The sequence below is a fragment of the Leifsonia sp. 563 genome (assembly GCF_040545055.1).
Taxonomy (GTDB): Bacteria; Actinomycetota; Actinomycetes; order Actinomycetales; family Microbacteriaceae; genus Leifsonia.
The window spans coordinates 170,971-224,973 of sequence record NZ_JBEPLE010000007.1 but is presented as its reverse complement, the minus strand read 5'-3'; the positions used below and the strand labels follow the sequence as shown (position 1 = coordinate 224,973).

Annotated in this window: 60 protein-coding genes (2 of these 60 cut by a window edge); 29 read left to right on the top strand and 31 right to left on the bottom strand. The window is 70.5% G+C overall.

Annotated elements, in window-relative coordinates:
* On the bottom strand, positions 1-983 hold the 5' portion of the coding sequence (locus ABIC47_RS17780; RefSeq protein ID WP_354482589.1) for an LLM class flavin-dependent oxidoreductase. It extends 439 nt beyond the left edge of the window; only the first 983 of its 1,422 coding nucleotides appear in the window; it begins with the start codon at positions 981-983; the stop codon falls past the left edge of the window.
* Between the two features lie 198 nt (positions 984-1,181).
* Between ABIC47_RS17780 and ABIC47_RS17775 the strand changes: the two genes are divergently transcribed.
* From ABIC47_RS17775 to ABIC47_RS17765, 3 genes are read left to right on the top strand one after another with little or no spacing between them, the layout of a single operon-like run.
* Positions 1,182-2,516, top strand: a complete 1,335-nt coding sequence (locus tag ABIC47_RS17775) for an ABC transporter substrate-binding protein (protein WP_354482586.1) — start codon at positions 1,182-1,184, stop codon at positions 2,514-2,516.
* Complete coding sequence (locus tag ABIC47_RS17770) at positions 2,513-3,454, top strand: carbohydrate ABC transporter permease (RefSeq protein ID WP_354482583.1); 942 nt, start codon at positions 2,513-2,515, stop codon at positions 3,452-3,454. Before ABIC47_RS17775 ends, ABIC47_RS17770 begins: the two co-directional genes overlap by 4 nt.
* Complete coding sequence (locus ABIC47_RS17765) at positions 3,447-4,280, top strand: carbohydrate ABC transporter permease (protein WP_354482581.1); 834 nt, start codon at positions 3,447-3,449, stop codon at positions 4,278-4,280. The genes ABIC47_RS17770 and ABIC47_RS17765 overlap by 8 nt, the downstream gene beginning before the upstream one ends.
* 1 nt (position 4,281) lies before the next feature.
* On the opposite strand, the gene ABIC47_RS17760 is transcribed toward ABIC47_RS17765, so the two are convergent.
* A complete protein-coding gene (locus tag ABIC47_RS17760) occupies positions 4,282-5,088 on the bottom strand; it encodes an SRPBCC domain-containing protein (protein ID WP_354482578.1) in 807 nt (268 codons plus the stop codon).
* Between the two features lie 76 nt (positions 5,089-5,164).
* Here ABIC47_RS17760 and ABIC47_RS17755 point away from each other — a divergent pair, with 76 nt between their 5' ends.
* On the top strand, positions 5,165-5,632 hold the full coding sequence (locus ABIC47_RS17755) for an SRPBCC family protein (protein ID WP_089875814.1): 468 nt from the start codon (positions 5,165-5,167) through the stop codon (positions 5,630-5,632).
* A 27-nt stretch (positions 5,633-5,659) separates the two neighbouring features.
* On the opposite strand, the gene ABIC47_RS17750 is transcribed toward ABIC47_RS17755, so the two are convergent.
* The gene (locus ABIC47_RS17750; RefSeq protein ID WP_354482574.1) at positions 5,660-6,103 is read right to left on the bottom strand and encodes an ester cyclase; all 444 of its coding nucleotides are present in this window, start codon (positions 6,101-6,103) and stop codon (positions 5,660-5,662) included.
* Between the two features lie 78 nt (positions 6,104-6,181).
* Between ABIC47_RS17750 and ABIC47_RS17745 the strand changes: the two genes are divergently transcribed.
* On the top strand, positions 6,182-6,793 hold the full coding sequence (locus ABIC47_RS17745) for a TetR/AcrR family transcriptional regulator (RefSeq protein ID WP_354482571.1): 612 nt from the start codon (positions 6,182-6,184) through the stop codon (positions 6,791-6,793).
* 24 nt (positions 6,794-6,817) lie between these two features.
* Here ABIC47_RS17745 and ABIC47_RS17740 read toward each other — a convergent pair whose 3' ends face one another.
* From ABIC47_RS17740 to ABIC47_RS17695, 10 genes are all read right to left on the bottom strand, one after another.
* On the bottom strand, positions 6,818-7,060 hold the full coding sequence (locus tag ABIC47_RS17740; protein ID WP_354482568.1) for a hypothetical protein: 243 nt from the start codon (positions 7,058-7,060) through the stop codon (positions 6,818-6,820).
* A gap of 288 nt (positions 7,061-7,348) precedes the next feature.
* A complete protein-coding gene (locus ABIC47_RS17735; RefSeq protein WP_354482565.1) occupies positions 7,349-7,756 on the bottom strand; it encodes an arsenate reductase ArsC in 408 nt (135 codons plus the stop codon).
* Between the two features lie 29 nt (positions 7,757-7,785).
* A complete protein-coding gene (locus tag ABIC47_RS17730; protein ID WP_354482562.1) occupies positions 7,786-8,595 on the bottom strand; it encodes an NmrA family NAD(P)-binding protein in 810 nt (269 codons plus the stop codon).
* A gap of 161 nt (positions 8,596-8,756) precedes the next feature.
* Positions 8,757-10,355 carry an MFS transporter gene (locus ABIC47_RS17725; RefSeq protein WP_354482559.1) on the bottom strand — a complete coding sequence of 533 codons (1,599 nt, stop codon included), beginning with the start codon at positions 10,353-10,355 and terminating at the stop codon, positions 8,757-8,759.
* Positions 10,352-11,320 (bottom strand): DUF5996 family protein, encoded by a 969-nt coding sequence (locus ABIC47_RS17720; protein ID WP_354482556.1) that lies wholly within the window; start codon positions 11,318-11,320, stop codon positions 10,352-10,354. The genes ABIC47_RS17725 and ABIC47_RS17720 overlap by 4 nt, the downstream gene beginning before the upstream one ends.
* Entirely contained in the window at positions 11,320-11,814 is a 495-nt protein-coding gene (locus ABIC47_RS17715) for a MaoC family dehydratase (RefSeq protein ID WP_354482553.1), read from the bottom strand. The genes ABIC47_RS17720 and ABIC47_RS17715 overlap by 1 nt, the downstream gene beginning before the upstream one ends.
* On the bottom strand, positions 11,811-12,776 hold the full coding sequence (locus ABIC47_RS17710; RefSeq protein ID WP_354482550.1) for an alpha/beta hydrolase: 966 nt from the start codon (positions 12,774-12,776) through the stop codon (positions 11,811-11,813). The genes ABIC47_RS17715 and ABIC47_RS17710 overlap by 4 nt, the downstream gene beginning before the upstream one ends.
* An 18-nt stretch (positions 12,777-12,794) precedes the next feature.
* On the bottom strand, positions 12,795-13,508 hold the full coding sequence (locus tag ABIC47_RS17705) for an alpha/beta hydrolase (RefSeq protein WP_354482547.1): 714 nt from the start codon (positions 13,506-13,508) through the stop codon (positions 12,795-12,797).
* Positions 13,509-13,583: 75 nt separating this feature from the next.
* Positions 13,584-14,507 (bottom strand): helix-turn-helix domain-containing protein, encoded by a 924-nt coding sequence (locus tag ABIC47_RS17700; protein WP_354482544.1) that lies wholly within the window; start codon positions 14,505-14,507, stop codon positions 13,584-13,586.
* Between the two features lie 124 nt (positions 14,508-14,631).
* A complete protein-coding gene (locus ABIC47_RS17695; protein WP_354482541.1) occupies positions 14,632-15,216 on the bottom strand; it encodes a TetR/AcrR family transcriptional regulator in 585 nt (194 codons plus the stop codon).
* A 24-nt stretch (positions 15,217-15,240) separates the two neighbouring features.
* Between ABIC47_RS17695 and ABIC47_RS17690 the strand changes: the two genes are divergently transcribed.
* Positions 15,241-16,212 carry a helix-turn-helix domain-containing protein gene (locus ABIC47_RS17690; RefSeq protein ID WP_354482538.1) on the top strand — a complete coding sequence of 324 codons (972 nt, stop codon included), beginning with the start codon at positions 15,241-15,243 and terminating at the stop codon, positions 16,210-16,212.
* 12 nt (positions 16,213-16,224) lie between these two features.
* Here ABIC47_RS17690 and ABIC47_RS17685 read toward each other — a convergent pair whose 3' ends face one another.
* From ABIC47_RS17685 to ABIC47_RS17675, 3 genes are read right to left on the bottom strand one after another with little or no spacing between them, the layout of a single operon-like run.
* Positions 16,225-17,220 carry an NAD(P)-dependent alcohol dehydrogenase gene (locus ABIC47_RS17685; RefSeq protein WP_354482535.1) on the bottom strand — a complete coding sequence of 332 codons (996 nt, stop codon included), beginning with the start codon at positions 17,218-17,220 and terminating at the stop codon, positions 16,225-16,227.
* Between the two features lie 27 nt (positions 17,221-17,247).
* Positions 17,248-17,466, bottom strand: coding sequence for a helix-turn-helix transcriptional regulator (locus ABIC47_RS17680; protein WP_018191015.1), 219 nt, complete (start codon positions 17,464-17,466; stop codon positions 17,248-17,250).
* Positions 17,460-17,870, bottom strand: a complete 411-nt coding sequence (locus tag ABIC47_RS17675) for a hypothetical protein (RefSeq protein ID WP_020074745.1) — start codon at positions 17,868-17,870, stop codon at positions 17,460-17,462. Before ABIC47_RS17675 ends, ABIC47_RS17680 begins: the two co-directional genes overlap by 7 nt.
* A 129-nt stretch (positions 17,871-17,999) precedes the next feature.
* On the opposite strand from ABIC47_RS17675, the gene panD reads away from it, so the two are divergent.
* Positions 18,000-18,410 (top strand): aspartate 1-decarboxylase, encoded by a 411-nt coding sequence (gene panD, locus ABIC47_RS17670; protein ID WP_018191017.1) that lies wholly within the window; start codon positions 18,000-18,002, stop codon positions 18,408-18,410.
* A 6-nt stretch (positions 18,411-18,416) separates the two neighbouring features.
* On the opposite strand, the gene ABIC47_RS17665 is transcribed toward panD, so the two are convergent.
* Positions 18,417-19,262 (bottom strand): MBL fold metallo-hydrolase, encoded by an 846-nt coding sequence (locus ABIC47_RS17665; RefSeq protein ID WP_354482531.1) that lies wholly within the window; start codon positions 19,260-19,262, stop codon positions 18,417-18,419.
* 52 nt (positions 19,263-19,314) lie between these two features.
* Positions 19,315-20,484, bottom strand: a complete 1,170-nt coding sequence (locus ABIC47_RS17660; RefSeq protein ID WP_354482528.1) for an aldo/keto reductase — start codon at positions 20,482-20,484, stop codon at positions 19,315-19,317.
* Between ABIC47_RS17660 and ABIC47_RS17655 the strand changes: the two genes are divergently transcribed.
* A complete protein-coding gene (locus ABIC47_RS17655; protein WP_354482525.1) occupies positions 20,483-21,409 on the top strand; it encodes an AraC family transcriptional regulator in 927 nt (308 codons plus the stop codon). The two genes, ABIC47_RS17660 and ABIC47_RS17655, sit on opposite strands and share 2 nt — an antisense overlap.
* Here ABIC47_RS17655 and ABIC47_RS17650 read toward each other — a convergent pair.
* Genes ABIC47_RS17650 through ABIC47_RS17635 form a run of 4 tightly spaced genes read right to left on the bottom strand, consistent with a single transcriptional unit; the run spans position 21,325 to position 24,623 of the window.
* Positions 21,325-21,834 (bottom strand): ASCH domain-containing protein, encoded by a 510-nt coding sequence (locus ABIC47_RS17650; RefSeq protein ID WP_354482522.1) that lies wholly within the window; start codon positions 21,832-21,834, stop codon positions 21,325-21,327. The two genes, ABIC47_RS17655 and ABIC47_RS17650, sit on opposite strands and share 85 nt — an antisense overlap.
* Positions 21,831-22,073 (bottom strand): hypothetical protein, encoded by a 243-nt coding sequence (locus ABIC47_RS17645; RefSeq protein WP_039731156.1) that lies wholly within the window; start codon positions 22,071-22,073, stop codon positions 21,831-21,833. Before ABIC47_RS17645 ends, ABIC47_RS17650 begins: the two co-directional genes overlap by 4 nt.
* 44 nt (positions 22,074-22,117) lie before the next feature.
* Complete coding sequence (locus tag ABIC47_RS17640; RefSeq protein WP_354482519.1) at positions 22,118-23,707, bottom strand: alpha/beta hydrolase; 1,590 nt, start codon at positions 23,705-23,707, stop codon at positions 22,118-22,120.
* A gap of 16 nt (positions 23,708-23,723) precedes the next feature.
* Positions 23,724-24,623 (bottom strand): LysR substrate-binding domain-containing protein, encoded by a 900-nt coding sequence (locus tag ABIC47_RS17635; protein WP_354482516.1) that lies wholly within the window; start codon positions 24,621-24,623, stop codon positions 23,724-23,726.
* Positions 24,624-24,734: 111 nt separating this feature from the next.
* Here ABIC47_RS17635 and ABIC47_RS17630 point away from each other — a divergent pair, with 111 nt between their 5' ends.
* Positions 24,735-25,451 (top strand): SDR family oxidoreductase, encoded by a 717-nt coding sequence (locus ABIC47_RS17630; protein ID WP_354482513.1) that lies wholly within the window; start codon positions 24,735-24,737, stop codon positions 25,449-25,451.
* Positions 25,452-25,470: 19 nt separating this feature from the next.
* On the opposite strand, the gene ABIC47_RS17625 is transcribed toward ABIC47_RS17630, so the two are convergent.
* Positions 25,471-26,730, bottom strand: a complete 1,260-nt coding sequence (locus ABIC47_RS17625; RefSeq protein WP_354482510.1) for a hypothetical protein — start codon at positions 26,728-26,730, stop codon at positions 25,471-25,473.
* Positions 26,731-26,952: 222 nt separating this feature from the next.
* Between ABIC47_RS17625 and ABIC47_RS17620 the strand changes: the two genes are divergently transcribed.
* On the top strand, positions 26,953-28,251 hold the full coding sequence (locus tag ABIC47_RS17620) for an alpha/beta hydrolase (RefSeq protein WP_354482508.1): 1,299 nt from the start codon (positions 26,953-26,955) through the stop codon (positions 28,249-28,251).
* Positions 28,252-28,278: 27 nt separating this feature from the next.
* On the opposite strand, the gene ABIC47_RS17615 is transcribed toward ABIC47_RS17620, so the two are convergent.
* Positions 28,279-28,947, bottom strand: coding sequence for a GAP family protein (locus tag ABIC47_RS17615; RefSeq protein ID WP_018191028.1), 669 nt, complete (start codon positions 28,945-28,947; stop codon positions 28,279-28,281).
* A gap of 142 nt (positions 28,948-29,089) precedes the next feature.
* Between ABIC47_RS17615 and ABIC47_RS17610 the strand changes: the two genes are divergently transcribed.
* Genes ABIC47_RS17610 through ABIC47_RS17600 form a run of 3 tightly spaced genes read left to right on the top strand, consistent with a single transcriptional unit; the run spans position 29,090 to position 30,450 of the window.
* Positions 29,090-29,416: a hypothetical protein gene (locus ABIC47_RS17610; protein WP_354482504.1), complete on the top strand. Its 327-nt coding sequence runs from the start codon at positions 29,090-29,092 to the stop codon at positions 29,414-29,416.
* Between the two features lie 31 nt (positions 29,417-29,447).
* Positions 29,448-29,783, top strand: a complete 336-nt coding sequence (locus ABIC47_RS17605) for a DUF7882 family protein (protein WP_354482501.1) — start codon at positions 29,448-29,450, stop codon at positions 29,781-29,783.
* A gap of 34 nt (positions 29,784-29,817) precedes the next feature.
* Positions 29,818-30,450 (top strand): MBL fold metallo-hydrolase, encoded by a 633-nt coding sequence (locus tag ABIC47_RS17600; RefSeq protein ID WP_354482498.1) that lies wholly within the window; start codon positions 29,818-29,820, stop codon positions 30,448-30,450.
* A gap of 114 nt (positions 30,451-30,564) precedes the next feature.
* On the opposite strand, the gene ABIC47_RS17595 is transcribed toward ABIC47_RS17600, so the two are convergent.
* Entirely contained in the window at positions 30,565-32,229 is a 1,665-nt protein-coding gene (locus ABIC47_RS17595) for a SulP family inorganic anion transporter (RefSeq protein WP_354482495.1), read from the bottom strand.
* A gap of 69 nt (positions 32,230-32,298) precedes the next feature.
* Between ABIC47_RS17595 and ABIC47_RS17590 the strand changes: the two genes are divergently transcribed.
* On the top strand, positions 32,299-32,841 hold the full coding sequence (locus ABIC47_RS17590) for an adenylate kinase family protein (protein ID WP_354482492.1): 543 nt from the start codon (positions 32,299-32,301) through the stop codon (positions 32,839-32,841).
* Positions 32,842-32,843: 2 nt separating this feature from the next.
* Here the strand turns inward: ABIC47_RS17590 and ABIC47_RS17585 are convergent, their stop codons facing one another.
* From ABIC47_RS17585 to ABIC47_RS17575, 3 genes are read right to left on the bottom strand one after another with little or no spacing between them, the layout of a single operon-like run.
* A complete protein-coding gene (locus ABIC47_RS17585) occupies positions 32,844-34,115 on the bottom strand; it encodes a DUF1214 domain-containing protein (protein ID WP_354482489.1) in 1,272 nt (423 codons plus the stop codon).
* 53 nt (positions 34,116-34,168) lie between these two features.
* Positions 34,169-34,840, bottom strand: a complete 672-nt coding sequence (locus ABIC47_RS17580) for a GAP family protein (RefSeq protein ID WP_354482486.1) — start codon at positions 34,838-34,840, stop codon at positions 34,169-34,171.
* 24 nt (positions 34,841-34,864) lie between these two features.
* Positions 34,865-36,511 (bottom strand): SulP family inorganic anion transporter, encoded by a 1,647-nt coding sequence (locus ABIC47_RS17575; protein ID WP_354482483.1) that lies wholly within the window; start codon positions 36,509-36,511, stop codon positions 34,865-34,867.
* A 171-nt stretch (positions 36,512-36,682) separates the two neighbouring features.
* Between ABIC47_RS17575 and ABIC47_RS17570 the strand changes: the two genes are divergently transcribed.
* The 13 genes from ABIC47_RS17570 (at position 36,683) to ABIC47_RS17510 (ending at position 50,360) form a co-directional block, all read left to right on the top strand.
* Positions 36,683-38,074, top strand: coding sequence for a DUF1254 domain-containing protein (locus ABIC47_RS17570; protein WP_354482480.1), 1,392 nt, complete (start codon positions 36,683-36,685; stop codon positions 38,072-38,074).
* Between the two features lie 96 nt (positions 38,075-38,170).
* Positions 38,171-38,500 carry a YciI family protein gene (locus ABIC47_RS17565; RefSeq protein ID WP_018191036.1) on the top strand — a complete coding sequence of 110 codons (330 nt, stop codon included), beginning with the start codon at positions 38,171-38,173 and terminating at the stop codon, positions 38,498-38,500.
* Positions 38,497-39,735, top strand: coding sequence for an RNA polymerase sigma factor (locus ABIC47_RS17560; protein WP_354482477.1), 1,239 nt, complete (start codon positions 38,497-38,499; stop codon positions 39,733-39,735). The genes ABIC47_RS17565 and ABIC47_RS17560 overlap by 4 nt, the downstream gene beginning before the upstream one ends.
* Before the next feature lie 53 nt (positions 39,736-39,788).
* Positions 39,789-40,232, top strand: coding sequence for a VOC family protein (locus ABIC47_RS17555; RefSeq protein WP_354482474.1), 444 nt, complete (start codon positions 39,789-39,791; stop codon positions 40,230-40,232).
* A gap of 142 nt (positions 40,233-40,374) precedes the next feature.
* Positions 40,375-41,022 (top strand): peptide ABC transporter substrate-binding protein, encoded by a 648-nt coding sequence (locus ABIC47_RS17550; protein WP_354482471.1) that lies wholly within the window; start codon positions 40,375-40,377, stop codon positions 41,020-41,022.
* Positions 41,023-41,051: 29 nt separating this feature from the next.
* A complete protein-coding gene (locus tag ABIC47_RS17545; RefSeq protein WP_354482469.1) occupies positions 41,052-41,240 on the top strand; it encodes a hypothetical protein in 189 nt (62 codons plus the stop codon).
* A gap of 138 nt (positions 41,241-41,378) precedes the next feature.
* A complete protein-coding gene (xrtR, locus tag ABIC47_RS17540; protein WP_354482466.1) occupies positions 41,379-41,975 on the top strand; it encodes an exosortase R in 597 nt (198 codons plus the stop codon).
* Positions 41,975-43,345 (top strand): glycosyltransferase, encoded by a 1,371-nt coding sequence (locus ABIC47_RS17535; protein ID WP_354482463.1) that lies wholly within the window; start codon positions 41,975-41,977, stop codon positions 43,343-43,345. Before xrtR ends, ABIC47_RS17535 begins: the two co-directional genes overlap by 1 nt.
* Positions 43,346-43,359: 14 nt before the next feature.
* The gene (locus ABIC47_RS17530) at positions 43,360-43,944 is read left to right on the top strand and encodes a hypothetical protein (protein WP_354482460.1); all 585 of its coding nucleotides are present in this window, start codon (positions 43,360-43,362) and stop codon (positions 43,942-43,944) included.
* Positions 43,941-45,842, top strand: a complete 1,902-nt coding sequence (locus tag ABIC47_RS17525) for a DUF459 domain-containing protein (protein WP_354482457.1) — start codon at positions 43,941-43,943, stop codon at positions 45,840-45,842. Before ABIC47_RS17530 ends, ABIC47_RS17525 begins: the two co-directional genes overlap by 4 nt.
* 215 nt (positions 45,843-46,057) lie before the next feature.
* Complete coding sequence (wecB, locus tag ABIC47_RS17520) at positions 46,058-47,185, top strand: non-hydrolyzing UDP-N-acetylglucosamine 2-epimerase (protein ID WP_354482454.1); 1,128 nt, start codon at positions 46,058-46,060, stop codon at positions 47,183-47,185.
* Positions 47,186-47,275: 90 nt separating this feature from the next.
* Complete coding sequence (locus tag ABIC47_RS17515) at positions 47,276-49,954, top strand: helix-turn-helix transcriptional regulator (protein ID WP_354482451.1); 2,679 nt, start codon at positions 47,276-47,278, stop codon at positions 49,952-49,954.
* Between the two features lie 61 nt (positions 49,955-50,015).
* Positions 50,016-50,360 (top strand): ArsR/SmtB family transcription factor, encoded by a 345-nt coding sequence (locus ABIC47_RS17510; protein WP_018191047.1) that lies wholly within the window; start codon positions 50,016-50,018, stop codon positions 50,358-50,360.
* A 6-nt stretch (positions 50,361-50,366) separates the two neighbouring features.
* Here the strand turns inward: ABIC47_RS17510 and ABIC47_RS17505 are convergent, their stop codons facing one another.
* On the bottom strand, positions 50,367-51,008 hold the full coding sequence (locus tag ABIC47_RS17505; protein ID WP_354482448.1) for a GNAT family N-acetyltransferase: 642 nt from the start codon (positions 51,006-51,008) through the stop codon (positions 50,367-50,369).
* Positions 51,009-51,141: 133 nt separating this feature from the next.
* Here ABIC47_RS17505 and ABIC47_RS17500 point away from each other — a divergent pair, with 133 nt between their 5' ends.
* Positions 51,142-51,561: a hypothetical protein gene (locus ABIC47_RS17500; protein ID WP_354482445.1), complete on the top strand. Its 420-nt coding sequence runs from the start codon at positions 51,142-51,144 to the stop codon at positions 51,559-51,561.
* A complete protein-coding gene (locus tag ABIC47_RS17495) occupies positions 51,561-51,980 on the top strand; it encodes a hypothetical protein (RefSeq protein ID WP_354482442.1) in 420 nt (139 codons plus the stop codon). The genes ABIC47_RS17500 and ABIC47_RS17495 overlap by 1 nt, the downstream gene beginning before the upstream one ends.
* 4 nt (positions 51,981-51,984) lie before the next feature.
* On the opposite strand, the gene ABIC47_RS17490 is transcribed toward ABIC47_RS17495, so the two are convergent.
* Complete coding sequence (locus tag ABIC47_RS17490; protein WP_354482439.1) at positions 51,985-52,758, bottom strand: DUF4386 domain-containing protein; 774 nt, start codon at positions 52,756-52,758, stop codon at positions 51,985-51,987.
* A gap of 118 nt (positions 52,759-52,876) precedes the next feature.
* Positions 52,877-54,003 carry the 3' portion of a cardiolipin synthase gene (gene cls / locus ABIC47_RS17485; protein ID WP_354482436.1) on the bottom strand. The gene runs 346 nt beyond the window's last position, so the window shows 1,127 of its 1,473 coding nt (coding positions 347-1,473); its start codon lies beyond the right edge, outside the window; it ends in the stop codon at positions 52,877-52,879.

Sequence of the window (54,003 nt, the reverse complement as noted above, 5' to 3'; positions counted from 1 at the left end):
GGCTCGTCGAGCGGCAGCTGCGACAGGTCGAGCCCGGACCAGCCGCCGTAGAGTGCGAACGCCCCCTCGGTCGAGACGTAGGTGCGGTACTCGTCGAGCTTGGCCTGCGCCTCCTCGTCGGTCGGCGCGACGATCACCGTCGCCAGGGTCAGGATTTTGACCGTCTCGGCCGGTCGGCCGATCGCGGCGGCACGGGCGCGGATGTCGTCCGTCGCCTTGCGCGTGAGCTCGGGCGTGAGGCCGTTGATGAAGATGGCCTCGCCGTGCTTCGCCGCGAACTCCCGGCCCTTCGGGGACGCGCCGGCCTGGAAGACGACCGGCGTACGCTGCGGGCTCGGCTCGCTCAGGTGGATGCCGGGCACCCGGTAGTGCTCGCCGTCGTGCTCGATCGGGTGCACGAGTGCCGGGTCCGTGAAGACGCCGGTCTCGCGGTCGCGCAGGACCGCGCCGTCCTCCCACGACCCCTCCCACAGCTTGTACGTGACGTCGAGGAACTCCTCGGCGATCCCGTACCGGTCGTCGTGGGCGATCTGCTTGCGCAGCCCCAGGTTGCGCGCGGCCGAGTCGAGGTACGAGGTGACGACGTTCCAGCCGATCCGGCCCTTGGTCAGGTGGTCGAGCGTCGAGAACCGGCGCGCGAGCAGGTAGGGCTGCTCGTACGTGGCCGCGACGGTCACTCCGAAGCCGAGACGCTCGGTCACCGCCGCCATCGCGCTGATCTGCACGACCGGGTCGCCCAGCGGGATCTGGGCAGCATCGAGCAGCGCCGGGGCGGCGGAGTCGCGGTAGACGTCGTACACCCCGAGCACGTCGGCGAGGAAGAGGGCGTCGAACCCGCCGCGCTCGAGCGTCCGGGCCAGAGAGGTCCAGTAGTCGAGGTCGGTGTAGCGGTGCGCCTGGTTGTCGGGATGACGCCAGAGTCCGGGTGCCTGGTGGGTGACGCAGCTCATATCGAACGCGTTGAGGATGATTCGGTCGGCCATAGGTGCGGAACGCTAGCGGCTCTCGCGCCCGCGGGCCAGCGCATGTGACGCCAGATTGCGTCGGTGTAGCACAGCGTCACACTCGCTTGCGGCAGAGCCGGGGAAGTCCCTACCGTGACGGCACTCACCATCCGGCTTTCCGTGCGTCCGGCCTTCAGCGCCCGGCACCCACCTCCGATCCCTTCCCGAGGAGCACCCATGACATCCCGACGACGTTCCGCCGCTGCGGTCGCCGCCCTCGCCGCCACCGCACTCGTGCTCGCGGGCTGCGCCGGCGCCTCGAACGGCTCCAGCGCATCCACCGCCTCCGACGGCAAGAAGTTCGCCGGTCAGACCCTGACCGTCGAGATGATCTCGTCGCACGAAGGCGCCGCCAAGTGGCTCGCCGCCGAGTTCAAGAAGGAGACCGGCGCCACCGTCAAGACCGTCATCGTTCCCTACGACGAGATCGGCTCCAAGATCGCGCTCGACCAGCAGTCCGGTGCGAACACGATCGATGCGGCGGCGCCCTGGTACGTCTCGCTCGGCGATCTCGCCGCCGACGGCGCCATCCAGGACCTCTCCTCCTGGATCAAGGACGACAAAGCGCTCGACGCGTCCGACTTCATCCCGTCGATCTACGACGCGTACAGCAAGGTCGGCGACAAACGCTACGGCCTGCCGTTCGACGGCGACACGCACGTGCTGTTCTACAACAAGGAGATCCTTGCGAGGAACGGCATCCAGGCGCCGCCGAAGACCTGGGACGAGTACCTGCAGGACGTGAAGACCATCACCGCGAACGAGTCGGCGCAGGGCGTGTACGGCGCCGCGGTCTTCGGCCAGAAGTCGCCGCTCATCCTCGGCGCCAGCTACGCCAACCGCCTCGCCGGCTTCGGCGGCGAGTTCCTCGACGAGAAGGGCAAGCCCGCGCTCGACTCCGAGGCGGCCGTGCAGGCGGCGCAGGCCCTCGTGGATGTGAACAAGTACGCGCTGCCCACGCCGGCCGAGACGGACTTCGGCGCGGGGAACAGCGCCTGGTTCGCCGGCAAGGTCGGGTTCATCGAGAACTGGACCGACCTCGGCGTCCGCTCGGAGGACGCATCCAGCGACTCGAAGGTCGCCGGCAAGTGGGGCGTCGTGACGCTGCCGACCGGTGGATCCAACACGACCTCCCGCGCATCGCTGGTCGCCGGCTTCACCTGGGTGATCACCGCCAACACCAAGAAGACCGACCTGGCCAAGGCGTTCATCCAGTTCGCGACCTCGTCGAAGGTCAACGCCCAGCTGCTCGTCGCGTCGCCGCCCACCGGGATCGACCCGAACCGGAAGAGCTCGCTGAACGACGCGACCTACGGCAAGGACTTCCCGACGATTCAGAACGTCAACAAGGCCACCCTGACCGGATCGCTCGCCTGGCCCACCGGGAAGCACGCGACGGAGCTCGCCCAGGTGCTGACGGACGGCCTCGCCAAGCTGCTCGCCGGCCAGGGCGGGAGCGCCAAGCAGACGATGGACGACATCCAGAAGAAGTGGGAGAGCATCCTCAAGTGACGGAGGCCACCCTCGTCACCGACGCCGCCCCCCGGGCCGCCGCGCGCACACCCGCGCGGCGAGCCCGGGCGGGCGGCGCCGGCGTGCGCCGTGCCATGGTCGCGCCGACCGTGCTCGCGACGCTCGTGCTCGGCGCGTACCCGCTCGTCTTCATCGTGCTGACCGCGCTGTCGGAGTCGTCGCTCGGCCGGCCGCTGCAGACGTGGGTCGGCACGGCCAACCTCACCGACGCCCTCACCGACGGGGATGTGACCGCCTCGCTCGCACGCAACGTGGTCTACGCCCTGGTGGTGTCGGCGGCGAGCACCGTGCTCGGCGTCGTCACCGCGCTGGCGCTGCGCAGCGCGACCTCTCGCGGCTCGCTCAGCCGCACCCTCCTGCTGCTGCCGCTGATCACTCCGCCGGTGATCGTCGGTGTGCTCTGGAAGCTGATCTTCAACCCGTCGGGCGGGCTGCTGAACACGCTGCTGAGCCTGGTCGGGTACCACGGCCCGCCCGTCGCCGTGCTGTCGTCGCCGGGCTGGGCGCTCGTCGGGATCGGTGTCGCCGACGTGTGGGAGTGGACGCCGCTGATCGCGCTCCTCGTGTTCGCAGCACTCCTCGGACAGGACCGTGAGGTCGCCGAGGCCGCGGCGCTCGACGGCGCGCACGGCTTCCGCTTCTTCCGCAGCATCACGCTACCCGCGATCGCAGGCACGATTGCGGCGGCCTTCCTCATCCGGCTGGTGCTCGCCTTCAAGGTGTTCGACCTCGTCTTCGTGCTGACCTCGGGAGGGCCCGGCACGTCCACGAGCATGCCCGCGTACCTGATCTACCAGGCAGCACTGCAGCAGTTCGACCTCGGCCGGTCGTCGGCCATCACACTGCTGCTCGCCGTCGTGGTGACCGTCGTGACACTGCCCGTCATCCTCATCGCCAGGAGGCTCCACCGTGACTGACCGCCTGCTCGCCGGATCCCGCGACCGTCGGCCCATCGCCGCGGTCGTCGTGCTCGCGCTGGTGCTCGCCGGCACGCTGATCCCGATCGCGTACCTCGTGTCGGTGTCGCTGATGTCGCGCGCTGACGTCGGCGCCGGCCTCCTCGTCCCCGCACACCCGCAGCCGCAGAACTGGGTGAACGCCCTCTCCGGCGGCCTGCTGCAAGGCGTGTTCAACTCCCTCGTCGCCGCCCTGGCCGGTGCTGCGCTGACGCTCGTCATCGCCGTGCCTGCGGCCTGGGCGATCACCCGGTACCGTGCGGGAGGGCGCACGCTGGCGGCGACCGTGCTGAGCCCGTGGCTGCTGCCGCCGATCGTCGCGGTCATCCCGCTGTTCACGCTGCTCCGGTCGCTGTCGCTCAACAACACGCTCCCCGGACTGACCCTGGTCTACGCCCTCTCGAACGTCGCGGTCGCCGTCTGGCTGCTCGAAGGCTTCACCCGCCGCATCCCCGCCGAGCTGGACGAGGCCGCCCAGCTGGACGGCGCGGGAGGCTTCCGCGTGCTGGTCAGCATCGTCACCCCGCTGCTCGCCCCGGCGCTCGTCGCGGTCGGCATCATCGTCGCGGTGCTCAACTACAACGAGTTCCTTCTCGCCGCCTTCCTCACCCAGTCGCCGGATGCGCAGACCCTCCCGGTCGTGCTGACGCTGATGCTGGGGGAGCGGATCACCGACTACGGCAAGCTGGCGGCGGCATCGGTGATCGGGCTCATCCCGGTATTCGCCGCGGCCGCGTTCTTCCAGCGCAAGCTGGTGTCGGGGCTGACGGCGGGGTCGACGCGCTGAGTCACGCCGAGCGTGCGACGACCTCCGCCAGGGCGTCCAGCAGCTGCGTCCACCCCGGTTCGAGGCCGGCGATCATGGGTGCGGTTGCAGCATCCGCGTCTGCGACCCGGATCGTGAGCTCCAAGCGGCAACGCGTCCGGCCCGACAGGGTCAGCTCGTGCACGGCGTCGAACAGCGGCTCGCCGTCGGGCCCGAGGGGCGCGAGCGTGAACTCCAGGCGGCGGCCCGGCTCTGCGGCGCTGACCGTGCCGGCCGAGGCGTAACGCGCGCCGTCCGCCTCACGCAGGCGGAGCTCGACGCGACCGGCGGGAGTCGCATCCAACTGGCTGCGCTCCACTTCGAAATGCGGGGGAGCCCACCACTGCGCGAGGAGGCGGGGGTCGGTCCAGCCCTCCCACACCTGTGCCGGAGGAGCGGGGATGGTGCGACGGAAGCGCAGGACGGTCGCGTGACCGCCCGGCTCGTCGGAGATCCGCGCCTCGGTTGCCGCTACCGCGTCTGCGTATCGCGCGAGGGCGACGTCGTCCGGAGTCGCCGTCGACAGACCGCCGAGCCAGTCGGCGACCTCGTCGAGGACCGCTCGGTTCAGGGAGGCGAGTTTGCGCCGGCCCAGCCGGTGGATACGCACCACGCCGGCAGCCTCGAGTGCCTGGAGGTGCTTGGTCGTCTGAGGCTGCAAGGCCCCGAGGACGGCGGCGACCTCGCCGACCGTGTGCGGGCGGATGGCCAGCGTCTCGATGATCCGGAACCGCGTCGGTTCTGCGAGTACCGCGAGGATCGCGTGCACCCGGTCGCTCTCGACCGCCATTCGATCCTCCGATCGATCGATGCTTGACACATTCGTCGCAACGAATATATCGTGCGATCAAACGAAGGAGCAAATCATGGAAACGATCGAACGTACCATCGCAGCCCCGGCCGAGACGGTCTGGGAATTGTGGACCACCCCGCAGGGCATCGGGCGCTGGTGGGCGCCGGACGGGTTCCGCACCGACGTGTCCGCACTCGACCTGCGGCCCGGAGGTGAGCTCGTCTACACGATGACGGCGACGGCGCCCGAGCAGGTGGCGTTCATGGAGCAGAACGGGATGCCGCTGAGTACGGAATCTCGCAAGACCTTTACGACGGTCGAGCGGCCGACACGGCTCGGGTACCGCTCCCTGATCGACTTCGTGCCCGGCCACGAGCCCTACGAGCAGCTGACCGAGATCGAGCTCGGGCCGGTCGACGGTGGGACGCGTGTGATCATGAGGGTCGAGCCGCTGCACGACGAGGTGTGGACCGAGCGGCTCCTGGCCGGCCGGGCGAACGAGCTGGACAACCTTGCACGCCTGGTTGACACAGGGGAGTAGGTCGCCAGGCGAAGGCCGTGGCGCCGTTCACTGCGGCTGAGGAACCTCGATACGGCCGAGCTGGAGCAGGATCGCGAAGCGGTCGGGCACGCCCCAGTGCTCGACGATCCGCCCCTCGGCGACCCGCGCCACATCGATGACGGTGAAGTGCACCGCCCGCCCGGTCGGCGCCCCGAGGAAGGGCCCCGTGTTGGTTCCGGAACCCTCGGCGCGCACCCAGACGATGTCGTCACGTTGGGCCCAGTCCCCGATGGTGAATCGGAGGTCCGGGAAGGCGGTGTGCACGTCGGCCATGCCCTTCTTGACCTTGGCGATGGCGTCGGCGCCGGTCCCGGAGAGCCCGAGCTGGTGTTCGACGAGGTCGGGGGAGCAGAGCTCGTCGACGATGTCGGTGCGGCCTCCGGCGAATCCCTCGTGGAGCATCCGCTCCAGGAGGACGACCGCGGCCGGTTCTGTGTCTGTGGTGACCATGGGAGAACTCCTTTGTCTGCACTTTGACTGCGGTCAGTGCAGTGGCACTGCATTGACTGCACCATTAGTATCGATCTCGTGAACGCCGACGTCAAGACCGCATCCTCCTACCGGCAGGAGCAGGCGCTGCAGACGCGCCTCCGCATCGCGACCGCCGCTCAGGCATTGTTCGCACGCGACGGGTATGCGGTGACCAGCATCGAGGCGATCGCCCGGGAGGCCGGCGTCGGCACCCGGACCGTCTACGCCGCCTACGGGGCCAAGCGCGAGATCCTCAACGTGATCTGCGAGCGCTGGCTGGAGCGGGCGCGCGCCCGCGAGCTCGCCCGCGAGATCCTCGAACTGCCGGAGCCGGGGGAGCGGATGGCGGGAGCGGCCCGCTGGCTGACGCTGCTGTACTCGACCGATTTCGACGTCGTGCGCATCCTCGATTCCGCTCTGGACGAGGATGCGGAGACGCAGGCCCTGCTGCGCTCGAAGCTCCGCGCGCGCAACCGCGTGATGGACAGCCTGATCGCCTCCGTGGAGGACGCGCTGGTCGTCCCTCTGGCCGAGGCCCAGGCGGTGTACCGCGCGTTCGCCGCGAGCGGCGTCTACCTCGAGCTGGTCGTCAACGCCGGATGGACGCCGGAGCACTTCGAGCAGTGGCTGGCGGCCACGCTGGAAGGCCAGCTGCTCGGGATGCGGTAGCCGGCCTGCGGGTCGCCCGCGCGGTCAGTGGTTGCGCGGGTCGCTCGGACCGCCTCGCGTGCCCTTGTGGGCTTCCTCGATGATCCGGACGTCGTGCACGGTGACGCTCTCGGTCATCAGAAGGTCGAGCGACGTGACGAACAACCGCCCGATCTCCTCAGGGGTCACCTCGGGTCCGGGAATGTCGACGCGGAACGCCTGCGCCTGCAATCCGCCCTCGTTCGAGAACGTCACCTCGGCGTCGAACACCGCGCAATACTGCGTCATCGTCCCCTCATCCCTCTGTCGGGTCGAGCCTAGCCTCCGCCCACGCGCTGAAAACGGAGGACATCCCGCGGCCCGGCCCGGCGGACATCCTCCGTTCCGGCACGGCGGCGGGGTGTCGCCGCAGCATCCCCTCCCTTTCCGACCGCGCCGCGAGCGAAGGTTCGAGTGCGGGAAACGGAGGAGATTCGGCAGCCTGATCCCGTGAAACGCCGGAAACGGAGGGGATGTGGGCGAGCGTGCCCGGCATCCCCTCCGTTTCCGACCGCGCCGCGAGCGGCACGGCCTGGGTCAGCCGGCGGGCAGCAGCTCCGCGATGAGGGCCTCGACGCGCCGCTTGATGTCGTCGCGCACCGGGCGCACCTGCTCCACCGGGAGGCCGGCGGGGTCGGTGAGGTCCCAGTCCTCGTAACGCTTGCCCGGGAAGATCGGGCACGTGTCACCGCATCCCATCGTGATCACCACGTCGGACTCGCGCACGGCGTCCGTCGTCAGGGTCTGCGGGGTGTTCCCGGCGATGTCGATACCCTCCTCGGCCATCACGGAGACGGCCGCGGGATTGAGCCGGTCGGCGGGTTCGGAGCCGGCGGACAGCACCTCGACGCGACCCCCGGACAGTTCGCGGAGGTATCCGGCGGCCATCTGGGAGCGTCCCGCATTGTGCACGCAGACGAACAGGACGGTGGGGCGGTCGGACACGGCGGCCTCGCATTCTCTCGGTACCCGAATCATAGATGACCGTCGATGTCTTCGACCACGCTCGCGGCGACCGCCCCGACCCCCCGCGGCGCGCGTCCGAGCAGCCGACGGAGATCGTCCGTCTCGTGCGCGAGCACACCCGCGGCTGCCGCGGCGTGCAACGGCCCGAACGGACCCGCGTCGGCCACGGACACATCCCGGTGTGCGACGGGCCGGCCAAGCAGACCGCTCAGGATGCGGGCGAGCTCCTCGTAGGTCCACGCCGGCCCGCGCAGCTCCCACAGCTCCTCGCCGGGCGGATCGACGACCACGCGGGCGGCGGCTTCTGCGAGGTCGGCGATGGATGCGGTGGCCAGCGGACGGGATGCGGTGGCCGACCCTATCCATCCGCTCGCCGCCTGTTCGACCGCGGCCGTGACGAACGGCTCCGTGTAGAACCCGTTGCGCAGGACGGTCGCCGCGCCGCGTTCGCGCAGGGCCGCCTCCGTCGCCGCATGCGCAGGGTCATGGTCGCCGCCGTGGACGCTGGTGTAGACGACGTGCTCGAGCGATGCCGCAGCGGCGAGCACCGCGCGGTGCTGCCGGAGTCGCTCGTCCGGATCGAGCACGGGACTCGACACGAACAGCAGGCGGTCGATCCCGCGGAAGGCCGTGGCGAGGCCCGCGGGATCGGCGTAGTCGGCGCGTCGCGCATCCACTCCGATCCGCCGCAGCCGGTCGGCCGCCTCGTCGGACCGGACGAGCGCATGCACCTCCTCGGCGGGGTGGAGGGTGAGCAGGGATCGGACGGCCGCGCCGCCGAGACGACCGGACGCGCCGGTGATGAGGATGTGGGTCATTGCGTGCTCCTGAAGAGTCGACGAGAAAGGGTTCCGGGGCGAGGGAGTCGAGGACTCCCGGCCGTCACGAGACCGTCGTCGCGCGCACGCGAGGGAAGGCTGCCGTCAGGCGCCTGCGGGGATCACGCTGTGAGAAATCATCCGCCGCCGAGGCTACCGCATCACGGAGCGTGGAAGTAGTGCCGTTCCACCGGCTCGGTGCTGCTCAATGCGCGCGCCGCCTCCCAGAGCTCCCGGTCGCGTCCGGTGAAGCGCTGCGTCCGTTGCCGGGTGAACTCGCCCCAGGAGGGGACGAGGAACGTCTCCAGCATCGTGTCCGGGTGGTCGCCACTGCGGTACAGCCGCCAGCGGTAGCCGCCGGTGCGTCTGCGGGAGTCGGCCACCTGCCGGATGGCCCGCTCGAACGCGGCGCGGTCGGCGTCGCTCACGCGGTACGACATCTCGATCAGCACCGGTCCGTCGGTCGGGTCGGGTTCGAAGACGAGCATCGGCTCGGGCCACGAGTTCGCGATGGTCCGGTCGATGGTCGCCGTGCCGGGGAGCAGGGGGAGCGGACGCACGCTGACCGCCACGACGACCAGCAGGACGGCCGAGATCACGAGCGCGGTCGTCGTGCCGGCGGCCTGGGCCAGCACGCCGAACAGGAACGACCCGATCGCCATCGCGCCCATGAAGAACAGGATGTAGACGGCGACCGCCCGCGACCGCACCCACTGCGGGAGCGTCAGCTGCAGGGCGGCGTTGAGGACGGTGAGGGTGCCGATCCAGGCGAGCCCGGCCACGACGAGCACGACGAGCGCGACGATGAACGGCGCGAACGCGGCGGCGACCGTGCCCAACGCGAAGAGGAAGGCGCTCGCGGAGATCACGACGTTGTCGCTGAACCGCTTCCGGGCGACGGGCAGCAGGAACACGCCCGCGACGGCACCGACGCCCAGCGCGCCGAGCAGCAGGCCGTATCCACTCGAGTCGAGCCCCAGGCGGGTCGCCGTGAGCGGCAGCAGGGCCCAGAGCGCGCTGGCCGGGAAGGCGAACAGCACCGAGCGGAGAAGGATGCGCCGCACGAGGTGCGCCGACAGTGTGTACCGGATGCCCGCGCGCAGAGCCGGGCCGAACCGCTCGCGGTCGTCGAGGCCGGGCTGCGGCGGGCGACGCCACCACATCAGCGCGGCGACGGCTCCGAGGAAGCTGACGGCGTTGATCCCGAAGACCACGGGCGTCCCGAAGAGCGACAGCACGACGCCTGCGAGCGCCGGCCCGATCGCCCGGGCGCCGTTGACGGTCACGCCACCGAGCGCGGCGGCCGCGACCACCTGCTCGCGCGGGACGAGCTCCGGCTGAATCGCCTGCCAGGCCGGCGACGTCAGCGTGGATGCGACCCCGAGCAGCAGCGTGAACCCGAGCAGTGTCGGAGCGGTGAGGGCACCGGCCGCGGCGACCACGGTCAGCCCCACGGCGAGGACAGCACTGGCCGCCGACCCCCAGATCAGCAGTTTGCGGCGGTCGAACGAGTCGGCGAGCACGCCCGCCGGGAGCGAGAACACCACCGCCGGGAGCAGGCTCGCCGTCTGCACCAGCGCGATCACCACGCTGTCCGCGTGCGATTCGACCAGGAACCACTGGGCGCCGACGGTCTGCATCCACGTCCCGATGTTGCTGCCGAGCTGCGCGAACCACAGCACGCGGAACACCGAGATCGCCAGGGGCGCCCAGGGGGAGAGGGATGCGGCCGGCGCCGTCCTGCTCGCCGGCGCGGTCATCGCGCGGTCACGGGATGCGCCGCGTCGGCATCGGCCGCCTCGCCGTGCGCTACCTCGCCGTGCGCTCCCTCACCACCGGGCACCGGCCACCGCCCGAGGTCGGCGGCGGCCCGATACGTCGCCTCGAGGAAGTCGCGGACCAGCCCCTCCGGGTCCTCCGCACGCCGGACGTTCTCGTACGGCAGCAGGAACTCGCCCAGCTCATCGCTGTAGAACGCCCCCTCGGGCATCGGCGTCCGCTCGAACCCGTCCGGCGCAGGGTACGCGTACGAGTAGAAAGCGCCCTCGGTGCCTCCGCCCGGCCAGAAGCCGGCGCTGCTCAGCTCGCGGGAGTAGCCCTCCAGCATGACGCTGTCCGGGCAATTCGGCGCGCCCCCGGGATGCGGCGGTGCAGTCCGTCCCGAGAACCGGGTGACCGCCAGATCCATCGCACCCCAGAAGTAGTGCACCGGGCTCACCTTGCCGGTGAAGCCCGAGCGGAATTCGAGCAGCATCCGCTGGGCGTCGATCAACTGCCGCCAGAACGCCCGCGCCTGCTCCGGCTCGTACGTGCAGTGCTCGGTGTCCTCGGCGAACGGGATGGCCACCGCCACCTCGTTGGGGACCGCGTGGATGTCGACGGTCACGCCGAGGTCGGCGAGCGCCTCCAGCGTTGCGGCGTAGAACGTGGCGACCGAGAGCCCGGCCAGCGGGAAGCGGCGCAGCCCGCCGTCGCTGGTGCGCACTACGAGCTCGTGGTCGACGAAGTCGAACTCGATGTCGAGGATCCGCGACGGGAGGGGGATGGGGCCGGTGCCGAGCCCGCGGGCGCTCGGATACAGCGTGACGTGCCACCAGTGGTTGATGGGCGGCGTCAGCGCCATCCGGATCTTCCCGACGACCTGCGTCCACATGTGGAGCGTGTCGCGCGTGGCGACCCAGCTGTCGACGGGGAGCTGCACCCGTGGCTCGGCGACCGGCGCCATCATCCCTCCGCCGGCTGCGGAGTCCGCCGCAACAGGTAGGTGTGCTCGCCGGAGAGGACGACCTCCGACCGCTGATTGTGCACGGTCACCGCTGCGGTGACGATTCCGTTGGGGCCATCCGGTGTCAAGGCGGTGATCTCCAGTTGCGAGTAGAGGGTGTCCCCGGCGTGGACCTCCTGGAGGAAGCGCGCCGAGAGCCCGGTGAACGCGATGAATACCTCTCCGATGATATGCGGGAACAGGGTCGCCCCCGGAGCGGTGAAGGCGAGCACCTGGAGGCCGTGCACGACGGGAGCGCTGTGGCCGTGCGCCTTCGCCCACACCTCGTCGTAGTGCACCGGGTGGTTGTCGGCCGACACGGCCTGGAACGCCGACGCGTGCGCGTCGGTGACCGTGCGGCTCGGCGCCCGGAACACCTCGCCCACGGTCAGCTGTTCGAAGGTGCGCGGCTCGACGATGGCGAAGTCGAGCGGATCGAACGTCCCGCCGCTCATGGCGCGAGCCAATCGCTCAGGAAGGCGACCGCCTGCGCGACGGCCGCACGCGCCTGCGGGGTGTCGTGCATGCTGTTGACCATCACGAAGTCGTGGATGATGCCCTCGTACCGCACACCCGTGACCGTCACACCGGCCCGGCGGAGCTTGGCCGCGTACGCCTCGCCTTCGTCGCGGAGCACGTCGCACTCCGCGTTGATGACGAGAGCGGGCGGAAGCCCGGCGAGCTCTTGCTCGGTCGCCCGCAGCGGTGAGACGGTGATGCTCGCGCGCTCGTCGGCGCTCGTCGTGTACTGGTCCCAGTACCAGCGCATCGCCTCCCGGGTGAGCCAGTAGCCATCCGCGAACTCCCGGTACGAGCCGTCGTCGAACGCCGCATCCGTCACCGGATAGAACAGCACCTGGCCGCGGAACGCGATGTCGCCGCGCTCCTTCGCCATCAGCGTGAGGGCGATGGCCATGTTGCCGCCGACGGAGTCGCCGGCGATCGCCATGCGGGTTCCGTCGAGCTCTTCGTCGGCACCGTGCTCGACGACCCACTTCGCCACGGTGTACGACTGCTCGTTCGCGACCGGGTAGCGGACGTCGGGGGAGCGCGTGTACTCCGGGAACACGACCGCGGCCCCCGTGCCGACCGCGAGGTCGCGGACCAGGCGGTCGTGGGTGTGGGCGTCGCCGAACACCCAGCCGGCGCCGTGCGTGTACAGCACGACCGGAAGGGGACCGGATGCGCCTTGCGGCCGGACGATCCGGACAGGAACGGAGCCGGTCGGACCGCCGTCGACGGTGATCCACTTCTCATCGACGGCGGGCTTCGCGATCTCGGAGTCCTGGACCTGGTCGACCGCCTTCCTGCCCTCCTCCGGCGGGAGCTGGTAGAGGAAGGGCGGGTTCGCGGTGGCCTCGCAGAACGCCTGCGCGGCGGCCTCGAGTGCGTAGCCGTGCGGGTTGGCTGTCGCCATGCTGGTCGCTCCCGTCGCTCAGGCCAGCTCGGCGGCGGCGTCGGCGATGACCTTCGCCACCTCGGCGGGGTGGGAGCGCATCACCAGGTGGGGCGCGTCGATCTCGATCACCGAGCGCAGCCCGGCCCGCTTGTAGCCGAAGCGCTCGACATCCGGGTTGATGGTGTGGTCGGCCGACGAGACGATGCCCCATCCCGGCTTCGTCTTCCAGGCCGCGACCGGGGCGGTCTCGCTGAACGCCAGTGCGGCGAGCGGACGCTGCGACGCGGCGAGCACCTCGCTGACCTCGCGGTCGATGCCGGCGGCGAACACGTCCGGGAACGCATCCACCTTCACCGACACGTCGGTCCCGGGCTCGGAGCCCTCGATGGGGAACGGCGTGTAGACCAGGTTGGCGGCGAGATCGGAGTCCGGGAAGCCGCCCTGCAGCTGCCCGAGGCTCTCGCCCTCGTCGAGTGCGTATCCCGAGATGTAGACGAGACCGACGACGTTGTCCGCCACACCGGCGACGGTGATCACCGCACCTCCGTAGGAGTGGCCCGCCAGGAGCACAGGGCCGTCGATCTGCTCGACGACCGAGCGGATGTACGCCGAGTCGCCGAGGAGGCTGCGGTTCGGGACCGCGGGAACGCGCACCGTGTGGCCCTGGTCGAGCAGGATGCGGGTGACAGGAGCGAAGCTCGCCGCGTCGGCGAAGGCTCCGTGGATGAGGACGATGGTGGGTGTGGCCATGACGCCGATCCTTTCGTTGGGGTTCGATCGCCACGCTAAGAGGGGCACGGAAGCCGTGTCGTGGCCCTCTCGGGGTCACCGTCCGAGGCCCGGCTCGTCTTCGATCAGCTCGTCCGGCGTCGGAACGGCGACGTCGGCGGAGTCGAGGGCGCGATCGACCCGCAGCCTCGCCTGGAGGTACTCGATCGCCGCGGCCGCCGGGGAGCCGGGATCGCCGAAGAACGTCGTCAGGTGCTGGCCGCCTCCCGGAACCTCGAACGTCTGCCAGCGGAACGGGATGTAGTCGAACGGCTCGATGTGCACGAGCGCGACGCCGCGCCGCTGCGGGCGCGCTTCGTGGCTCGCCCAGACGTCGCGGAAGTCTTTGGAGCGCGAGGACAGTGCGGCGACGAGCAACTGCAGCCGCGGGTCGTCGGGTTCGGCGTGGTAGCGGAGGCTGGCGACGGCCCCGCGCACCGCCCGCTGCCAGTAGGGCTGTCGGTCGTCGCCCGCCGCCAGGGCCGCGTCGACGATCGCCTCGACCATGTTCGCGCCGGGCGGCAGGGACAGCGGGATGAACGCGCGGCCCAGGTGGTTCACGGCCAGCACGTCCTGGTTGCGGTCGACCACGTACGCGGGCGCCATCGTCCACTGGTCGAGGAGGACGTTCACGTTGTCCAGCACGTCTGCCGGCGTCCCGCTGAGGGCCGGCGGGCAGTCCGCGGTGTGCCGGGCGGGGACGGTCTGCCCGGCGAGCCGGAACAGGTACACCGTCGCGTCGGCGTCGAGCTGCAGCGCGCGGCCGAGCGCGAGCAGGACCTGCGGCGACGGCTGGTGGTCGCGTCCCTGCTCCAGCCGCAGGTAGTACTCGGGGCTGATGCCGGCCATCCCGGCCACCTCCTGGCGGCGGAGGCCACGCACGCGACGGCGCGGTTCGGAGCGGAGGCCGACGTCCTCCGGAAGCAGGGCGTCGCGGCGGGCGCGGAGGTAGGCGCCGAGGGCGGCGTTGGAGTCGCTCATGTGCGGAGGGTCCTGTCGTGGAGGCGCCGTACTGGATTCACCACTCCAGATTGTCTCAGATGCGCGCGAAGCTTCGCCAGGTCTGCACGATGAGCCGATTTCCGGCCGCTACGGCGGCGACGGCTCAGGCAGCCTGCAGAGCCGGCGCCAGATGGGCGAGCGACGAATCCGCGATGCTCGCCAGCCGTTCCGGGTCGTCCTCGACACGGCTGAACTGGATGAGTCCCTGCGAGACGAGCACGATCTCGGCCGCGAGTGTCGCACGGCCGTCCTCCGGGATGCCGTCGCGAGCGAGTCGCTCGTCGACGAGCTGCTCCATGGCGACGATGGCGCGAGCGCAGACCGCCGCCACCTCGGGCCAGTCGCGGCCGAGTTCAGCGAGGCTGTTCAGCATCAGGCACCCCCAGCTGGGCTGATGCGCGGCGCAATCTGCGACCACAGCGCGGAAGAAGAGCCGTACGGCCTCCTCCGCGGTGGCGCCGTCGGCCATCGCATGCCGCACGATGTCCACCCGGCTCTCGCAGTAGCGCTCGAACAGCAGAAGGAACAGCTCGGGCTTCGAGCCGTACGCGGCGTAGATGCTGCCGTTGCCGACACCGGCCGCCTCGGCCAGGTCGGACATCGCGGTCGCGGTGTACCCCTTCTGCCAGAACACGGCAGTGCTGCGCGCGAGAAACGCATCCTCGTCAAACTCTCGACGGCGAGCCATTGGTCGAGCCTAGCAATCGGGGTCGTGGAGGCGGAAGCGCGGCCGGCGTGCGATCCTGGCTACGACGACCCCGGAGGGATGATGCGACTGCCGACCGACCCGACGTGCGTTCTCGTGCAGATGCGCGCGACGACGCACGCGGAGAGCGCGGTCTATCGACGCATGCACCGGCACTCGTTCGGTCACGTCGGGTTGTCGCAGATCGCGTCCGTCGCGCAAAGCGTCGAGGCGCGCCTGGATGAAGTGCCCGCTCGGGCGATGGAGAGCACCCAGCTGCAGGTGGTGCACAGCGGCAGCCTCATCCTCGAACAGGACGGAGCGCAGAGGCGTTTCGGCGCGGGGGAGCTGGCGATGTACGACGCGAGCCGGCCCTTCTCCTTCGTCTATCCGGACGAGTTCCGGACGACGATCGTGCAGGTCCCGACCGTCCTGCTCTCCGCACGCGGGGTGCTCCCGGCCTCGCTCGGTGCGCGGTCGGTGGACGTCGCGTCCACCGCTCGCCGGGAACTCGAGGGGCTGCTGCGCGGTTCCGTCGGCCGCGGTGTCCGGCCGGCCGACGATCCGGTGTCGCTGTCCTCGCGGATCGTGCGGGCGGCGCGGCTGATGGTCGACGAGGAGCTGGGCGCCGCACGCGAACGAAACGTTCCGGCGGCCCGGCTGGTGCGGGAGGCGAGGGACCTGCTCCACCGCGAGTACGCCGACCCCGGCCTGACCGCTGCGGCCGTCGCTGCGCGTCTTCACGTGTCGCTCCGGACTCTCTTCGCCGCCTTCGAGAGTGGGGATGCCTCTCTGGCATCAACCCTGCGCCGGGTACGGCTCGGGGCCGCCGAACGCCTTCTGCTCACGACCCGGCTGCCGATCTCCGAGGTCGCGTACGCCGTCGGCTACGCGGACGTCACCGCGTTCATCCGCGCCTGGAAGACCGCGACAGGATGGACGCCCGCCCGGTGGCGACGGCTCAGGACCGGCTGGGCCGCCGCGGACGAGCGTAGCTGACCGCACCGCCGGTCACGGCACGACGACGACCTTGCCCCGCGCGCGTCCCTCGCCGATGTGCGCCACCGCGGCGCCCGTCTCCTCCAGTGGATACACGGTGTCGATGACGGGCCGGAAGGATCCGTCGCCGAGCAGCCGGGCCAGCTCGCGCAGGTCCTCCGGTCGCTCTCGCGAGATAAGGCCGACCAGGCGCTGCCGGCTGAAGCGGTCGAGCATCCCGGCCGCCGCCGTCCGCTGGATGCCGCCGAGCAGCGGGCCACCGGATTCGCCGCCGACGAGCACGACCGAGCCGGTGGGGCTCAGGATGCTGCGCAGCGCGGCGAGTGGGCGGTTGCCGGCGGTGTCGATGATGGCGTCGTAGACCCGGCCGAGCGTCAGGATGTCAGTCGTCGTGTAGTCGACGACCTCCTGCGCGCCGAGCGAGCGGACGAGCTCCGCCTTCCGCCCACTGCAGACCCCGGTCACCTGGGCTCCGCGGGCCGCTGCGAGCTGGACCGCGATGTGGCCGACGCCGCCGGCCGCGCCGATGACGAGCACGCGGTCGCCTGCGCCGGCACCACTCGCGGTGACCGCCTGGAGGGCCGTCACCGCCGAGACCGGCACGGCCGCGGCCTCCTCGAAACCGACGCCGGGCGGCACGGCGACGAGGTCGTCCGCCGGCGCGACGACGAGCTCCGCCAGGGCGCCGTCCGCCGACCCGAACACGGCGTCCCCGAGCCGCCAGGCGGTCTGCGAGCCGGCGCCGACCTCCTCGACCACTCCGGCGAACCCGAGACCGCGCACGCGTGCCTTCGGGCCGCGCCAGCCGAATCCGATCGCGCGCATCAGGTAGGGTCGGCCGGTCGTGAGATGCCAGGTGCCCGCATCCACCCCGGCCGCCCGCACGCGCACCAGCACCTGGTTCTCGCCGGGCACCGGCACCGGGATGCGCGCGACGCGCAGCGCGCTCGGCGGTCCGTAGGCGTCCTGGGTGACGGCTCGCATCGCGCGGCCCTCGTTCGTGTCCATCGGGTTCTCCTGTCTCAGTACTGTTTCTCAGTTCTCCGGGTACTGGAAGACGTCGTCGAGGGGGACCCCGAACACCCGTGCCAGCTGGAAGGCCATCTCGAGGGAGGGGGAGTAGCGCCCCTGTTCGATGGCGATGATCGTCTGCCGTGTGACACCGACCCGATCCGCGAGCTCGGCCTGCGTCATCTCGCCGGCGGCGAAGCGCAGCGCGCGGAGCGAGTTGGTCACGCGCGTGGGCTTCACCATTCCGGCATCCCCCGACGATAGGCGGTCAGCCGGGCGGCGGCGCCGACGATGGCCGAGAGCACGAACGCCAGGTAGACGGCGTTGGCGATCCAGAACCACGGCGCCTCGACGAGCGAGAGGATCAGCGCCGCGACGGCGCCGATGACGACGAACGCGCCCCCCACGCGCTCTCCGAACGCGAACACCTCGCGATCGCGCTGGTCGCGCTTTCCCGCATCCCGCCGGTTGCCGACCGCCAGCACGATCCGCGCCAGGATGTTGGCCACGATCGCCCCGCCGACCGTCCACAGCAGGAGCGCGGCGTACACGTCGGTGCCCAGGGCGGCCAGCAGGATCAGATAGGTCGCATACCCGGCGACCGCGGTCACCAGGTAGACCCACGAGTTCTTCTCGTCGAACGACATCCGCCGCCTCCACCTCACTCGGTCATGTCAAAGTTTCTGTACATGGCGAGTGTAAGCGTGAGCAGACACGATGTCAAAGCTCTTTTACATGGGGGAATGGCAGCGACGACAACCTGGTTGGATGGAAGCGTGCTCCGAACGATGTTCAAGTCGAAGATCCACCGCGCGACGGTGACGCACGCCGACCTCCATTACGTCGGCTCGCTGACCGTCGACAGCGACCTGATGGCGGCGGCCGACCTGCTGCCGGGGGAGCAGGTCGCCGTGGTGGATGTGACCAACGGCGCGCGCTTCGAGACCTACCTGATCGCCGGGGAGCCGGGCAGCGGCGTCATCGGCGTGAACGGTGCGGCCGCCCACCTCGCGGAGGTCGGCGACACGGTCATCGTCATCTCCTACGCGCAGCTGGACGACGCAGAGGCCCGCACGTTCGTTCCGACCGTTGTGCACGTCGACGCGGCCAACCGCATCCTCGCGATCGGCGACGACCCCGCGGACGCCGTGACGCCGGGCGTCGAACGGCCGCCGCTCGCGCTCTGAGCCGTATCAGCCGCGCTCGGCGGTGATCGCCTTCGCCGCACCCCACAGCGAGCCGACGTTCGCGCGCCCGGGCTGCTTCAGCAGCATCCGCTCGTAGAAGCCCAGCGGGTCGCCCGGCGTCGTCTCGGTCTCCTCGATGTCGCGGAAGTACTGGATGGTCGCCTCGATGTCCGCGGGGGAGTCCGGGCGGTCCGGTTGCTTGTGCCCGCTGACCACCCACCGCGGCTCCAGGGCACGGAGGCGCTCCAGGGCGGCCACCCAGGTGCGGCGCGTCTCCGCCGTCGTCTCGGCGAGGTACGGGTAGGTCGCGTTGTAGACCACGTCGCCGGCGATGACGAGTCCAGCGTCGGGCACCCACAGCGAGGTCGTCCCCTCCGTGTCCGTGTGGCCGGCCTCCACGACGATCAGGTCGTGTCCTTCCAGGCTGAAGCCACCCTCCACGACCTCGGGGAACTCCACCTCGGGGATCTGGCCCGGGAAGAGCCGGCCCCAGAAGTCGTCCCGCCATTCGGGCCGCGCCTGCACCTCCAGCTCGGCGATGGTGCCGGCGGTGGCCAGCGCCCGCACGCCGGGGAACGCGGCACGCAGCTGTCCCACCCCGTACGCGTGGTCGCCGTGACCGTGGGTCAGATAGACGGCGGCGAGCGGGATGTCGTGCGACCGGACCCACTCGATCAGCCGCTCGTTCTGCGCGATGGTCGCGAACGTGTCCACCAGCACGGCCTCATGTTCGCCGACGATGAGGGTCGCCGTGTTGGCGACCCATCGCCATTCCTCGTTGCCCGGCGGGAGGTCGCGGGTGAGTCCTTCGCGTCGCTCCGTGTAGACCTCGAACGTCAGCGGGGTGGTCATGGTGCGTCCTCTCGTCGTCTCGTCGTCTCGTCGTCTCGTCGTCGCCGGTCCGTCACCGCCTGCGCAGTGCGCGCTCGGCGAGGGCCGGGGGCGTGGCGTTGTAGCTATCGTCGTTGACCTCCGCGCCCGGCGCGACGACAGCATCGATGCGGTCGAGCACGTCATCGCCCAGCACGATGTCGGCAGCCGTGAGCAGGCCGTCGAGCTGCTCCTGCGTCCGCGGCCCGATGAGGGCGGCGGTGACAGCGGGATGCGAGGTCACGAACGCGATCGCGAGCTGCGGCATCGTGAGGCCGGCGTCGGCCGCGATCGTCTGCAGCTCGTCGACCGCCCGCACGCGCCGGCGGCCGGCTTCCGTCTCCGGGTCGTACAGCGCGGCCCGGCTCCTGGCGCGATGCGCCGTCTCGGTCCGCGGGCGGCCGGACAGCCACCCTCCGTGAAGCGGGCTGTAGGCCATCACGCCCATCCCGAACTGCTGTGCGACGGGGAAGACCGAGCGCTCCGGCGTCCGCCCGAGGATGGAGTACATCGGCTGCTCGCTCACGAAACGATGGGTGCCGGTCCGTTCGGCGACCCACTGCGCCTCGACGATCTTCTCGGCGGCGAAGGTCGACGCGCCGACGGCGAGCACCTTCCCGGCTCTGATGAGGTCGTCGAGCGCCGACAGGGTCTCGCTCAGATCGGTCGTCCAGTCGTACCGATGGAGCTGGTAGAGGTCGATGCGATCCGTCTTCAGCCGGCGGAGGCTTCCCTCCACCGCCTGCACGATCCAGCGGCGTGACGCGCCGGACTGGTTGGCGTCCTCGCCCATCGGCAGTCCGAACTTCGTCGCGAGCACCACTTCGTCGCGTCGCGAGGAGATAGCCGCGCCGACGATCTCCTCCGACTCGCCCTGCGAATACACGTCTGCGGTATCCACCAGGTTGATGCCCGCATCGAGTGCCCGGTTGATGATTCTGGCGCTGTCGTCGTGGTCGGTGTTCCCCATCGCGCCGAACATCATCGTGCCCAGCGCCAGCTCGCTCACCGACCATCCGGTCGCTCCGAACGTCCGTCGTCTCATCGTGTCCTCCTCCAGAAGCGGATGTCTCCATGCCACCAGCCGGACGACGTGCGCGACGACCACGATCCTGCCGAAGGGCTGCCCGATCCTGCCGACTTCGACCGGATCGGGCACCCTCGCGTTGCCGCGACGGAGCCGCTGTGCTTCGCTACGAGCCATGGAACGACTGGAGGAGCTGCGCGCACTCATCCTGCGGAGCGCCGCCGGAGCGGTCCGCCGCGACGTGGTCGATGGCGTGAGCATCGGCGTTGTGGAGTACGGAACGCGCCCGCGGGCGACGATGACGCATCCCTCCGTGACCGTGCTCGCGGGCGGCCGGAAGCGCACGAGCGTCGGCGACGTCGACTTCGTCTACGGGCCCGGGCAGTTCCTTGTCGCATCCCTCGACCTCCCGGTCACGGGTCACGTCGCCGAGGCGAGCCCCGACGACCCGTTCGTGGTCTTCAGCATGGCGTTGCGTCCGGCGGTCATCGCCGGTCTGCTCCTCGACACGGTGGACGTGGCCGACCCTCCGCGCTTCACCGGGATGGCGGTCGGGGAGGCCTCGGACGACCTCGTCGACGCGGTGATCCGGATGATGCGGCTGCTCGACTCCCCGGCGGATGCCGCAGCTCTCCGCGGGCCGACCGAACGGGAGATCGTGTGGCGCCTCCTCACCGGGCCGCAGGGCGGTCTCGTGCGGCAAATCGGCTCGGCGGACAGCGGCATCGCCCACGTCTCGCGCGCGACGACGTGGCTGCGTGAGAATCTCGCCGAGCCGGTGTCCGTCGCGGCGCTGGCGCGGCTCAGCGGCATGAGCGTGTCCACTTTCCATCGGCACTTCCGCGCGGCGACTTCGCTGACGCCGATCCAGTGGCAGAAGGCGTTGCGGTTGCGGCGGGCGCGCATCCTGTTCGCCGAGGGCGACACGACCGTCGCGGAGGTCGCCTCCGCGGTCGGCTACGGCAGCGTCTCGCAGTTCAGCCGCGAGTACCGCCGCACGTTCGGGCTGTCGCCGGGTCAGGATGCGGCACGGCTGCGTGCGGGCGTCTCGGAGGCCGACGACATCGCCGGTGACGTTGCGGCCGGTGAACCGGCCCGGTGACGGCTGGGCAGCTCGACGACCTCGAACTCCGCCACCACGATCTCCGTGTCGCCGTCGATGCCGGGCCAGGCCGCACGGTGGGCGGCCTGCCACCGGGCGGCCGCATCGTCGGTCCCGCCCGCGACGGCGGGGCGTGCGGGCGCCAGGTCGACGTCGTCGACGCGGCAGGTGGTCACGGCCGCCAGCTCGACGATCGCGACCGGCTCGTCGGTCGAGTCGACCAGCTGGTAGCGGGCGCCGGGCACAGGAAGCGGCTCCCCGTCGCGGAGGTAGTCGGCGAGGGGAATGGTGGTCGCCATCCGCGCTCCATCCAGGATGTGACGCGTGACGTCCTCGCGCTCCGGCCCCGGCCGGCCGAAGGCGACCACCGGCAGCTGCCCCGCGCGAGCCCGGAAGCGCGAGATGCGCTCGGCCGTCCGCATCATGCTTCCTCCGGGAGCGGGTCGCCGTCGTCGTCCATTCGGTCCACCAGCCGGTACACCGCGCGGCGGGGCCAGTCGGTGCTGTCGTCGAGGACGAACACCTCCCACACCTCGTCGTCCCGGTACCGCGCTCGGCCGCGTAGAGCCGCGGGAGGCTCTCCGGGGCCCGCGGTCAGCCGGATCACCGCGTCGACCAGACCCGGTCGCTGCATCACCGCTTCGAATGTGACATCGCCATCCATGTCTGCACCCTAGGGATGCGGGCGGGCGCCGGAAAGCCAGCAGCTCAGCAGGTGGGCTGCGACGCGGGCACCTTCCCTCGGACGAAGTAGTCGTCGACGATGCCGTCGATGCAGCCGACCCCGCGTCCGTAGGCGCCGTGGCCCTCGCCCTTGTGCGTCACCAGGACCCCGCTCGACAGCAGCTTCGACAACGCGACGGCCTGCGAGTACGGCGTCGCCGGGTCGCCGGTGGTGCCGAGGACGAGGATGGGAGCGGCACCCGGCGCCGTGAAGTCCAGGGTCTCCGTCGGCTTCGGGTAGGGCCAGTGCGCACACGCCTTCTCGCTCGCCGCGAAGTTGTCGTACACGCCGATGGAGCCGAGCACCGGCGCGGCGTTGCTGATCCGGTCGATGCCCTCCTGGAAGCCCGGGCTGTCGTCACGGGTGGGCTCCGCGCACCCCACGGCGACGAGCACATCCATCAGGCGTCCGAAGTATTCTCCGTCCGGCAGGCGTTCGTTGGAGCTGTCCGCCTGCTCGAAGACCGGTCCCGCGTCGCCCTTCTTCACTGCCCGCAGCACCTCGGTGACGGTGTCCCAGGAGAACTCGGCGTAGAGGTTGTAGGCGATCGCGTCCACGACCGTGGACGAGTCGAGGAGCCGGCCGTCGGACGCCTTCAGCTTCGTGCGGTCGACGCTCAGGATGAGGTCGTGCGCCTGCTCCTTGGCCTTCGCCAGAGGGCCTTGTACGGGACAGTCGGCCGATTTCAGACATTTCGTGAGGTATGCGGCGAACGCGCGGTCGAAGCCGGCGGCCTGCCGGACACTGCTCTCGAACGAGCCGTACGGCGGCTCCACGGCGCCGTCGAGCACCATCCGTCCGACCTTGGCGGGGAAGAGTGCCGCATAGACGCTGCCGATGTACGTTCCGAACGAGATCCCCAGATAGTTCAGCTTGTCGTCGCCGAGCACTGCTCGCATCATGTCGAGGTCGCGGCTCACGCTGGCGGTGTCGATGTGCGCCAGGAGCGGGCCGGTGTTCTTCACGCACGCATCGACCCACGCCTTCTGACGCGTATCGAGCTCTTTCTCCCAGCCGGCCGAGCCGTACGGGTCGCGGAAGGTTCCGTACAGCATCCGGTCGCGGTCCCGATCGTCCGTGAAACACACGACCGGGGTCGACTCACCGACCCCTCGCGGGTCGAACCCGACCACGTCGTAGTCGGACATCACGCCCTTCGAGCCCTGGAAACCGCGCAGGAACTCGATGCCGGAGCCGCCCGGGCCGCCCGGGTTGATCAGCATCGAACCGCGCGCCTTTCCGCTCTCCGCCGGCCGCTTCGCGATCGCCAGCGTGATGCGCTCTCCGCCCGGGTTCGCCCAGTCGACGGGCGCGATGAGGTCGGCGCACTGCATCCCCGGGTCGAGGCAGGGGGCCCACGACACATCCTGCTTGTAGTACGGCTCGAGTTCGGGGGCGACCTGCTCGTCCGTGTGCGAGCTGAGGGTGGTCGGGGGGACGATCTTCGGCTTCGCCGCCGACACGCACCCCGTCAGCAGCAGCGCCCCGACGACGGCCCCGGCGAGGAGGCGGAGGCCGCCGAGACGATGGACGGATGTTCGGCGCGGGGGAGTCACTGACCTGCGGATGCTCATGCATCCACTATTTCAATCAGACGTGCGAGCGCGCATCCTCCGATCGGATGACGTCGGAGGTGGACGCGACCGCCACGAAGTCCGCCACGAGCGTCGAGCGCCGAGAGGACTCCCAACCCAGGTGGACCGCGGTCTCCGCCAGGTCCACAACCGGCACAGCGCGCACGTCCGGGCGCGTGTAGAACGTGGCGGTCGAGAGGGGGAGAACGGCGATTCCCGCTCCCATCGCGACCAGCTCGAGCTTCTCCTCGACCGTGCGGCTGGGCCTGCGCCCCGGCGCCCGTCCGCGGCGCGAGCCCCCTTCGGTCGCCGTCCATTCGGGCACCGCAGCGGGATCCTGCAGGAGCTGCTCGCCGGTGAGGTCGGCGAGCCGCACCTCGGCGGATGCCGCGAGCGGATGCGTCGACGGGAGCATCGCGACCCGTGGTTCGGTGAACAGACGGACCGAGGCGATGCCGCCGGCGTCGAAGGGTTCGCGCAGGTAGCTGACGTCGGCGCGGCCGTCCAGGAGGACACGCGACTGCTCTTCCCACGTCGTCCGCATGACCTCCACCGTCACGCCAGGATGTGTCTCACGGAAAGCGCGCACGGCACCGGTGACCGTGAGTCCCGGCATGAATCCGACCGTGAACACCGTCTCGCCGCGAGCCGCGACGGCGACACGGCGACGGACGGCGGCCGCCGTGGCGAGCAGGGTCTCGGCCTCGTCGCGCAGCATCCGCCCGTGCTCCGTCAGTTCCGTGCCCCGGGTGTCGCGCACGAACAGCTGAACGCCCAGCTCCGCCTCGAGCACCCGGATCTGCCGCGAGAGCACCGGCTGCGCGATCATCAGCGCCTCCGCCGCACGGCCGAAGTTGAGCGTGTCCGCCACCGCGACGAAATAGCGCAGTCGCCGCAGATCGAGGTCGGTGTTCATCTGTCGATGATGCCACTGATACCCATCGGGTGTCACCGGAGGCGGAAGAGGTCTTGGACGCTCGCGTCGGCTCGGCGGAACACTGGACCCGTCCCACCGAAAGGAACCCCCATGTCTCTGAAGAACTCGCACGTCGTCGTCATCGGCGGAAGCTCCGGCATCGGCCTGGCGACGGCCCGCGCGGCGCTCGACGCCGGCGCACGGGTGACCATCGCATCCAGCCGCACATCGAGTGTGGATGCGGCGCTCGCCCAGCTGCCCACGGCATCCGGGCGCGCCGTGAACGTCCTCGACCCCGCCGACCTGCGGGAGTTCTTCGCCGAGACCGGGGAGGTCGACCACCTGGCCTACACGGCCGGCGAGCCCTTGAGCCTGATGCCGATGAACGAACTGGACCTCGACCGCGCACGCGGCTTCTTTGAGGTGCGCTACTTCGGTGCGCTCAACGCGGTCGGCTCGGCGATCGGCCACCTGGCGCCCGGCGCATCCATCACCCTCACGTCCGGCTCCGCCCGCACGCGGCCCGGAGCAGGATGGGCGGTCGCCTCCAGCCTGTGCGGCGCGATGACGAGCCTGGCCGGCGCACTCGCGGTCGAGCTCGCGCCTGTGCGGGTGAACGTTGTCGAGCCGGGCATCGTGCGCAGCCCGCTGTGGTCCGGCATGAGCGCGGATGACCAGCAGGCGATGTACGACCAGCAGGCTGCCGTCCTGCCCGTCGGTCGCGTCGGCGAGGTCGACGACGTCGCCCAGGCGTTCGTCTACGCGATGACCCAGGAGTTCATGACGGGGACTTCCATCCCCGTCGATGGCGGCGCGCTGCTCGTCTAGCGCGCCTGCGGCCGGGCCCTCAGCGGCACTGCCCGGCGACCGCGATCTGCTGGTCGCTCGGGCGGCCGTAGGCCTCGATGCCGGAGCCCGGCACGTCGAAGCCCATCGCGATCGCCCACGCCGTCGCCCACATCTCGTCGTCGCCCTGGAAGGTCGGACCGTCGAACAGCGGCTTGCACTCCGGACGCACGACCTGCGCGTGCCCGACCTCGTGGGTGATCAGGGCCTTCGCGTTGACGTCGCCGTAGGTCCAGCCCTCCTGCAGGCTGAAGTTGAGGTCGATCGTCGCCCAGCCGCCGTCGCCCTCGTGGTACATCGTCGTCCCCGAGTACCAGCCCTCGCCCAGGCCGCTGACCTTCTCGTGCCACTGGAAGTCGAGGGTGACGCCGTGGGCGATGGAGCGGGCGTAGGCCTCCATCTGCGCGCGTACCGGATACGCCGGGTCCTGCTTGGCCGCCTCGCCGGCTGCCTGCGCCGTGTTGACGCCGTCGATCGCGGAGATCACGGCGAGCAGGCGCGAACCGTCGATGGTCGAGGCCGCCGAGACGTCCGCCTTCGCGTCGTCGATGGCGTGCCGCAGAGTGACCTTGCTCTCGTAGGTCGCGGAGGTGTCGGCCGTGAGCACCTGCTCGCCGTGCGCGGTGAGCTCGGCGGAGACCGCTGCCGCGCTGGTCGACACGGCCTTCTGCGCGGCGGTCAGGGCCTTCAGCTCCGCCGCCCGCGTGCGGCGGGTGGTCTCCTCCTGCTTCGCGAGCTCGAGAGTGCGCTGCACGTCGGCGGAGACGCTCCACGGCATCAGGTCGGGGCTGCCGGCGGCCACCTGCGGCGGGTCGAACGGAGTGAATTTCAGACCCTTCGACGCCTTCGTCAGCGACGCCTGAGCATCGGACAGCGCCTTCGCCGTCGACTCCTGCAGGTAGTCGGGACGCTGCTTCACCCCCCATGCGGACAGCGACAACAGCGCCGCTCGCGCCTTGTCGATCGCCATTCCGCGGCGGTCGGTGACGTCGTCCAGGGCGGTGGATGCGGCCACCAGTTCACGGTGCGCCTGCGACTCGGCCTCCGCGGCGAGAGCGCGCCAACCCCATCCCGCAGCCAGCGTCCCACCGGTGATCAGCAGGAGGGCTGCGGTCGCGACGATCCAGAACCGGCCGCGGCGCCGCGGAGCCGAGGGCGTTGCAGGCGCCGTGGGCGCCGGGGGCGTCGACGTGTCGATCGGCGGAACGGCCTGCGGGGCCGCCTCCTCGGGCTCGGGGCGGCTCTGTCGTTCGTCGCTCACGGGTTCCTCTCGCCGCCGATCTGCATGCATGCAAAAATCCGTCCCGGTCACTCTACGGTAATATTTCTCTCTCGCAAGACCCGTGCTCGGGGGCCGTGCGCTGTCGATCTGCGAGCCTCCACAGACTCTCCCGATGACCCGGGCTGTTCGTTCGGCGAACACTTGTATAGTCGAGCTGCTTGAGGGGCCCGTCCTGCGGTCCGGGGGGAACGAGGGGGCCGCGTGTTCGACGGACTGCTGGCGCTGGACGTCGTCGACGGACCGGTGCCCGTGGTGGTGTTCGCGCTGGCGGCCGCGCTGCTGGTCGGGCTGCTGCTCCGCCGCCCGTCGCTGCGCTGGCTGCTGCGGATCGCGCTCGCGGCTGTCGTCGGGATCCTGGCCGCCGTCGCGACCTGGCTGATCTGCATCCGCTGGCTGAACCTGTTCGGCGAGTCGCTGGGCTTCGGCAACTACGCCTGGATGGCGGTCGCCTTCGTCGGCGTGGCCATCGCCGTGGTCAGCATCCGGAGGCGCCCCGCCTGGCGCACGGCCGTCGCGATCGCCGCCGTCCCGGTGTTCCTCCTGGCGGCCGGCGTCGGCATCAACGCCAACTACGGGCTCAACCGCACCCTCGGCAGCGTTCTCGCCATCGCCGTCCAGAAGCCGCTGAAACTCGCCCCGCCCGCGCTCGCCTCCACGGGGTACGACTCGTCGCTCTGGAAGCACTGGACGCCGCCGGCGGGCATGCCCGCGCACGGGCTGGTCGGCACGGCGAAGATCCCGGCGACCACAAGCGGATTCCACGCGCGGGATGCCGGGCTGTACCTGCCGCCGGCAGCGCGCGTCGCGCATCCACCCGCCCTTCCGCTGATCGTCATGATGATGGGCCAGCCCGGCAATCCGGACCCGGAGCCCATCGCCGAGGTGCTGGACCAGTACGCCGCCACCCACCACGGCCTCGCGCCGGTCGTCGTCGTCGCCGACCAGCTGGGCAGCCCGTACGACGACACGCTGTGCCTCGACACCGCGCGGTTCGGGAAGGCCGAGACCTACGTGACGACGGATGTGACGGCGTGGGCCGAGAGCCATCTCCCGGTCACCCGCGACCACCGGTTCTGGACGGCGGCCGGGTACTCCAACGGCGGGCTGTGCGCGCTGTCGTTCGCGATCGACCATCCGGAGCTGTACGGCGGCATCCTCGACATCTCGGGGGAGGAGTTCCCCGGTGCTGAGCATCCCGACGCGACCCTCCGCGACCAGTTCGACGGCGACCGTCAGGCGTACGAGGCGGCGAAGCCGTTCGTCAAGTTGCGGCAGTTCCGGCATCCGGGCATGACGGCGATCTTCACCGCCTGCCGCGACGACCCCGCGTACCACCACGTCGCGCTCCGGGCGGCTGCCGCAGCCCGAGCGGCCGGGATCGACTCCGCGTTCGCCGATCTGCCGACCGGCGGCCACGGACGGGGCGCGCTGATGGGCGGGCTGACCGAGGGCGTTCGGCTGCTGTATCCGCTGCTCGGGCTGGAGAAGCCGCCGGCCTGATCCGCGCGACCCGATACGCGGCCGCCCTCAGAAGCGCGAGAGCCCGTTGCCGATGATGACCGTCCCGATCACGGTCGCGACGATGATCGCCACCGTCGTGTCGTTACGCAGGAGCCAGCGCTCGGTCGCGGCGAGCGCCGGCCGCGCCTTGTCGGGACGGATCAGGGCGAACAGTGCCGGGCCGCCGACCGAGCTGCCCCCGATGAGCACGTAGATCGCGATGACGATGACATCCTCGGACACCGGGAGCTTCGCCGGCCCGATCACCAGACCGGCGGCGATGGCGAGCAGGATGGACTTCGGCCGGATGTTCAGCGCGAATCCCAGCCCGAGGGCGGGGAGGGAGCGCATCCTGCCGAGGGCCACCATCCACCGGGGGAGCGTCTCGCGTTCCGCCGCCTGCGGGTGCCGTCGCAGCTCGATGACCGCGTAGACGAGCAGGGCGACGCCGACGAGGATCTCCAGGACGCCGACGAAGGGCTCCGGCCCGACCGAGGTGTTCGCCGGGATGGCGTGCAGGAAGATCGCGAAGAGCGACGTGATCGTGACGAGGCCCGCGACGTATCCGACGACGAACAGGGTCGGCACGCGGGGTCGGGCGGCGCCGAGCAGGAGGACGAGCACGGCGAGGATCGGGACGGAGCTGAGCGCGACCGCGACGGCCAGCGGCAGGAGCTGCCCGATGACGCTCAGCATGCGACTCCTTTCGCCGGAGAGCCCGCGGCGAGCCGGCCGCCCGTGCGCCGTCCGCTCAGCCGAGGGTACGACAGCGGGCACCCGTGCGGACAGGCACGGTTCCCCCTGGAAAACGGCGGCGATCCGTGCGATTGATGGAAGCATGCAGAAGCTCTACTACGCGGGAGGGCACATCTTCCTCGACGACGATGTCTGCGACGCACTGGTGCGCTACGCGCAGGCCCTCGCGGATGTCGGCAAGTCGGATCTGGTTGTCGTCCCGGCGCTCTCCGACGAAGGCCTGCGCGGGGAGACCCGCCTGCTCATCGGGCCGGCGAGCCAGCTGTTCACCGCACCGGCGCTCGACCGCGGCGCCGACCTGCAGGATGCGGAGTCGACCCGGTCGATGCGCGACAAGACGGCACGCCTCCAGCCGTCGTCGCCGGTCATCGGCCGGAACTCGGACCTCCCGGAGGAGGACTTCGGATGAGCAGCACCATCCACACGAGGTGAGAGCACACATGGGAACCCTCTTCTACGGCGCCGCGCGCCTGGCCATCAGCTTCGACGACCGCGTTCTCGCCCACCTCCAGATCGCGATCTCCACGAAACTCCGGCGCCATGAGACCTTCATGCTGAATTGGCGCGACAACGAGTCGGTCGGCGACGGCCGGAGCGGCGTGTGGATCGGCCCGCAGACCGACCTGCACTTCAAGTACTCCGGCGGCCGCTTCCCTGAGATCAACCGCGACTGGGTGAACGCGCTGGTCGTGTCCGCGTCGACGCCGCTCGGCCTCCAGCTCCTCGACGAGGGCAGCCTCGAGGGGCCGCCGTCGGGCACCTCGGTGGATCGCTAGGGAGAACGCGGTCGCACCGTGCGAAGCTGAGCACATGCAGCTTCTCACCGACGGCGTGTACCGCCTGCGGAAGGCGACCGGCGCCAACGCGTATCTCGTCGACACGGGCGACGCCTCCGTCGTCATCGACACCGGGACGCCCGGTGGCGCATCCGCCCTGATCGCCGAGCTCCGGGACGAGCACGGTCTGGGGCCGGTGACCGACATCGTGCTCACCCACTACGACCCCGATCACGCGGGGTCGGCCGCGGCGCTGCAGCGGGAGACCGGAGCCCGGGTGTGGATCGGCGCTCGGGATGCCGACATCCTCCGCAGCCAGACGCCACCGCCGACGCGGTTCCGCCGCTTCCTGGCGCGGGTCTGGCGTGCCAGCGACGTTCCGGCGAGCCTGCACGAGCTCCCGGACGAGGGGGAGACGGAGATCGTTCCCGGTGTGCGTGCGATCGCCGCGCCGGGCCATACGCCGGGCCACGTCATCGTCGAGTACCGCGGCGTGGTCTTCGCGGGCGACGCGGTGATGGTCTCGAAGGGGCGCCTCCGCCAGATGCCGTCCGTCCTCACGAGCGACAGGCCCCAGGCGCTCGAAACCGAGCACCTCATCGCGTCCCTCCGCCCCCGCCTCGTCTGCCCCGGCCACGGGGCCCCCGGCCGTCTCACCGCCCCCTGACCCCTCCGCATCTCACCCCTCCGCCCACCGTCGAGTCCGCAAACTTTGCACGCTCCGGCGGCTCACAGCGTGCAGTTTGTGCGGACTCGACGGTGGGCGGATACGAGAGAGGGGTCACTCTCGGGCGACGGAGCGCTGAGCATCGGCCCAGGCGAGCTGCACCGCTTTGCCGATCCACTCGGTGCCCTGGTACACGTTCTCCTCGCCGAGCTCCGCGAGGAGCCCGCTCGCGGCGAGCTGCTGGCGCACCGCCGCCTCGCTGATGACCAGCTTCAACCGGGATGAGGCGGCGGCCAGACTGCGGGCGTACCGGCGGAGGGAGTCGATGAGCGCCAGATCCAGTTCGTCGGTCCCGCGCAGCCGGATGATCACCACCGAGCCTTCCGTCTCCTCGTCGACGCTCGGCAGCTGCCGCTCGAACGAGGGCGCGCTCGCGAAGAACAGGCTCCCGTACGGCTGCAGCACGATTACCTCGCGCGTGCCGACGGTGGCCGGCGGGTCCGATTCGCGCATCCCGCCGCTCGCGTCGAGGTGCACCTGCCGCACCCGCAGCCGATTCGACTGCCGGGCGACGAAGAGGATGATGCCGAGCCCGACTCCGGCGAGCACGGCGAACTGCAACGGGATGACGAGGGTGAGCACGAAGGTGACCGTCATGACCGCTGTGGGCAGGATCCCGCTCTTCACCACCGAGTAGACGCGGCTCGGCTTGATGGCCGCGTAGCCGATCGTCATGAGCAGCCCGGCGAGCGCCGGCATCGCCGTGAGCGCCACGATGCCCGACGCGAACACGATGACCAGCGCCATCGTCACCCCGGCGACGAACAGCGCCAGCTTCGACCGCGCTCCCGCAGTGACCAACAGGGAGGACCCCGACATCGACCCGCCGACGGGCATTCCGCGGAACAGCCCCGACACGATGTTGCCGACGCCTTGCCCGATGAAGTCGCGGGATGCGTTCGCCGGCCGCCCGCTCGCCGTCGGGATGCCCGCGGAAACCCCCGCGCCCTGGATGAGTCCGACGAGCGCCAGGGACACAGCGGGGATCAGCAGATATGGGACGTCGCCGATCGAGGGCAGCGTTGGCAACGGCAGCCCGGCCGGGACCACGACGATGTCGCCGAGCAGCGGCACCCGCGCATCCACCCACAGATTCAGAGCGGCAGCCGTCAGAGACCCGACGACGACCGCGATCACGAGCCCGAACCCGCCCACCGGTGTGCGCTGCAGCACGACGATGGTGAGGATCGTGACGGCACCGACGATCACGGTCGGGATGCTCCATTGCGGGATGTGCCGGAGCAGGTCGATCGACCGCGTCACCCGGTTGCTGCCTTCGCCCGAGTAGCCGGTGAACGCCGACAGCTGGCCGAGGATGATGTTGACACCCACCGCGGTGATGAACCCGGTCATGACATCGGCGGGGACGAAGCGGATCAGCCGTCCGCCCTTCAGCAACCCGGCGATGCACATGACCAGCCCGGTCATGAGGGCGAGCGTGAAAAGCGCGCGGTCCGGGTCGGGACGCGTCTCCAGGTTCGCGTCCTGGATGACGAGGGCCATCGCCCCGGTCGCCTGCACCGCCATGAACGTGCTGCTCGTGAGCACGGCCGCGCCGACCATCCCGTACAGGTACGCGTAGAGACCGGCGAGCGGATTGACGCCTGCGAGCAGCCCGGACGCCAGGCCGTCCGGCACGCTCTCGATGCCGAGGACGATCCCGGCGATGGCGTCCTTGACGATGTCACGGCGACGCAGCCGTCGCTTCTTGGCGCGCACAGGCCACAGGGTAGCGACGGCCGCCGCTCGCGGCTGGACAGCAGTTGAGCCCTCGGATAGATTCCCACCGTGCCGACCACCACTGCGACGAAGGCGCTGCTGATCGGCGGCCGCTCGGGAGTCGGGAAGTCGACGGTCGCGCTGGCGATCCACGACATCCTCTCGGCCGGCGACGTCGCGCACGCGATCATCGAGGGTGACAACCTCGACCTGGCACACCCGGCACCATGGAGCGCGTATCCGGAAGCGCAACTGGCAGAGCGAAACCTCGCCGCGATGTGGGCCAACTACCGCGAACTGGGATACGACCGTGTCGTCTACACGAACACGGCGGCCGTGGTCACCATCCCGCAGCTGCGGCAGGCACTCGGCGAGGATGCGGAGATCGCGGCCGTCCTCCTGCAGGGCAGCGACGGAGCGGTCCGGGGACGCCTGGCTCAGCGCGAGCGCGGCGCATCTTTCGACGCCCACCTGGCGCGCAGTGCGGCGGCCGCGGTGCGGCTGGAAGCCCACGCCCCCGAGTCCGTGATGCGCATCGACACGACGGGCAGGACGCCGGAGGAGGTCGCGGTCGACATCCTCCGCACGGTCGGCTGGAAGCCAACCCCCTGACCTCACCCGGCCGTCGACACCACCGCGATCGGCGGCGGGAACCACTCGCCCGCGAGGGCCGGCTTCCGGGCGACGTAGAGGCGCAGGTTGAGGGAGAACCCGCTCCCGGCCGGCGAGGGCAACCAGTTGGCCTCCGGGGATGCGGCCGGTCGCTTCGGTGCGATCCAGATGCTCACCGATCCGTCGTCGTTGGGGGTGAGCGGCGACTCGGAGTTGATGCCGTAACGGTCGATCGGGTTGGGGACCACCCGGTAGTCGGGGACGGAGTAGAGCGTCAGCGACCAGAACGCGTCGACGAGGTTGGACGGCTCGTCCGCCGGGAAGCGGATCTCGTACGCCGCCCCGCCGTCGAGCAGCGCACCATCGCTGCCCAGCTGACCGACGTCGTAGATGGCCTCGTCGACCGTGTTCGCCCACAGGCCGCCATAGTCGACGATGTCCCGCGCGAGCACGTCGTTGCCGAAGCGGCCGGCCGCGAACGCCACCGACCAGCCGTTGCGCTGGGTGCCGAATCCCTTGGTTCCGGCGAGGAAGGCAGGCCAGGCCTTCGTGCGGATCACCTCGTCGACCGCCGCGGTGGCGGCGGAGTCATCCGCGATGCGATCGGCGATGACCTCGACCAGCCGCGCATAGCGGGCTGCATCGGGCATCGCGTCCGGTGCGGTCGCGAGGAGCGCCGGCCCGGCGGCGAAGGCATCGGCACCCGGCAGGCTCGCGTTGCTGAAGTCGGGGATGGTCGGCGGAGGGTCGATCACGATCCCGTCGGGAGCCTCGATTCGGAAGCTCTTCTGGAGGGCGACGGCCTCATCCGGGGTCGACTTCAGCTCGACTCGGGCCAGGATCTTCGCCTTCCGCCCGGGGAGGTCGATCACCAGTGCGCCGTCCGGGGTCGGCGGCGTCGTGCCCGCGAGGCGAAACGCCACCGCGCCGAAGGGATGGTCGGGGAAGTTCCGCTCGTTGATGTTGGCGATCACCTCGCCCCAGACGTCCACGACCTGCACCGTGTAGTAGCGGCCGACGATCTCGGGCACCTGCAGCGTGACCGCATGGGAGGGGTCGACGGCGATCCACGCTTCCAGGTAGGCGACATCCAGGTTCGGGTTGACGAACTCCGCCGAGCCGAGCGGGTTGTACTTGATGGTGTTCCAGCCGACCCGTTCGACGTCGATGTCGTGGTTCTCCTGGCGGGCGACGAGCAGTCGACCGAACAGGTACAGGTAGGCGTCGACGATCTCCTGGTCCGTCGGCATCGCCGCGGCTTCCGTTCCGTTCATGCGTTCTCCGATCTCGGGGGCGGCCGATGCCGCGATAGGGAAGTGGACGGCCGTCAGAACTCCCCGAGCCCCTTGCCGATCAGCACGACGCCGATCACCAGGAGCAACACGGCCATGATGGTGGCGTTGTTGTAGACCAGCCAGATGCGCAGGGATTCGAGCGGCCGGGCCATCCGGGCGGAGGCGGCCAGGTAGGCGATCACGGGGATGGCGACGGTGGATGCGGCGATGACCGTGTAGACGATCACCGCGACGACTGTCTCCGCCGTCGTCTGCGCGTCGGAGCCGATCGCGACGCCGGCGGCCACACCCATGAGCAGGTTCTTCGGGTTGAGGGCGGAGAGGAGGAAGCCGAGCACGAGCGCTCGGGCACCCGTCATCGTGTCGATCGCCGACATCCACTTCGGCAGCGCCGGTTCGGTACCGACCTTCGGGCGGCCGCGCCACTGCTGCACCGCGAGCACGAGCAGCAGCAGGCCCAGCACGATCTCGACGGTGCCCAGGATCGGCTTGGACTCGTCCGGGTCGCCCTGCGGGAGGACCGACGAGAGGAGGGTGAACACCACGACGGCGACGACGATGCCGAGCAGCCAGCCGAGGAGGAAGCCCAGGCTGGTCCCGCGCGCCTTCGGCGACAGCAGCATGAGGATCGCCGCGATGATCGGGATCGGGCTGATCGCCACGCCGAGCGCGAGCGGGATGACGTCTCCGATGACCGGTCCCATGGGTGTCCTGCTTTCTCGTGGCCGTCAGCCGACGGAGGGTGCGCCGAGATCCGCGAGCGCGGCCCGGTTGGTCGGGTAGAGGCGCTCGTCGTCGAGCACGCCGAGGTCGCGCATCCGGTCGACGAGTTCGGTGCGCGGCCGGCTGAATGACAGGGCGACGCCGTTGTCGTGCAGCCACCCCTTCAGACCGGCGAAGGCCACGGCGCCGGTCACGTCGATGTCGGTCACCGCCTCGAGGTCGAGTACGACGTTGCGGACGCCGCTCGCCGAGGTGACCGCGCGCTTGACGGCGTCGGCGAAGACCGACCCGTTCGCGAAGAACAGGGGAGCCGCGAGACGGATGATCACGATGCCCGGGGCCGTCGTCGCTCCGTGCGGCGCCGGGTCGAGCAGCGACGAGTGCGGGTCGCCGTCCGCCTCCAGCACGTCGATCGCGGGGGAGGAGGCCCGCTGAGCGAGGTTGATCAGCGCGAGGACGAAGGCAACGAAGATGCCCGGGATCGCCCCGATCAGCACGGTCACGACGAAGCAGACGGCGCCGATCGCGAACTCGAACCGGTCCTGCCGCCACAGCTCCCCGAATTCACGGATGCCGAGCAGCGGGATGATCGCGACCCCCACGATCGCGCCGATGGCAGGCGAGGGGATGTGCTCCAGCAGTCCCGTGCCGAACACCAGCAGCAGCAGGGTGCCGACGGCCGCGACCAGTGACGGCAGCTGGGTGCGCGATCCTGCCTGGTCCATCGCGGCCGTGCGCGAGGTCGACGACCCGACCGCGAATCCGCCGGTCGCGCCGGCGGCGACGTTCGCCGCCCCGAACGCGAGCAGGTCGCGGTTGGGGCTCGTGCCGTAGCGGTGCTTCTCGCCGTAGCTGCGTGCGACGAGCAGCCCTTCGGCCATGGTCACCAGCGTCAACGCGATGGCCGAGGGGATGAGGGCGAGCCAGCGACCCCAATCGAGCACCGGCCAGGTGAGGGCCGGCGGACCCGCATCCACCGGGCCGAGCACGGCGACTCCCTGCGCCTCGAGCCCACTGGCGACGACGGCCACGGTCGCGACGACGAGCACGATCAACGCCCACGGGACCGCCCGGGCGACGCGCTTGCCGACCACGAGCACGACCACAGAGAGGGCGGCGATCAGCACCGACCATCCGTTCAGCGTGGGCAGCCCGGTGACGAGCGCGCCCACTTTGTCGGTGAACTCGGCGCCGGAGTCGATCGTGACCCCGAGCATCTTGGCGATCTGGCTGACCAGGATGTCGAGCGCCAGCCCGCCGACGAACCCGACCAGGATGGGCTTGGAGAGGAAGTTCGCCAGGAACCCGAGCTTGAGCACCGCCGCGAACACGAACAGCACGCCGCAGATGATCGCCTGCGCGAACGCCAGGGTGAGGTAGTCGGCGGTTCCCGCGACCGCCAGTCCGCCGATAGAGGAGGCGACGAGAGCGGCCGCCGCCGCATCCGGCGACGCCACCAGCTGCCGGGACGACACGATCAGGGCGTACACGATCGCGGGGAGCACAAGGGCGTACAGCCCGGCCGTGGGCGGCAGCCCGGCGATCTGCGCGTAGCCGATGTTGAGCGGCACGGCGATGGCCAGCAGCGTGACGCCCGCGACCGCCTCACCGCCGGCATTGCGCCAGGTGAGACCCGCGAGCGGTCGCTGCATGCGCTCAGTCTGGGGGGAGACGGATGGGCCGCGCTAGAGCCTGATTTTCGCCGGATCCCGCCCCTAGACGCTGGCCCGCTCGATCAATATCCTGGCGCCACGTGCCGCGACGACGCGAGCGCATCGTACGGTCGGGGGACGTCGACCCGACCTCGTCGGAGGGACGAAACCATGACCGTCGAGTTGCCCGGACGACTGGCCGACCTCCCCAGCGACGGCGATCTCCCGTCGCGCGAGGCGATCCCGACGATCTTCGACGAACTTGACTACCAGCTCGCCTGCCAGGCGTACCTCTGGGCCCTGCCGCTCGTCTCCTACGCGCAATGGAAGACGCAGCACTACGACGTGTTCGGCGCCACCGGAAGCGACCTGGTGCGGTACCTCAGCTACCGGGATCGGCTGGGACTGATCACGGCGAACGCGACGACCCCGTACATCCTGAACTTCTTCGACCTGTCCGCCAGCGGGCCGCTCGTGATCGAACTGCCCGCCGGACCGACGGCGGGAGGGGTCTCCGACTTCTGGCAGCGCGAGGTGGGTGCGATGGGCGAGATGGGCCCGGACCGCGGTCAAGGCGGCAAGTACGTCATCCTCGGCCCCGGCATGGACGAGCCGGATGGGCTCGGCGACGACTATCGCACCCTGCGGTCCTCCGGCGTCAACATCATGTTCGGGTTCCGCACCCTCGACCCCGACCCGGAGCGTGCCGACGCCCTGGTGCGGGCCGTGCGGATCTATCCGTACGCCGATCGCGAGAACCCGGCACCGACGCGCATCGTGTCGCCCGACGGCCGCCCCTGGACCGGCGACCAGCCGCGTGGGCTCGACTATTGGAGGCGGCTGCACGACATTTACCAGAGCGAGGTGGTCGACGAGCGCGACCGCTTCTACCTCGCCATGCTCAAGCAGCTCGGCATCGAGAAGGGGAAGCCGTTCGAGCCGTCGGAGCGCCTGATCCGCATCCTGGAGCAGGGAGCGGCGGCGGGGGAGCTGATGGCGCAGGCGAACACGTTCGCCAAGCGGTTCGCGCAGGGCACCTACTGGCCGGACCGCCGCTGGGAGCAGGCGATCGTCCTCGACGACTCCGCACAGCGCGGCGATGGATATGACGAGCTGCTCGAACGCGCCTCCTGGTTCTACGAGGCGGTCAGCTTCTCGGAGGCGATGAAGAGCCAGACCCCCGGCGTCGGCCAGGCGTACCTCGGCGCGTACACCGACGGGGACGGCGCGTGGCTCGACGGCGGCCGCAACTACACCCTCCACGTGCCCGCGGAGGTTCCGGCGAAGCTGTTCTGGTCGGCCACCGTCTACGACGTGGCCACACGCTGCCTGATCGACACCGAGCAGCAGCGCGGCGACCGCGGCTCACGCGACCCCGAGCTGGTCACGAACGCCGACGGCTCCGTCGACCTGTTCTTCGGCCCGACACCGCCCGCGACCGGCGACACGAACTGGGTGCAGACCATCCCGGGCAAGCACTGGTTCTCGTACTTCCGCCTCTACGGCCCGCTCGAGCCGTACTTCGATCGCAGCTGGAAACTCGGGGACATCGTCCCCGTCTGAAGTGGATCCGCCCGAACTGTCGAAACGTGAGGCCCGCGTTCGTAGCAGGGGTGGAGGCTGCCGCGAGGAGGCGGCCTGAAGGGAAAGGATGAGCGCATGCAGTATCTCGTGAACGTCATCGACAGCCGCAGCAACTCGGGCACCGAGGAGGAGGCGGTCGCCATCGACGCCTTCAACGACAAGCTGCGGGCCGGCGGCCACTGGGTGTTCGCCGGCGGACTGGCCGACCCGTCCGTGTCCACCGTCATCGACGGGCGCGGCGACGAGCCCGTCTTCACCGACGGCCCGTTCGTCGAGGCGAAGGAGTGGGCGGCCGGGTTCTGGCTCATCGAAGCACCCGACCTCGACGTCGCCCTGGAGTTGATGGCCGAGGGCTCCAAGGCCTGCAACCGCCGGCTCGAGGTGCGACCCCTCCTCGTCGTGTGACCAGTCCTCGACGGGTCACCGCCGCGCACGACGCCCTCACCCGGGCCCACCGAGAGGAGTGGGCGCGGGTGGTCGCCGCCCTCGCCAAGCGGTTCGGCAGCCTCGACCTGGCGGAGGAGTCCGCCGCCGAGGCCTTCGCGACCGCCGCCGAGCGGTGGCCCGTCGACGGCATCCCGCCGAATCCCGGCGCGTGGCTCACCACCACCGCCACCCGCAAGGCGATCGACCGCATCCGCCGCGAGAGCACCCGCGACGCCCGGCACAGGGAGGCGCACCTCGTGTACGACACGCAGCCCGAGCCGGTCGGCGCGGTCGACGACGACCGGCTGCGGCTCATCTTCACGTGCTGTCATCCCGCTCTGGCGATGGAGGCGCGGATCGCGCTGACCCTGCGGATGGTGGGTGGCCTCAGCGTGCCCGAGATCGCCCGCGCGTTCCTCGTCCAGGACACCACGATGGGCGCCCGCATCACCCGGGCGAAGGCGAAGATCGCGGCAGCGAACATCCCGTACCGACTGCCGACCGCTGAGGACCTGCCGCACCGCGTCTCCGGTGTGCTGACGGTGCTTTTCCTGATCTTCAACGAGGGATACCTCGCCTCCGGCCCCGACACTGCGCCCGTGCGGCGCGATCTCACCCGGGAGGCGATCCGTCTCGCACGGCTCCTCCACGAACTCCTGCCGGACGACGGCGAGGTCACCGGCCTGCTCGCGCTCATGCTCCTCAGCGAGGCGCGGAGCGACGCCCGCGTCTCGTCCACCGGCGAGCTGGTGCCGCTGGGGGAGCAGGACCGCGGGATGTGGGATGCGTCCCTCATCGCCGAGGGCCACGCGCTGGTGCGCGAACGGCTGGTGTCGGGCCAGCCGCCCGGCCGGTACCAGCTGCTGGCGGCGATCAACGCCGTGCACACGGATGGAGACGCGCCGGACTGGGCGCAGATCGTCGCACTGTACGACCAGCTGGCGGTGCTCGATCCGTCGCCCATCGTCCGGCTGAACCGCGCGGTCGCGGTGGGGGAGCGCGACGGCCCGTCGGCCGGTGTCGCGCTGCTGGACGCGCTCGCCCCGCAGCTGTCCGGCTACCACCCGTTCCACGCTGCGCGCGCACTGCTGCTGGTGCGGCTGGGACGGGAGGTGGATGCGCGCGCCGCCTACGAGGCCGCGCTCGCGCTGACGGACAACGCGGCCGAGACCGCCTACCTGACCCGGCAGCTGGAGCGCCTCGCCGCGCGCTGATTCGGCCCGATAGCATGGCGCCACCGCCGTCCGACCTCTCAAGGAGACGTCCCATGCCCATCGCCCTGGACAACGTCGGCATCGCCGTCGACGACATCGAAGCCGCGATCGCCTTCTTCACCGACCTGGGCCTCACCGTGCTCGGGCGCGACACGGTCAGCGGGGAGTGGGCGGACACCGCGGTCGGGCTGGACGGCAACCACGCGAAGATCGCGGTGCTGCAGACGCCGGACGGCCACGGTCGCCTCGAATTCTTCGAGTACCTGCACCCGGACGCGATCCCCACGCGGCCGACGCTCCCGAACGAGATCGGGATGCACCGCGTCGCGTTCTCCGTCGACGACATCGACGCGTCGCTGGCGATCGCGGCCCGGCACGGCTACTACCCGCTGCGCGGCGTCGCGACCTACGAGGACATCTACAAGCTGACGTACCTGCGCGGGCCGAGCGGGATCCTGCTGATGCTGGCGCAGAAGCTGACGCCCTCCGCGGAGTGAGTGGTCCTGCGGACTACTCAATAGCGCCCCGGCGGGCACGCAGCGCACTACTCTATAGGCCCGATTCCGCCTGAGTAGGAGTAAGGGGCCGGTGATCCTGGGTGAGCTTCCTTCGTGGAAGCGAACACCCGAAAGGAACACTATGACGAAACTTCGCAACGCCGTACTAGCCGGCGTTCTCGTGGCTGGGATCGGAGGCGCCGGCGTCCTCACGGCTGCTCCGGCCTTCGCCGCACAGGTGGCGACCCCCGGTGGCACCCTGATCAGCGCAACTGGAACCGCTGGTCAAGACCTGGACGTAGCAATGACCGGCACGGCCTGGACCCTGAGCGAGCCACTCGGCGCCGTTCACATCGAACTCGGTCTGCCGGCGGGCACCGTCTGGCAGAACAGCTTCAACGGCGTGCCTGGCACTGAGCGAATCCCGGGAAATCCCGCTCAGGGTTACACCACGTCAATTGACGGGCTCACCTACACCATCTACCCGCAGGGCACCACTGGTATATGGACCTTGCAGATCAATACGCCGGGCCTTGTGCCCACCATGACGGAGGTGAAGATTCCGACGCTCAAGCTCGGCCAGGTCACGCCCACGGCCCTCCAGACGCAGTTGACGTTCGACTTGAGGCAGACCACGGACGAAATTAAGCCGTCGGCCACGTTCACCTGGACCGAGGACCAGCCCGACACCCCCGTGATCGCCCCGGCGATCGGCGGCGCAGCCGCCATCGCTGGTCTCGGCCTCTCCGGCATCGTGTTCCTTCGCCGCCGCAACGCCGAGCAGGCGTAACACTCCCACGAGATTGGACAGGTGACGTCATGTACGGAACCGCAACCCCGATCGTCGGCGGGATCGCCGGCGCCACAGCCCTCGCCACGACCGGATTCGACGCCTTCGCCTACACGTTCGTAGCGGCCGCGTTCGTCCTGGTCGGGCTGGCGCTGGTGCGCGCCAATTACATCCGTCGGCGTCGCGCCACCCTCGCGGCGACGGCCGCCTCGGCCTGACCGGCCGAGCAGCAGAACCCTCGGGGTCGCGTCCCTAGCGCGACCCCGGGGCCTCACCGGCCTTTCCGCGCCGCCCCACACCCGTTCATCCGCCCACCGCCGTGGGCTGCTTTCCCGAGCCCACGAAGGAACCCGACGATGTCCACCATCGCACCCGACGCCCCCGCGCCCTCCAGACCCACCGCCCGACGGCTGCTGACCGCGGCCCGCATCCTCCTCGGCCTCGCCGTCGTCGCGATCGGCATCCTCTTCCTGGTCAAGGAGTACTCCGCCCGCCTCCTCGAGGCGCAGGTCGGCGCCTGGCTGGTCGACGCGCTCTTCGCGACCAACGCCCTCCCATCGCTCAGCGCAGGAACCCCGGCCGTCGTCTTCGGCGTGCACGACACGTTCCTCGCGCTGCGCATCACGATCGAGTGCTCTATCGCGCTCTACGCCGGCAGCATCGTCATCTTCGGCGGGCTGCTCCTGATGCTCCCGCGGCTGCGGACCGTGCGTGTCATCGTCGCCACCGCCCTCGGCGCGGGGCTGATGATCCTGCTGAACCAGGTGCGGATCGTCGGCCTCGCGTGGGTGCTCTCCGAGCACGGACGAGACGGCTTCGAGTGGGCGCACAGCCTCGGCGGCAGCTTCCTGATGACCGCCGGACTCGTCGTCAGCCTGGGCGTGTTCCTCGGGATCGTCCCGCGACGCCGTCCGCGGCGCCGCTTCCGCTCGACCAGGAAGACGGTGCGCTGATGGACCTGCTCTTCCCCGTCCTGAACACCATCGCCGGTGTCGTCATCTCCCTGTCGCTGGTGTACTTCCTCGCCGCCATGGGCGCCGGGATGCACGAGCTCCGCAAGAACAAGACCAAGCTCGGCGTGCAGGGCGACGCCCGCTACGAGCAGCCGTTCCTCGACGAGCCGGAGACGTTCGACGTCTACTTCCTGGTGCCGTGCCTGAACGAGGAAGCCGTCATCGGCGCAACCGTCGCGGCCCTTGCGCCGGGCCGTCGCAGCACGACCATCGTCATCGACGACGCCTCCGACGACCGCACGGCCGAGGTCGCCCGCGAGCAGGGCGGACCGAACACGATCGTGCTCAGCCGGCAGCTCCCGAACGCACGTACCGGCAAGGGGGAGGCGCTCAACGACGCCTACCTGCTCGTCCGTCGGCTCGTCGAAGAGCGCGGCCAGAACCCGGCCCGCGTGCTCATCTGCGTCATGGATGCCGACGGCCGCCTCTCCGACGGCGCGCTCTCGCACGTCCTCCCGATCTTCGAGGACCCGAAGGTCGGCGGCCTGCAGCTCGCCGTACGCATCCGCAACCGCAACACCAACTTTCTCACCCGCTTCCAGGACTTCCAGTTCTGGTCGATGTCGGCCATCACGCAGTTCGGCCGCCGGAAGACCGGCACGGTCAGCCTCGGCGGCAACGGGCAGTTCACCCGCATGTCGGCCCTGGAAGGACTCGACGGGATGCCGTGGTCGGCCTCCCTGACCGAAGACCTCGATCTGGCCATCTCGCTGCTCATCAAGGGCTGGACGCTGGAGACGACTCCCGCGGCCTCGGTCGACCAGCAGGGCGTCGAATCCCTCCGCCGGCTCATCGTGCAGCGCCGCCGCTGGTACCAGGGCCACATGACGGCCGGCAAGCGCATCGTCGACATCTGGAAGAACCCCGACCTCTCCAACGCGCGCATGTTCGAGATGTCCGCCTACCTCTCCGTGCCGTGGCTGTTCGACCTGCCCTGGTCGATCCTCTGGCACTGGCTGCTGTTCACGTTCATCGTCCGCGCCGACTCCGTGTTCTCGTACGTCGACGGCCCGCTGTCGCTCGTCGTCGGCCTGGTCGCCTGGTACGTGCTCACGTTCGCGCCGTCGATCCTCACCACCGTCGTGTACCTCCGACGCGACCGGCGGGTCGGGCTCGGCTGGGCGATCCTCATGGGTCACGCCTTCCTCGTCATGAACTACCTCTCGTTCGCCTGCGCCTGGGGAGCGCTGCTGCGGATGATCCAGGGCCGCACCGGGTGGGACAAGACCGCCCGGTCGGCCGAACCCGGGGAAGCGACCGCATCCCCGTCCACCACCTCCGCGGCCGCCTCCGTGCCCGCGTCACGCTAAGGAATCAACGAACAATGAAGAGCATCCGCATCGGTCTCGCCGCCGCCGGGATCGGGGTCGTCCTCGCCACCTCCGGCGCCGGCCTCGCCTCCGCCGAGGAGGCCGCCCCGAAGAGCGAGCACGCGGTCGTCGCGATCACCGCCCCCGTCGACTTCACCCGGGCAGACTCCAAGAACCCCGAGTTCCGCGGGACGGGCGCGCCGGGCGCATCCGTCGTCGTCGGCGACCCGCAGGGGACCGTGCTGTGCGCGGCCAAGGTCACCGGCTCCGGCTGGTCGTGCACCTCGGTCGTCGACATGGGCGACGGCTCCACCTCCGTCACCGCGAGGCAGAACGCGTGGGGCGAGATCACCAGCGATGTCGCGACGTTCGAGGTCGCCCACCAGGAGAAGCCGCTGTTCGAGAACTGGATGATCCTCGGGGCCGCCAGCGTGCTCCTCGTCATCGTCAGCGGCATCAGCCTGACCGTCGCGCGAGCGCGCAAGCGTCGTCGCGAAGCGACGGAGGGGGCAGCACAGAAGACTGCGGCCGGCACCGCCGCGCTGACCCGCGACCCGAAGGGCGCCGAGGCCTCCGCCGACCGCGTCCTGAGCCGGTGAGGGGCCGCAGCACCCTCGCGTCCGCCCTCCTCGCTCCCCGAGGGGGCGACGCGGGGCGATCCGGATTCCGCCACTACGCGGCGATCGACGGGCTGCGCGCGGTCGCCGTCCTGTCGATCGTCGTCTACCACACCGGCTTCTACACGAACGGGCTGTTCGGCGTCGACGTGTTCTTCGTCCTCTCTGGCGTCTTCGTCACGCTGATGCTGACGCGGGAGTACTTCCGCGGCGAGGTCCGCGTCGGCCGCTTCTACGCCCGGCGGGTGAAGCGGCTGCTGCCGGGGCTCGTCGTCACGCTCGCCATCACGGCCGTGCTGGTATGGATTCTCGGCTCACCGACCGAACGCGCCGACTTCCTCCCGCACGCGCTCGCCTCGCTGGCGAACATCGCCAACTGGGAGCAGATCCTCAACGGCGATGCCTACTGGGAGGCGGTCGCGCCCGGGCCGCTGAGCCACATGTGGTCGCTCTCGGTGACCGAGCAGTTCTACCTGATCTGGCCGCCCATCCTGCTGCTCATCCTGTTCGTCCACCGCCGCGGTCGTCCGCTGACGGTCGCCACCCGGCCGACGCGGGTCGCCATCGCGGCCTGGGTGAGCACGGGGCTGTTCCTGCAGCTGTCGATCTGGACCGCGTACGTCTTCTCCACCTCCGGTGCAGATCGCGCGTACCTCGGCACGGACACGCACGCCCTCATCCTGGCCGCCGGGGTGACTACCGGCCTGATCATCGCGGTCCGCGAGCGGCGGCCGTTCGCCCGGACCGAGCGCGGGCGCCGTGTCCTGGTGCGCTCGATCGTCGGTGTCGTCGCAGCCTTCCTCATCGTCCAGCTGAGCATCGCGGCCGAGACCTACCACGCGTCGTGGCTGTACTACGGCGGCCTCGCGGCCGTCGCGGTGCTCGCCGGCGTGCTGGTGTGGAGCCTGACCGGCCCGAGCATCCTCACCGCGTTCCTCAGCTGGACCGTGCTCGTCACGCTCGGGCGCGCGTCCTACTCGATCTTCCTCGTCCACCTGCCGCTGATCTGGCTGGTCAGCACGCTGAGCCCGGGCACCCCGCCGCTCGGGCTGCTCACCAGCGTGCTGCCGCTCAGCGTGCTGTGCGGACTGGCGCTCCACTTCGCGGTCGCCGAGCCGCTGCGCCGCGCTCGGTGGCGCAAGCCCGGCAGCCTGCTCGCCGCCACGGCGGTCACCGTGTGCGCCACCCTGATCGCGGTCGCCGGCACCCCGCCCGCGCAGACGACGGCGGGCGGGGGAGTGCGCGTGCTCACCCTCGGCGACTCGCTCGGCGCCGACTTCGCCTCCGCGCTCGCGCTGGAGGAGGCGGGCGTCCGCACCTCGATCGTCGACCGGAGTGTCGGCGGATGCGGGATCTTCTCGCCCGAGCAGACCCGCACCCCGGAGGAGCCGGAGCTCGCGGTTCCGCGCGACTGCCTGCCCTGGGAGCAGCGCTACCGCGACGCGCTCGCGGAGGCCCATCCTGATGTCGTGCTGATCACCCTCGGCTGGGATGCGGTCGGCCAGAAGCTCGACGGAAAGTGGACCGACCTGGCCCACCCGGAGGCGCGCTCCCACTACCGCGACCAGCTCGAGACCCTGCGCACGATCATCGCCGCAGCGGGCGTTCCCGTGCTGCTCACCAACTCCCGGTCCGACTCGCCCGTCACCAAGCCGGACGCGGCTGCCGCACACGACGCCCTGATCGCCGAGTTCGTCGCCGCCACCCCCGAGGTCACCCTGCTCGACCTCAAGGGCAAGGTCTGCCCGAACGGACGCTGCACCACCTCCACGGCCGACGGCGACCCGCTGTACGTGGACGGCGTCCACTTCAGCGACGCGGGCCTGCGCGACATCGCGCCGTGGCTCGGCGCGGCGGTCGCGTACGCCAACCGCCGCTGACCGGCGCCAGCCGGCATCCACCACCACTCACGACCGCTCACCGCATCCACCACTCACCGCCGCCCCACTCACCACCGCCCCCACTCATCACCCCGGCCGACTACTCAGCCGCGCCGCCCGGGCCGCGCATCCACTACGCAATGCCCGCCGATCCCGCGCTCAACGCCCGGATCGCAGACAACGCTGAACTCGCCCCTGTTGAAAGGAACCCTCCCATGAGAACACCCGCCCGGACCGGAATCGCGGTCGTGCTCGGCACGCGACCGGAGATGGTGAAGCTGGCCGGCATCATCGCCGAGCTGGGGGAGCAGGCCCGCGTCTTCCATACCGGACAGCACTACGACCCGGCGCTCTCCGGCGACGTCTGGACCTCGCTCGGCCTGCCCGAGCCCGAGGCCGTGCTGGACGTCGGGGGCGCCACCCGTGCCGTCCAGGTCGCGTCGGCCCTTCACCAGCTGGATGTGCACTTCGCCGAGCGGCCTCCGCGCGCGGTCGTCGTCCAGGGCGACACCAACGCGACCCTCGCCGGCGCCCTCGCGGCGAACGCGCACGACATCCCCCTCATTCATGTGGAGGCCGGCCTCCGCAGCTTCGACCGGGCCATGCCCGAGGAGCACAACCGCGTGATGGTCGACCATCTCTCCGACCTGCTCTGCGCTCCCACCTCTACCAACGTGGCGAACCTCCGCGCTGAGAACGTCGCTGCGGGCCGCGTGCTGCTGACCGGTAACACCGTGGTGGAGGCGGTGGATGCGCAGCGCCTCGACGACCGCGCAGCCTCCGCCGTGCTCGACGCCCACGGGCTGACGCCGAACCGCTATGTGCTCGCCACCTTCCACCGGCCCGAGAACACCGACCCGCTGGAGGTGCTCACCGCGATCCTGGAGGAGCTCGCGAAGATCGACGCCGAGGTCGTCGCGCCGCTGCATCCCCGGACCCGCTCCCGGATCGAGAAAGCGGGGCTGTCGCACCTGCTCGCACCGCTGACGGTCATCGACCCGGTGCCGCCCGCGGAGTTCCTGGCGCTTGCGGGCAACGCTGCGGTGCTGGTGTCCGACTCCGGCGGCGTGCAGGAGGAGTGCAGCGTGCTGAAGCGGCCGCTCCTCGTCGTGCGCGCCTCCACCGAGCGTCCCGAGGTCATCGGCACGTTCGCCGAGCGGACCAACCCCGGACCGGAGATCTCCCTCATCGTCAACGAATGGCTGGACGGCCTGACTGCGAAGCACGCCGAACTGGCCCGCACGCCGAGCCCGTACGGCGACGGATCGGCGTCGGCACGGATCGCCACGGCCATCCACTCCCTGCTCGCCCGCCAGGCTGAACAAACTCTGAGCGTTCGCTGAGCCGCCGTAATGCCAGCATTCTGACCTCGTCCTCCTGAGTAGGCGGACTGATCCCAGCTCCGCCGTCCGGGGAGATCAGGGGAGCGACAGATGCGGGTGGCGACGCAGCAGGAACGGGAGTGGGCCGACGTGGTGGGCGCGGGGCAGAGCGCCTCGAGCAACCCCGCGATCATCGCGACGCGGGATTGGGTCTCGCACGGTCAGGACGTGCTCATCCTCGGCGACGACGGAGCGGGCAAGACGCACCTCGCGCAGCAGCTGCGCGAGCTCTTCCTCGACCGCGGCACCAACGTCCTGATGCTGTCGGGTTCGCGGTCCAGCCGCGACACCGCTCTCGCGCCGTTCCTGTTCCACGACCTCGTCGCGCTCGACCAGCCGAAGCATCGCTGGGTGCCCGCGGAGATCGTGCGCATCCTGACGCCCGAACTGCAGGGCCGCAGCAACGTCATCCTCATCGACGGCGTCGACCTCCTCGACCAGGAGTCGGTGCTCGTCGTCGAGCGCCTGCTGGAGACCACGAGCAGCCGCCTGGTCGGCACCGCCGGGCTCGACCTGCCGCTCGACCGGAGTGGCAGGGGGAGCGCGGACGACGACGCTCGACCCGTGCGGCACCTGATCGGCCAGCGGTCTCCCGCGCAGGTCCGCATCGCCCCGCTCGGATACTGGGGGATCTCGTCGCTGCTCACCTGGCGCCTGTCCGGCACGCCGGACTCTGCGCTGATCACCGCGATCACGACCCACTCGGGAGGCAACCCGCGCGTCGCGACCGCGCTCGTCGACGGCGGGCGCTGGGCGGGCGCGATCGACCTGGTCGACGGCGTATGGACCCAGACCGGTCCGCTGGACGGCATCCCGCTCGACGCGGTCGCCAACGCGTTGACCTCTCGCCTCGGATCCGACGAGGTGGATGCGCTCGAAGCGCTCGCCTGGGCCGGATCGATCACGTCGGACGACGCCGAGCGACTGGTCGGCACCGCGCCGCTCCACCGTCTCGCCGAACGCGGACGGATCGCCCTCCACCGCGGAACGGACGGCCGGCTGGTCAGCGTGTCGCCCCCGGCCCTCGGCCGCGCGCTCCGGGCACGGACATCCGACTTCCGCGGTGCCGAGCTGACCGACCGGCTGCGTTCGGTACTGGGCGCCGCATCCACATCGACGCCGCCGTTGCCGGCACCCGACAGCGCGACCGACCGCCTGTACGTGAGCGACCGGGCGCAGGTCGACGACTACTGGCGCTGGGCGACCGACCTCGCCTCGCACGTCGAGCAGCGGGTCGCAGGCGAGCAGGCGGAGGCGCGGACGCGCTGGATGGCCGACCCCGGCATCGGGAACGCGATCGTCTACCTGCACACCCTGCTCAGCCGGCCGGACACGGACGCCTTCGCGGAGGTGTTCGCGGACACGGCACTGCGCGACGGCGACGTGGAGGCGGCACGCGCCGAGTTCTGCCTGCTCCAGCTCCAGTGGCTGATCTGGTCGGGTGCGACGGACCGCGATATCGCCGCGTTCCTCGCGCGGTGCGAGGCGCTGGTGGGTGCCCACCACATCCTGCTCTGCACGTATTGGTCGGTCGTGCGCGCGCCGGCGGAGGGCGCGACGCTCTCCGCCGACCTGCTCGACGCCTGCCTGGCCGACCAGCCGAGTGGATTCGCGCGGGCCTGGGCCGCGAACCTGCACTGCTGGCTGCTTCTGGAGCTCGGCCGCCCCGCCCGCGTGCTCGAGCTCCTCGACGGCCTGCCCGATTCGCGCCACCTCCGGCACGCGAACCGCTACCTGGACGCCCAGCGGGCGGACGCGCTGCTCATGCTGAACCGCGTCGACGAGGCCGAGCACCTGTCGCGGCAGCGGCTGGAGCAGGCGTATGCCGAATTGGATGCGGTGGGCATCCGCATCCACTCGGTCGGCCTCGCCGAAGCGCTGTACCTGAAGGGCGACCTCGCGGCGACCTGGCGGACCATCTCTCTGGTGCTCCGCCAGGGGACGCCGGGGCCGGACAACCGGACCTACCCACGGCTGGTCGCGCTGGGCGCGGTCGTGCAGGCGCAGAGCGGCAACACCGAGCTGGCCGAGGTGCTCCAGAGGGAGCTGGATGCGCTCGACGACGGCCACCGCCCGCTGTTCGGCACGCAGGCCGAATGGGGGCGGGCGCACCTCGCGTCGGCGGAGGGCGACCCCGACGAGGCGGATGAACTGCTGTGGCGGGCGGGGGAGGCCGACCTCGAGAAGGGCTACGTGGCCGCCGCACTCCGCCGGTTCAGCGCGATCAGTGCGCCGCTCAGCGACCAGCGCGCACAGCGGTTCGCCCACGTCGCGAGCTCCAGCGAGGCCGCGCTCTTCGACAGCCGGGCGCGCCTCCACACCGCCCTCGCCGCGGGCGACCCGGACGCGGTCGCGGCCGCGCTGCGGACCGCGCCGCCCGGGAACGACCTCCGGCTGACCGCGACCGCCCTGCACCTCATCGACCGGCGCCGGGATGCGGCCGGCAAGGCGCCGCTGAGCGCCTCGGACCGGAGCATCCTGGTGGGGGAGCGGGTCGCCGCGTCGCTGACCGCCAACCCGAGCGGGCGCCTCGACGGCGAGGGCAGGCTGAGCGACCGGGAGCGCGAAGTCGCCCTGCTGGCGCGCTCGGGGCTGACCAACAGGGAGATCTCGACGCGCCTCTACCTGAGCGTGCGAACGGTCGAGAACCACGTGTACCGGGCACTGCGGAAGCTGGGCCTCGGCAGCCGGAGCGACCTGCGCGACCAGTGGAACCCGGAGGCGGCCTGAGACCACCGGCAGCGGCAGTTCAGTGTTTCCTTAATTCAGCAGCCGCTGTATTGTCTTTCGCATGACCACCGCCACTGCGACCGCCAGCATCACCCACACCGCGGCGCTCGCGCGTTTCGGGCACGCCCTGTCGGATCCGACCCGCGTCGGGGTGCTGCTCGCACTGCGCGAGGCGCCCGCGTATCCGTCGGACCTCGCCGATGCGCTGGGCGTCTCCCGGCAGGTCATGTCGAACCAGCTGGCGTGCCTGCGGGGTTGCGGCCTCGTCGAGGCGGTGCCGGACGGGCGGCGCACCTGGTACCGCCTGGCCGACGGTCACCTGGCGCCGGCACTGGACGAGCTCCTTCGCGTCGTGCTCTATGTCGAGCCGGGATGCTGCGGGGGAGAGGCCTGCGACTGCGCCTGATCCGCCCTACCGTTCTTCGCAGCGCTGAGCGTTCTGCACCAGGGTCAACCCGGCGCTGACCGCCGTGAGCACGAACGTCCTCCGCCGCCCGGTGTCCTGCGCGGGGAGGAACCCGAGTCGCGCGGCGAGCGCTGCGGACGTCGCATTCGTGCTGTCGATCACCGCCGTCACGAGCGCGGCCTCCAGGTCGCGGAAGGCGAACTCCAGCATCGCCCTCGCCGCCTCCGTCGCATACCCGTGTCCGCAGGCGCTGGTCAGCTGCAGCCAGCCGATCTCGGCGGTCCGGGTCTCCGCCGCGGTCGTGCGCAGGTGCAGGGACACGTCGCCGATCACGTGGCCGTCCCGTTCGACGGCGAGCACGAGGAGGTCGCCGGGAACGGAAAGCGCCCTGTGGCGCGTGCGATCCCGGAGGTGGCGGAGGGCCTCCCTCTCTGTGCGGGGCGGCCAGCCGAGTCCGCACCGGATCCTCTCGTCCCCTTCGATGCGCATCCAGTCGGCCTGGTCCGTCAGCCGATACGGGCGGAGCAGGAGGCGCGGAGTGCGTAGTTCGCGCGCGACGACCGCTTCGCGGAGGGCGGGAGGCTCGCGCAGCGCGCGGAGGGACGCCAGCAGCCGTCCACCCGACGGATCGTGCGACAGGGCGATCATCGGCCGCCTCCTCTCGGATGCGACGCTACGGCGCGAGTCGATGACGCGGCTGCAAGACCCCGGCCGCAGTCTGAGAGCGCCGCAAGCGGCTCATAGCGGGAACGCAGGCGGGCGCATCCTCTATGATCCGAGGGTGTCCGATCCGATGGCGTCCGATCCGCTGGCCCGCCGCCCGGCCGGCTCGGCGGTGCGCGCTGTGCGATTCCCCACCACCACGCGGGCGATCAGGTCACTGGGCGGGGTTCGCCTGCCCCGCGAATACGCCGTGGTGGTGGATGCGGAACACGTCGGTTTCGTCGGGCGCGGGGGAGAGGTGCTCTGGGACTTGCCTGCGTCGGCCGTCAACGCCGTGTCCGTCGGCGAGACCCGTTCGTCGCCGCCGTTCCCGCAGGTGGCCCTGGCCATCGTGCTGCGGGTGCACACCGGCGCCGGCACCACGGACCTCCCGATCGTGCCGGTCTCGGACGACGGCACGCGCTCGCTGACGTGGCACGACGACGAGGTGCGGGCACTGGCACAGCGGCTGGCCCAGGCACTGGGGATCGACATCTGATGTGGAGCCCGCCCGGCCGCGGCTACAACACCGTCCACCCCGCGGACACCGCCGCCTACCTGGAGCCCGACCTCCGAGCCCGGCTTGCTGCACTCACACCGCGGCAGCTCGTCGAATTGGATGTGGACATGGAGCGGGTCGTCGAACGGGTATACGAAGCGCTCGACAGGGACTTCCGCCGCGAGGATGAAGACAGCTATTCCATGAAGGAGCCACCCACGGACTTCCGGCTTCGGGACGTGAATCCCGGGACCGACCTCGTCGAGGGCTTGTCGGCGCAGATCGACGGTATCCCGCTGCGCTGGCGCCTCGACATCGTCGAAGTCATCGGCAGCTACATCCAGGACTACGGTCCATCGCAACGGAGGTACCTCCGCCTGCTGAGGCGAATCCAGCGAGAGCGCGGCGCCGCCGGCTGACCGCTCAGACCACCGCGACCTGCCTGCTCGTGTCGAACTCGGCGGTCACCGGCCGCGGTGTGAAGCCCTTCACGATCAGCCAGACGCCTAGCGACAGCTCGAACACGGCGACGGGCAGCGCGGCGAGGACGGCAAGCGGAGACACCGAGGGGTACGCGCCGAAGAACACCGCGATGTCGGACGCGAGGAGCAGCGGCGCGCCGATGAAGGCGACGATCGGGAAGAAGCGGGGGACGATCGCGGACCGGAAGAGCAGGTAGCCGATGAACAGGTCGCACGCGACGGGCATCAGGCTCCCCGAGAGCAGGAACGTCCAGGTGTAGTTCGCGAGCAGGCCGTGACCCATCGTCGTCAGCGCGGGACTCACCCCGGGGGTGCCGGCCAGGTCTGCGCGCAACGTCATCATCGTGAGCAGGTTGACGACGCTGACGAAGATCAGGCAGGTCTCCACGAGCCGGGCGGCGACGAAGCCCAGGGCGGCGGTCGGGCTGATCCGACGGGCGAGGGGGTACAGCACGATCGCGGTTCCGATGCCGGCCACTCCGACGATGACCTCGGAGAACGCACCCCACTGCGCGGCGGTCGTGCTGCCTGCACCCAGGATGAACCCGCCGACGTTGTTCTTGATGGGCGCATACAGCCCCAACGTGGGGATGGACACGAACGTGATGACGTAGAGGATCCCGACGGTGAGGGACACCCGTCTCGACGGTGACATGCGGCGCCGCGAGGGCGGAGCCGCGGTCGTCGGAGGCGTGATGTCGGTGTGTGCGGCCATGGTGTGCTCCTTCGAAAGTCGATGGAGCGCGGCGGATGCCGAGGGCCATGTGCGCAGGCTACGCCGGGTCCGCGGATCTCAGGCGACTCGTTTCTCCCGGCGGCGGGACATCGCGCGCCTACTGCAGCGCGGAGGTGAGCCGGGCGACCCCGTCAAGGAAGGTGGCCGACTTCGGCTCCCGCTTCCACTCCTCGAGCGTCAGCTGCCTGCCCGCGTCGCGATAGCCCTGCTCGACCGCGCGCATCTGCTCGACGAACGAGCGGCCGTGCACGAGCAGGGTCACCTCCGAGTTCAGCGCGAACGAACGGATGTCCATGTTGCTCGACCCGATCACGGCGACGTCGTCGTCGATCGAGAGGTGCTTCGAGTGCAGGATGTACGGCGCCGGGTACAGCCAGATCTGCACGCCCGCGCGCAGCAGCGGCTCGTAGTACGACCGCTGTGCGTGCCAGACAGCGCCCTGGTCGCCGACCTCGGAGACGAAGAGCTGCACCTCTAGACCCCGCTGACAGGCCGTTGTGATGGCGTACATCATCGCCTCGTCCGGGACGAAGTACGGGCTCGTGATGATGACCTTCCGCTGCGCCGACGTGACCAGCGTCAGGAACTGGCGCAGGTTGTTCTCCTCGCCGTATCCCGGGCCGCTCGGGACCACCTGGCAGACGAGCGCTTCGGGGGACGGGTCGGCGGGCACATCCACGGCCCTCACCTGTGCGTCGGCGCCCAGCAGTTCGCCGGTCTCGAGGTACCAGTCGGAGAGGAACACGGCGTTCGTCTCGGCGACGACCGGGCCGGTGATCCGCGTCATCAACTCCTGCCATTGGAGGCCGCGCTTCAGGTTCTTTGGCGTGTTGTAGCTGCGGTCGATGAGATTCTGCGACCCCATGTGGGCGACGAGGCCGTCGACGACGACGAGCTTGCGATGATTGCGCAGATCCGGCCGCTGGTACTCGCCGGAGAACGGGCGGACCGGGAGCATCCAGCTCCACTTCACGCCGATCCGGTCGAGTTCCGCGAACGTCTTGTCGCTGTCGACCGCCCGACGGGAGGCGACGTAGTCGGCGAGGAGACGCACCGTCACTCCGCGCTGCACCGCGCGCTCCATCGCCGCGAAGAACGGCTTCGTGGTCGCATCCCACGACACGATGAAGAACTCGACGTGGACGAAACGGGTTGCGGTCTCGATGTCCGCTGTCATCGCGTCGATCGACGCGCGGTAGTCCCCGATCAGCGTGGCCGCGTTGC

What these genes read in the sequence shown, in the direction of transcription:
- ABIC47_RS17550 (WP_354482471.1), top strand. Translation starts at nt 40,375, where the DNA reads ATGACGAAACTTCGCAACGCCGTACTAGCCGGCGTTCTCGTGGCTGGG.
- ABIC47_RS17545 (WP_354482469.1), top strand. Translation starts at nt 41,052, where the DNA reads ATGTACGGAACCGCAACCCCGATCGTCGGCGGGATCGCCGGCGCCACA.
- ABIC47_RS17555 (WP_354482474.1), top strand. Translation starts at nt 39,789, where the DNA reads ATGCCCATCGCCCTGGACAACGTCGGCATCGCCGTCGACGACATCGAA.
- ABIC47_RS17565 (WP_018191036.1), top strand. Translation starts at nt 38,171, where the DNA reads ATGCAGTATCTCGTGAACGTCATCGACAGCCGCAGCAACTCGGGCACC.
- ABIC47_RS17490 (WP_354482439.1), bottom strand. Translation starts at nt 52,758, where the DNA reads ATGGCCGCACACACCGACATCACGCCTCCGACGACCGCGGCTCCGCCC.
- ABIC47_RS17650 (WP_354482522.1), bottom strand. Translation starts at nt 21,834, where the DNA reads ATGATGCGGACGGCCGAGCGCATCTCGCGCTTCCGGGCTCGCGCGGGG.
- ABIC47_RS17775 (WP_354482586.1), top strand. Translation starts at nt 1,182, where the DNA reads ATGACATCCCGACGACGTTCCGCCGCTGCGGTCGCCGCCCTCGCCGCC.
- ABIC47_RS17720 (WP_354482556.1), bottom strand. Translation starts at nt 11,320, where the DNA reads ATGGCGCCGGTCGCCGAGCCACGGGTGCAGCTCCCCGTCGACAGCTGG.
- ABIC47_RS17530 (WP_354482460.1), top strand. Translation starts at nt 43,360, where the DNA reads ATGAAGAGCATCCGCATCGGTCTCGCCGCCGCCGGGATCGGGGTCGTC.
- xrtR (WP_354482466.1), top strand. Translation starts at nt 41,379, where the DNA reads ATGTCCACCATCGCACCCGACGCCCCCGCGCCCTCCAGACCCACCGCC.
- ABIC47_RS17665 (WP_354482531.1), bottom strand. Translation starts at nt 19,262, where the DNA reads ATGACCACCCCGCTGACGTTCGAGGTCTACACGGAGCGACGCGAAGGA.
- ABIC47_RS17715 (WP_354482553.1), bottom strand. Translation starts at nt 11,814, where the DNA reads ATGAGCGGCGGGACGTTCGATCCGCTCGACTTCGCCATCGTCGAGCCG.
- ABIC47_RS17675 (WP_020074745.1), bottom strand. Translation starts at nt 17,870, where the DNA reads ATGTCGTTCGACGAGAAGAACTCGTGGGTCTACCTGGTGACCGCGGTC.
- ABIC47_RS17515 (WP_354482451.1), top strand. Translation starts at nt 47,276, where the DNA reads ATGCGGGTGGCGACGCAGCAGGAACGGGAGTGGGCCGACGTGGTGGGC.
- ABIC47_RS17705 (WP_354482547.1), bottom strand. Translation starts at nt 13,508, where the DNA reads ATGGCCACACCCACCATCGTCCTCATCCACGGAGCCTTCGCCGACGCG.
- ABIC47_RS17575 (WP_354482483.1), bottom strand. Translation starts at nt 36,511, where the DNA reads ATGCAGCGACCGCTCGCGGGTCTCACCTGGCGCAATGCCGGCGGTGAG.
- ABIC47_RS17725 (WP_354482559.1), bottom strand. Translation starts at nt 10,355, where the DNA reads ATGACCGCGCCGGCGAGCAGGACGGCGCCGGCCGCATCCCTCTCCCCC.
- ABIC47_RS17660 (WP_354482528.1), bottom strand. Translation starts at nt 20,484, where the DNA reads ATGGCTCGTAGCGAAGCACAGCGGCTCCGTCGCGGCAACGCGAGGGTG.
- ABIC47_RS17760 (WP_354482578.1), bottom strand. Translation starts at nt 5,088, where the DNA reads ATGGCGGTCGAGAGCGACCGGGTGCACGCGATCCTCGCGGTACTCGCA.
- ABIC47_RS17685 (WP_354482535.1), bottom strand. Translation starts at nt 17,220, where the DNA reads ATGGACACGAACGAGGGCCGCGCGATGCGAGCCGTCACCCAGGACGCC.
- ABIC47_RS17695 (WP_354482541.1), bottom strand. Translation starts at nt 15,216, where the DNA reads ATGGCTCGCCGTCGAGAGTTTGACGAGGATGCGTTTCTCGCGCGCAGC.
- ABIC47_RS17630 (WP_354482513.1), top strand. Translation starts at nt 24,735, where the DNA reads ATGTCTCTGAAGAACTCGCACGTCGTCGTCATCGGCGGAAGCTCCGGC.
- ABIC47_RS17740 (WP_354482568.1), bottom strand. Translation starts at nt 7,060, where the DNA reads ATGACGCAGTATTGCGCGGTGTTCGACGCCGAGGTGACGTTCTCGAAC.
- ABIC47_RS17600 (WP_354482498.1), top strand. Translation starts at nt 29,818, where the DNA reads ATGCAGCTTCTCACCGACGGCGTGTACCGCCTGCGGAAGGCGACCGGC.
- ABIC47_RS17605 (WP_354482501.1), top strand. Translation starts at nt 29,448, where the DNA reads ATGGGAACCCTCTTCTACGGCGCCGCGCGCCTGGCCATCAGCTTCGAC.
- ABIC47_RS17640 (WP_354482519.1), bottom strand. Translation starts at nt 23,707, where the DNA reads ATGAGCATCCGCAGGTCAGTGACTCCCCCGCGCCGAACATCCGTCCAT.
- ABIC47_RS17535 (WP_354482463.1), top strand. Translation starts at nt 41,975, where the DNA reads ATGGACCTGCTCTTCCCCGTCCTGAACACCATCGCCGGTGTCGTCATC.
- ABIC47_RS17615 (WP_018191028.1), bottom strand. Translation starts at nt 28,947, where the DNA reads ATGCTGAGCGTCATCGGGCAGCTCCTGCCGCTGGCCGTCGCGGTCGCG.
- ABIC47_RS17495 (WP_354482442.1), top strand. Translation starts at nt 51,561, where the DNA reads ATGTGGAGCCCGCCCGGCCGCGGCTACAACACCGTCCACCCCGCGGAC.
- ABIC47_RS17730 (WP_354482562.1), bottom strand. Translation starts at nt 8,595, where the DNA reads ATGACCCACATCCTCATCACCGGCGCGTCCGGTCGTCTCGGCGGCGCG.
- ABIC47_RS17610 (WP_354482504.1), top strand. Translation starts at nt 29,090, where the DNA reads ATGCAGAAGCTCTACTACGCGGGAGGGCACATCTTCCTCGACGACGAT.
- ABIC47_RS17510 (WP_018191047.1), top strand. Translation starts at nt 50,016, where the DNA reads ATGACCACCGCCACTGCGACCGCCAGCATCACCCACACCGCGGCGCTC.
- ABIC47_RS17750 (WP_354482574.1), bottom strand. Translation starts at nt 6,103, where the DNA reads ATGGTCACCACAGACACAGAACCGGCCGCGGTCGTCCTCCTGGAGCGG.
- ABIC47_RS17710 (WP_354482550.1), bottom strand. Translation starts at nt 12,776, where the DNA reads ATGGCGACAGCCAACCCGCACGGCTACGCACTCGAGGCCGCCGCGCAG.
- ABIC47_RS17580 (WP_354482486.1), bottom strand. Translation starts at nt 34,840, where the DNA reads ATGGGACCGGTCATCGGAGACGTCATCCCGCTCGCGCTCGGCGTGGCG.
- ABIC47_RS17680 (WP_018191015.1), bottom strand. Translation starts at nt 17,466, where the DNA reads ATGGTGAAGCCCACGCGCGTGACCAACTCGCTCCGCGCGCTGCGCTTC.
- ABIC47_RS17585 (WP_354482489.1), bottom strand. Translation starts at nt 34,115, where the DNA reads ATGAACGGAACGGAAGCCGCGGCGATGCCGACGGACCAGGAGATCGTC.
- ABIC47_RS17755 (WP_089875814.1), top strand. Translation starts at nt 5,165, where the DNA reads ATGGAAACGATCGAACGTACCATCGCAGCCCCGGCCGAGACGGTCTGG.
- ABIC47_RS17505 (WP_354482448.1), bottom strand. Translation starts at nt 51,008, where the DNA reads ATGATCGCCCTGTCGCACGATCCGTCGGGTGGACGGCTGCTGGCGTCC.
- ABIC47_RS17645 (WP_039731156.1), bottom strand. Translation starts at nt 22,073, where the DNA reads ATGGATGGCGATGTCACATTCGAAGCGGTGATGCAGCGACCGGGTCTG.
- wecB (WP_354482454.1), top strand. Translation starts at nt 46,058, where the DNA reads ATGAGAACACCCGCCCGGACCGGAATCGCGGTCGTGCTCGGCACGCGA.
- ABIC47_RS17700 (WP_354482544.1), bottom strand. Translation starts at nt 14,507, where the DNA reads ATGAGCGACTCCAACGCCGCCCTCGGCGCCTACCTCCGCGCCCGCCGC.
- ABIC47_RS17635 (WP_354482516.1), bottom strand. Translation starts at nt 24,623, where the DNA reads ATGAACACCGACCTCGATCTGCGGCGACTGCGCTATTTCGTCGCGGTG.
- ABIC47_RS17655 (WP_354482525.1), top strand. Translation starts at nt 20,483, where the DNA reads ATGGAACGACTGGAGGAGCTGCGCGCACTCATCCTGCGGAGCGCCGCC.
- ABIC47_RS17570 (WP_354482480.1), top strand. Translation starts at nt 36,683, where the DNA reads ATGACCGTCGAGTTGCCCGGACGACTGGCCGACCTCCCCAGCGACGGC.